General features: G+C 62.4%; 59 protein-coding genes, 1 tRNA gene and 1 pseudogene (2 of these 61 only partly in view). 43 read left to right on the top strand and 18 right to left on the bottom strand.

Translation table 11 applies throughout. The features are described 5' to 3' along the window. Positions 1-2,247, top strand: partial view of a response regulator gene (locus tag FJ953_RS22265; RefSeq protein WP_140515292.1) — the 3' portion only. It extends 330 nt beyond the left edge of the window; the window shows 2,247 of its 2,577 coding nt (coding positions 331-2,577); its start codon lies off the left edge, out of view; the stop codon is at positions 2,245-2,247. A 55-nt stretch (positions 2,248-2,302) separates the two neighbouring features. On the opposite strand, the gene FJ953_RS22270 is transcribed toward FJ953_RS22265, so the two are convergent. Continuing rightward, complete coding sequence (locus FJ953_RS22270) at positions 2,303-2,929, bottom strand: TetR/AcrR family transcriptional regulator (protein WP_140498884.1); 627 nt, start codon at positions 2,927-2,929, stop codon at positions 2,303-2,305. 49 nt (positions 2,930-2,978) lie between these two features. Here FJ953_RS22270 and FJ953_RS22275 point away from each other — a divergent pair, with 49 nt between their 5' ends. The 3 genes and pseudogenes from FJ953_RS22275 to FJ953_RS22285 all read left to right on the top strand — a co-directional run bounded on the left by FJ953_RS22275 (position 2,979) and on the right by FJ953_RS22285 (position 4,988). Further along, positions 2,979-3,821 (top strand): oxidoreductase, encoded by an 843-nt coding sequence (locus FJ953_RS22275; protein ID WP_140625078.1) that lies wholly within the window; start codon positions 2,979-2,981, stop codon positions 3,819-3,821. Between the two features lie 126 nt (positions 3,822-3,947). Further along, positions 3,948-4,106 (top strand): annotated as a pseudogene (locus tag FJ953_RS22280) (transposase); the annotation flags it as partial. Positions 4,107-4,265: 159 nt separating this feature from the next. Then, positions 4,266-4,988, top strand: coding sequence for a DeoD-type purine-nucleoside phosphorylase (locus tag FJ953_RS22285; RefSeq protein WP_140625079.1), 723 nt, complete (start codon positions 4,266-4,268; stop codon positions 4,986-4,988). Positions 4,989-5,058: 70 nt separating this feature from the next. Here FJ953_RS22285 and FJ953_RS22290 read toward each other — a convergent pair whose 3' ends face one another. Next, entirely contained in the window at positions 5,059-5,364 is a 306-nt protein-coding gene (locus FJ953_RS22290; RefSeq protein ID WP_140498878.1) for a ribbon-helix-helix domain-containing protein, read from the bottom strand. 246 nt (positions 5,365-5,610) lie between these two features. Here FJ953_RS22290 and FJ953_RS22295 point away from each other — a divergent pair, with 246 nt between their 5' ends. From FJ953_RS22295 to FJ953_RS22305, 3 genes are all read left to right on the top strand, one after another. Next, the gene (locus FJ953_RS22295; protein ID WP_140498876.1) at positions 5,611-6,006 is read left to right on the top strand and encodes a VOC family protein; all 396 of its coding nucleotides are present in this window, start codon (positions 5,611-5,613) and stop codon (positions 6,004-6,006) included. A gap of 72 nt (positions 6,007-6,078) precedes the next feature. Continuing rightward, positions 6,079-6,609, top strand: a complete 531-nt coding sequence (locus FJ953_RS22300; RefSeq protein ID WP_140515296.1) for a gluconate 2-dehydrogenase subunit 3 family protein — start codon at positions 6,079-6,081, stop codon at positions 6,607-6,609. Positions 6,610-6,656: 47 nt separating this feature from the next. After that, a complete protein-coding gene (locus FJ953_RS22305) occupies positions 6,657-8,228 on the top strand; it encodes a GMC family oxidoreductase (RefSeq protein ID WP_140625080.1) in 1,572 nt (523 codons plus the stop codon). Positions 8,229-8,294: 66 nt separating this feature from the next. Here the strand turns inward: FJ953_RS22305 and FJ953_RS22310 are convergent, their stop codons facing one another. Beyond that, positions 8,295-8,693: a hypothetical protein gene (locus FJ953_RS22310; protein ID WP_140498872.1), complete on the bottom strand. Its 399-nt coding sequence runs from the start codon at positions 8,691-8,693 to the stop codon at positions 8,295-8,297. Between the two features lie 313 nt (positions 8,694-9,006). On the opposite strand from FJ953_RS22310, the gene urtA reads away from it, so the two are divergent. The 6 genes from urtA (at position 9,007) to FJ953_RS22340 (ending at position 15,191) form a co-directional block, all read left to right on the top strand. Beyond that, a complete protein-coding gene (urtA, locus tag FJ953_RS22315; protein ID WP_140498870.1) occupies positions 9,007-10,317 on the top strand; it encodes an urea ABC transporter substrate-binding protein in 1,311 nt (436 codons plus the stop codon). Positions 10,318-10,423: 106 nt separating this feature from the next. Continuing rightward, positions 10,424-12,040 carry an urea ABC transporter permease subunit UrtB gene (gene urtB / locus FJ953_RS22320; RefSeq protein ID WP_140625081.1) on the top strand — a complete coding sequence of 539 codons (1,617 nt, stop codon included), beginning with the start codon at positions 10,424-10,426 and terminating at the stop codon, positions 12,038-12,040. Continuing rightward, positions 12,037-13,266: an urea ABC transporter permease subunit UrtC gene (urtC, locus tag FJ953_RS22325; protein WP_140625082.1), complete on the top strand. Its 1,230-nt coding sequence runs from the start codon at positions 12,037-12,039 to the stop codon at positions 13,264-13,266. Before urtB ends, urtC begins: the two co-directional genes overlap by 4 nt. Before the next feature lie 6 nt (positions 13,267-13,272). Continuing rightward, positions 13,273-14,019 (top strand): urea ABC transporter ATP-binding protein UrtD, encoded by a 747-nt coding sequence (gene urtD / locus FJ953_RS22330; protein WP_140625083.1) that lies wholly within the window; start codon positions 13,273-13,275, stop codon positions 14,017-14,019. A gap of 69 nt (positions 14,020-14,088) precedes the next feature. Further along, positions 14,089-14,784 (top strand): urea ABC transporter ATP-binding subunit UrtE, encoded by a 696-nt coding sequence (gene urtE, locus FJ953_RS22335; protein WP_140557767.1) that lies wholly within the window; start codon positions 14,089-14,091, stop codon positions 14,782-14,784. 230 nt (positions 14,785-15,014) lie between these two features. Beyond that, positions 15,015-15,191, top strand: a complete 177-nt coding sequence (locus FJ953_RS22340; protein WP_140498860.1) for a hypothetical protein — start codon at positions 15,015-15,017, stop codon at positions 15,189-15,191. A gap of 51 nt (positions 15,192-15,242) precedes the next feature. On the opposite strand, the gene FJ953_RS22345 is transcribed toward FJ953_RS22340, so the two are convergent. From FJ953_RS22345 to FJ953_RS22385, 9 genes are all read right to left on the bottom strand, one after another. Then, positions 15,243-16,394: a GGDEF domain-containing protein gene (locus FJ953_RS22345; protein ID WP_140498858.1), complete on the bottom strand. Its 1,152-nt coding sequence runs from the start codon at positions 16,392-16,394 to the stop codon at positions 15,243-15,245. A gap of 112 nt (positions 16,395-16,506) precedes the next feature. Then, positions 16,507-16,764 (bottom strand): hypothetical protein, encoded by a 258-nt coding sequence (locus FJ953_RS31010; protein WP_140498856.1) that lies wholly within the window; start codon positions 16,762-16,764, stop codon positions 16,507-16,509. 138 nt (positions 16,765-16,902) lie between these two features. Next, positions 16,903-17,715, bottom strand: coding sequence for a DUF72 domain-containing protein (locus FJ953_RS22355; protein ID WP_140525358.1), 813 nt, complete (start codon positions 17,713-17,715; stop codon positions 16,903-16,905). 33 nt (positions 17,716-17,748) lie between these two features. Beyond that, complete coding sequence (locus FJ953_RS22360; RefSeq protein ID WP_140625084.1) at positions 17,749-18,228, bottom strand: GNAT family N-acetyltransferase; 480 nt, start codon at positions 18,226-18,228, stop codon at positions 17,749-17,751. 28 nt (positions 18,229-18,256) lie between these two features. Beyond that, entirely contained in the window at positions 18,257-21,178 is a 2,922-nt protein-coding gene (gene uvrA, locus FJ953_RS22365; RefSeq protein ID WP_140515305.1) for an excinuclease ABC subunit UvrA, read from the bottom strand. Positions 21,179-21,886: 708 nt separating this feature from the next. After that, positions 21,887-22,168 (bottom strand): hypothetical protein, encoded by a 282-nt coding sequence (locus FJ953_RS22370; protein WP_140557825.1) that lies wholly within the window; start codon positions 22,166-22,168, stop codon positions 21,887-21,889. Between the two features lie 95 nt (positions 22,169-22,263). Next, positions 22,264-22,869, bottom strand: coding sequence for an ATP-dependent Clp protease proteolytic subunit (locus tag FJ953_RS22375; RefSeq protein WP_140498846.1), 606 nt, complete (start codon positions 22,867-22,869; stop codon positions 22,264-22,266). Between the two features lie 31 nt (positions 22,870-22,900). Continuing rightward, positions 22,901-23,404: an SRPBCC domain-containing protein gene (locus tag FJ953_RS22380; protein ID WP_140515306.1), complete on the bottom strand. Its 504-nt coding sequence runs from the start codon at positions 23,402-23,404 to the stop codon at positions 22,901-22,903. Continuing rightward, entirely contained in the window at positions 23,401-23,715 is a 315-nt protein-coding gene (locus tag FJ953_RS22385) for a metalloregulator ArsR/SmtB family transcription factor (protein ID WP_140515307.1), read from the bottom strand. The genes FJ953_RS22380 and FJ953_RS22385 overlap by 4 nt, the downstream gene beginning before the upstream one ends. 236 nt (positions 23,716-23,951) lie before the next feature. Between FJ953_RS22385 and FJ953_RS22390 the strand changes: the two genes are divergently transcribed. Genes FJ953_RS22390 through FJ953_RS22400 form a run of 3 tightly spaced genes read left to right on the top strand, consistent with a single transcriptional unit; the run spans position 23,952 to position 25,366 of the window. Then, the gene (locus tag FJ953_RS22390) at positions 23,952-24,464 is read left to right on the top strand and encodes a single-stranded DNA-binding protein (RefSeq protein ID WP_140498840.1); all 513 of its coding nucleotides are present in this window, start codon (positions 23,952-23,954) and stop codon (positions 24,462-24,464) included. 40 nt (positions 24,465-24,504) lie between these two features. Continuing rightward, positions 24,505-24,918, top strand: coding sequence for a DUF2306 domain-containing protein (locus FJ953_RS22395; RefSeq protein ID WP_140557759.1), 414 nt, complete (start codon positions 24,505-24,507; stop codon positions 24,916-24,918). A 22-nt stretch (positions 24,919-24,940) separates the two neighbouring features. After that, the gene (locus FJ953_RS22400) at positions 24,941-25,366 is read left to right on the top strand and encodes an OsmC family protein (RefSeq protein ID WP_140498836.1); all 426 of its coding nucleotides are present in this window, start codon (positions 24,941-24,943) and stop codon (positions 25,364-25,366) included. Between the two features lie 5 nt (positions 25,367-25,371). Here FJ953_RS22400 and FJ953_RS22405 read toward each other — a convergent pair whose 3' ends face one another. Beyond that, positions 25,372-26,001 carry a MarC family protein gene (locus FJ953_RS22405; RefSeq protein ID WP_140498833.1) on the bottom strand — a complete coding sequence of 210 codons (630 nt, stop codon included), beginning with the start codon at positions 25,999-26,001 and terminating at the stop codon, positions 25,372-25,374. A 173-nt stretch (positions 26,002-26,174) separates the two neighbouring features. Then, positions 26,175-26,711 (bottom strand): hypothetical protein, encoded by a 537-nt coding sequence (locus tag FJ953_RS22410; protein WP_140498831.1) that lies wholly within the window; start codon positions 26,709-26,711, stop codon positions 26,175-26,177. An 87-nt stretch (positions 26,712-26,798) separates the two neighbouring features. On the opposite strand from FJ953_RS22410, the gene FJ953_RS22415 reads away from it, so the two are divergent. After that, positions 26,799-27,629, top strand: a complete 831-nt coding sequence (locus FJ953_RS22415; protein WP_140625176.1) for an AraC family transcriptional regulator — start codon at positions 26,799-26,801, stop codon at positions 27,627-27,629. A gap of 183 nt (positions 27,630-27,812) precedes the next feature. Then, entirely contained in the window at positions 27,813-30,611 is a 2,799-nt protein-coding gene (gene gyrA / locus FJ953_RS22420) for a DNA gyrase subunit A (RefSeq protein ID WP_140557758.1), read from the top strand. A 67-nt stretch (positions 30,612-30,678) separates the two neighbouring features. On the opposite strand, the gene FJ953_RS22425 is transcribed toward gyrA, so the two are convergent. After that, a complete protein-coding gene (locus FJ953_RS22425) occupies positions 30,679-30,831 on the bottom strand; it encodes a hypothetical protein (protein ID WP_140498827.1) in 153 nt (50 codons plus the stop codon). Between the two features lie 194 nt (positions 30,832-31,025). On the opposite strand from FJ953_RS22425, the gene coaD reads away from it, so the two are divergent. The 7 genes from coaD to tgt all read left to right on the top strand — a co-directional run bounded on the left by coaD (position 31,026) and on the right by tgt (position 35,603). Beyond that, complete coding sequence (gene coaD / locus FJ953_RS22430) at positions 31,026-31,526, top strand: pantetheine-phosphate adenylyltransferase (RefSeq protein ID WP_140498825.1); 501 nt, start codon at positions 31,026-31,028, stop codon at positions 31,524-31,526. A gap of 110 nt (positions 31,527-31,636) precedes the next feature. Beyond that, a complete protein-coding gene (locus FJ953_RS22435) occupies positions 31,637-32,131 on the top strand; it encodes a peptidylprolyl isomerase (protein WP_224518951.1) in 495 nt (164 codons plus the stop codon). Between the two features lie 27 nt (positions 32,132-32,158). After that, positions 32,159-32,671: a peptidylprolyl isomerase gene (locus FJ953_RS22440; protein WP_140498821.1), complete on the top strand. Its 513-nt coding sequence runs from the start codon at positions 32,159-32,161 to the stop codon at positions 32,669-32,671. Positions 32,672-32,683: 12 nt separating this feature from the next. Next, positions 32,684-33,133, top strand: a complete 450-nt coding sequence (locus tag FJ953_RS22445; RefSeq protein ID WP_140515312.1) for a DMT family transporter — start codon at positions 32,684-32,686, stop codon at positions 33,131-33,133. After that, a complete protein-coding gene (queA, locus tag FJ953_RS22450; protein WP_140498817.1) occupies positions 33,133-34,221 on the top strand; it encodes a tRNA preQ1(34) S-adenosylmethionine ribosyltransferase-isomerase QueA in 1,089 nt (362 codons plus the stop codon). The genes FJ953_RS22445 and queA overlap by 1 nt, the downstream gene beginning before the upstream one ends. Continuing rightward, a complete protein-coding gene (locus tag FJ953_RS22455; RefSeq protein ID WP_140498815.1) occupies positions 34,211-34,480 on the top strand; it encodes a hypothetical protein in 270 nt (89 codons plus the stop codon). The genes queA and FJ953_RS22455 overlap by 11 nt, the downstream gene beginning before the upstream one ends. Continuing rightward, on the top strand, positions 34,473-35,603 hold the full coding sequence (gene tgt, locus FJ953_RS22460; RefSeq protein WP_140625085.1) for a tRNA guanosine(34) transglycosylase Tgt: 1,131 nt from the start codon (positions 34,473-34,475) through the stop codon (positions 35,601-35,603). Before FJ953_RS22455 ends, tgt begins: the two co-directional genes overlap by 8 nt. Positions 35,604-35,607: 4 nt before the next feature. On the opposite strand, the gene FJ953_RS22465 is transcribed toward tgt, so the two are convergent. Next, complete coding sequence (locus tag FJ953_RS22465; RefSeq protein WP_140625086.1) at positions 35,608-36,027, bottom strand: DUF4864 domain-containing protein; 420 nt, start codon at positions 36,025-36,027, stop codon at positions 35,608-35,610. Between the two features lie 264 nt (positions 36,028-36,291). On the opposite strand from FJ953_RS22465, the gene FJ953_RS22470 reads away from it, so the two are divergent. The 16 genes from FJ953_RS22470 (at position 36,292) to FJ953_RS22545 (ending at position 53,049) form a co-directional block, all read left to right on the top strand. Beyond that, a complete protein-coding gene (locus tag FJ953_RS22470; RefSeq protein WP_010909609.1) occupies positions 36,292-36,528 on the top strand; it encodes an Lrp/AsnC family transcriptional regulator in 237 nt (78 codons plus the stop codon). A 170-nt stretch (positions 36,529-36,698) separates the two neighbouring features. Further along, on the top strand, positions 36,699-38,111 hold the full coding sequence (locus tag FJ953_RS22475) for a circularly permuted type 2 ATP-grasp protein (RefSeq protein ID WP_181165357.1): 1,413 nt from the start codon (positions 36,699-36,701) through the stop codon (positions 38,109-38,111). A gap of 111 nt (positions 38,112-38,222) precedes the next feature. Further along, positions 38,223-39,164, top strand: coding sequence for an alpha-E domain-containing protein (locus FJ953_RS22480; protein WP_140525347.1), 942 nt, complete (start codon positions 38,223-38,225; stop codon positions 39,162-39,164). Between the two features lie 7 nt (positions 39,165-39,171). Further along, positions 39,172-39,966, top strand: coding sequence for a transglutaminase family protein (locus FJ953_RS22485; protein ID WP_140498806.1), 795 nt, complete (start codon positions 39,172-39,174; stop codon positions 39,964-39,966). 133 nt (positions 39,967-40,099) lie between these two features. Further along, positions 40,100-40,831, top strand: coding sequence for a peptidase (locus FJ953_RS22490; RefSeq protein WP_140498804.1), 732 nt, complete (start codon positions 40,100-40,102; stop codon positions 40,829-40,831). Between the two features lie 99 nt (positions 40,832-40,930). Beyond that, positions 40,931-42,340 (top strand): aspartate aminotransferase family protein, encoded by a 1,410-nt coding sequence (locus FJ953_RS22495; protein WP_140625087.1) that lies wholly within the window; start codon positions 40,931-40,933, stop codon positions 42,338-42,340. A gap of 128 nt (positions 42,341-42,468) precedes the next feature. Continuing rightward, positions 42,469-43,236, top strand: a complete 768-nt coding sequence (locus FJ953_RS22500) for a DeoR/GlpR family DNA-binding transcription regulator (RefSeq protein ID WP_140515319.1) — start codon at positions 42,469-42,471, stop codon at positions 43,234-43,236. Between the two features lie 124 nt (positions 43,237-43,360). Further along, complete coding sequence (gene glpD / locus FJ953_RS22505) at positions 43,361-44,887, top strand: glycerol-3-phosphate dehydrogenase (RefSeq protein WP_140498798.1); 1,527 nt, start codon at positions 43,361-43,363, stop codon at positions 44,885-44,887. A gap of 36 nt (positions 44,888-44,923) precedes the next feature. Then, the gene (locus FJ953_RS22510; protein ID WP_140625088.1) at positions 44,924-46,003 is read left to right on the top strand and encodes an ABC transporter ATP-binding protein; all 1,080 of its coding nucleotides are present in this window, start codon (positions 44,924-44,926) and stop codon (positions 46,001-46,003) included. A 10-nt stretch (positions 46,004-46,013) separates the two neighbouring features. Beyond that, positions 46,014-47,081, top strand: coding sequence for an ABC transporter ATP-binding protein (locus FJ953_RS22515; protein ID WP_140498794.1), 1,068 nt, complete (start codon positions 46,014-46,016; stop codon positions 47,079-47,081). Next, on the top strand, positions 47,082-47,948 hold the full coding sequence (locus tag FJ953_RS22520) for a sugar ABC transporter permease (protein ID WP_140498792.1): 867 nt from the start codon (positions 47,082-47,084) through the stop codon (positions 47,946-47,948). Between the two features lies 1 nt (position 47,949). Further along, positions 47,950-48,870 carry a carbohydrate ABC transporter permease gene (locus tag FJ953_RS22525; RefSeq protein ID WP_140498790.1) on the top strand — a complete coding sequence of 307 codons (921 nt, stop codon included), beginning with the start codon at positions 47,950-47,952 and terminating at the stop codon, positions 48,868-48,870. 2 nt (positions 48,871-48,872) lie between these two features. Further along, the gene (locus FJ953_RS22530; RefSeq protein WP_140625089.1) at positions 48,873-49,160 is read left to right on the top strand and encodes a DUF2160 domain-containing protein; all 288 of its coding nucleotides are present in this window, start codon (positions 48,873-48,875) and stop codon (positions 49,158-49,160) included. Positions 49,161-49,242: 82 nt separating this feature from the next. Beyond that, complete coding sequence (locus FJ953_RS22535; protein ID WP_140498786.1) at positions 49,243-50,967, top strand: ABC transporter substrate-binding protein; 1,725 nt, start codon at positions 49,243-49,245, stop codon at positions 50,965-50,967. 93 nt (positions 50,968-51,060) lie between these two features. Then, positions 51,061-52,554, top strand: coding sequence for a glycerol kinase GlpK (gene glpK, locus FJ953_RS22540; protein ID WP_140564497.1), 1,494 nt, complete (start codon positions 51,061-51,063; stop codon positions 52,552-52,554). A 27-nt stretch (positions 52,555-52,581) separates the two neighbouring features. After that, positions 52,582-53,049, top strand: coding sequence for a DUF6882 domain-containing protein (locus FJ953_RS22545; RefSeq protein WP_140498781.1), 468 nt, complete (start codon positions 52,582-52,584; stop codon positions 53,047-53,049). Between the two features lie 99 nt (positions 53,050-53,148). Here FJ953_RS22545 and FJ953_RS22550 read toward each other — a convergent pair whose 3' ends face one another. Then, positions 53,149-53,619: a BA14K family protein gene (locus FJ953_RS22550; protein ID WP_140669967.1), complete on the bottom strand. Its 471-nt coding sequence runs from the start codon at positions 53,617-53,619 to the stop codon at positions 53,149-53,151. Between the two features lie 300 nt (positions 53,620-53,919). Here FJ953_RS22550 and FJ953_RS22555 point away from each other — a divergent pair. Next, positions 53,920-53,995 (top strand) — tRNA-Lys (locus tag FJ953_RS22555). 1 nt (position 53,996) lies between these two features. Here FJ953_RS22555 and FJ953_RS22560 read toward each other — a convergent pair. After that, on the bottom strand, positions 53,997-54,482 hold the full coding sequence (locus tag FJ953_RS22560; protein ID WP_140625090.1) for a hypothetical protein: 486 nt from the start codon (positions 54,480-54,482) through the stop codon (positions 53,997-53,999). A gap of 167 nt (positions 54,483-54,649) precedes the next feature. On the opposite strand from FJ953_RS22560, the gene FJ953_RS22565 reads away from it, so the two are divergent. Further along, positions 54,650-55,002 carry the 5' end (the start) of a glycosyltransferase family 4 protein gene (locus FJ953_RS22565; RefSeq protein WP_140625091.1) on the top strand. It continues 706 nt past the right edge of the window, so 353 of the gene's 1,059 nt are visible here — the first part of the coding sequence; it begins with the start codon at positions 54,650-54,652; the stop codon falls past the right edge of the window.

Raw genomic sequence — 55,002 nt, forward strand, 5'->3', positions numbered from 1 at the left:
GCCAACCGCGCCTATGCCGACATGACCGGAGCCTCTTCCGCGGCCGACCTGAAGACGGTCGAAGGGCTGCTTTCGGATGTTCCGGAAGCTTCGGTCACTATCTACCGACTGGCCTCCGGCCTGCGTGACGGCCAGCCGGGCGACGGCGAGTTCCGGCTCGCGCAGTCGATCAAGCCTGGCGCTGAGCCAGGCGCGCGCTGGTATCGCGCCCGCGCCCGCGCTTTCAGCGTGCCGGGCCAGCGGCCGCCGATGCTCGCCTGGCAACTTGCCGACATTTCGCAGGAACGCGCCGAGCAGGAGCGTTTCTTCCTGGACCTGCAGAAGGCGATCGATCATCTCGACCACGCGCCCGCCGGCTTCTTTTCCGCCGACCAGGAAGGCCGCGTCACCTATATCAACGCCACGCTCGCCGAATGGCTGGGCATCGACCTTGCCAGCTTCACGCCCGGCGCCGTCTCCCTGCCGGAGATCGTCGCCGGCGACGGCATGGCGCTGGTGCGCTCGGTCAAGGCCGACCCCGGTACGACGCGCAACGCGGTCATCGATCTCGACCTCACGACAATGACGGGCGAGGCGCTGCCGGTGCGCTTCATGCATCGCGTTTCAGCCAGCCGCGAAGGCCTCAACGGTCCGACGCGCACGATCGTGCTCAACCGCACGCAAGGCGAGGACGCCTCGGCGGACCTGCGCGCTTCGGAAGTGCGGTTCACCCGCTTCTTCAACTCGACGCCGATGGCGATCGCCGGCGTCGACGCCAGCGGGCGCATCCTGCGCACCAATGCGCCGTTCCTTTCGCTGTTTTCGTCGGTCGTAGACCGGGACGCCGTCGACCGCCGCATGCGGCTCGACACGGTCATCCACGAACGTGACCGCCCGGCCTTTGCCGCGGCCTTCGAAAAGGCACGGCAGCGGCAGGCCGATATCGAGCCGATCGATACGCTCCTGCCCGGCAATGAGGAGCGCCACATCCGTTTTTACGTCAATGCGGTCGCCGACGGCACAGGCGGCGAGGGGGCCGAGGAGTCGGCCATCGTCTACGCCGTCGAGACGACGGAGCAGAAGGCACTCGAAGGGCAGATGGCGCAAAGCCAGAAGATGCAGGCCGTCGGCCAGCTTGCCGGCGGCATCGCACACGACTTCAACAATGTGCTGACCGCCATCATCATGGCGTCGGACCTGCTTCTGACCAATCATCGACCGTCGGACCCATCCTTCCCCGACATCATGAACATCAAGCAGAATGCCAACCGGGCAGCCTCGCTGGTGCGGCAGTTGCTGGCCTTTTCGCGCAAGCAGACGCTGCGGCCGGAAGTGCTGAACCTTACCGACGTGCTCGCCGATCTCAGGATGTTGCTCGCCCGTCTGGTCGGCAACGACATCAAGCTGAAGATCGACCACGGTCGCGATCTCTGGCCGGTCAAGGTCGATATCGGCCAGTTCGAGCAGGTGGTGGTCAACCTGGCGGTCAACGCGCGCGATGCAATGCCGGCGGGCGGCGACCTCACGGTGCGCACCCGCAATGTGACCGCCGAGGAGTGCAAGACCTTCCCCTATCGCGAACTCACCCCAGCGGACTATGTGGTGGCCGAGGTCGAGGACACCGGCAGCGGCATCGCGCCCGACGTGCTGAAGAAGATATTCGAACCGTTCTTCACCACCAAGGAGGTCGGCAAGGGCACCGGCCTTGGCCTGTCCATGGTCTACGGCATCATCAAGCAGACCGGCGGCTTTATCTTCTGCGATTCCGAGGTCGGCAAGGGTTCGGTCTTCCGCATCTTCCTGCCGCGCCACATCGCCGAGGCAAAGAAGGCAGGCGAACCCGGGGAAGCACCGGCAGCGGTGCCTGCCAAGTCGGCCGAGACAGGCAAGGATTTGTCCGGCTCGGCCACGGTGCTGTTGGTCGAGGACGAGGATGCGGTGCGCATGGGCGGCATGCGGGCACTGACCTCGCGCGGCTATACCGTGCACGAGGCGTCCTCCGGAGTCGAGGCGCTGGAAGTGTTCGAAGCGCTCGGCGGCAAGGTCGACATCGTGGTTTCGGATGTGGTGATGCCGGAGATGGACGGGCCGACGCTGCTCGGCGAACTGCGCAAGCGCCAGCCGGACATCAAGTTCGTCTTCGTGTCCGGCTATGCCGAGGATGCATTCGCCAGGAACCTGCCGGCGGACGCGCATTTCGGATTCCTGCCGAAACCGTTTTCGCTCAAGCAGTTGGCAACGATCGTCAAGGACATGCTGGAGTCTTAGGCCGTGAACCCATAAATCGGGAAATGGCCGAGATTGGTGGTTCCCGGAGGGCAGCTTAGGAGGCGGAATCGCCGAATAGCGGCCGTTCAGCAAATCCGAGCAGCAAGGTTTTTGCGATCTCTCGCGCCTTCGAGGCAAGCGCCTCATCCGGCAGTTCGCCGGCGGTCCAGAATGACAGGACCCCACGAAAGGCAAATGCGAGCTGCTCCGGCAAACTGCGCAGCGCCTCCTGCCTGCCGGCCGCGATCAAGCCTTCGCCCGCTCCAAGGGCCAGCGACCACAAGGTTGTGGAGTGCGCCAGGACCTTTCCGGGGGACGGGCCGGCCGTGCCGATCCATCCCATCACGGCCCGGTTTATCTCCGGCTCCTCCAACATCACCTCGACCGCGGTATCGATGGCCAACAGCACGCGGCCTGCGGCATCGGCAGGCGGTGACATCCCGGCAAAGCGCTGGGCCATCGTATCGATCCGCCGCCGCGAAAGGGCATGCATGATCGCGGCCTTGCTCCCGAACTGATTGAACGGCGTCGCGAAACTGACTCCGGCCTCGGTGGCGAGGTCGCGCATCGAGAAATCGGCCTTACCCTGTCGGAGCAGTCGCTCCGCCGCATCGATCACACGCCGGCGAAGCGGCTCACCCCGCGTGGCGGTCGGAGCAACCTTGGTCTTGTTTGGTGTCATGCTGTTATCTATATCATGATATAGTTTCAATCATAGCCCGGAGTGAACCATGACTTCCACCCCTAAGACATTCCTCATCACCGGTGTCAGCTCCGGGCTGGGGCGAGCATTTGCAAGAGGCGCGCTTGAAGCGGGCCATCGGGTGATCGGCACCGTGCGGCGGGAAGCCGACGCCGAGATCTTCGCCGCGCTCGCGCCCGATCGCGCCCACCCGCTCTTGCTGGACGTGACCGATTTCGAGACGGTCCCGGCGGCTGTCACCGCGGCGGAACGGCAGGCGGGTCTAATCGACGTGCTGGTGAACAACGCCGGTTACGGCCATGAGGGCGTGCTGGAGGAGTCCTCCCTGGACGATCTCCAGCGCCAGTTCGCCGCCAACGTCTTCGGGCCCGTCGCGATGATCAAGGCGGTGCTGCCGGGCATGCGCGAGCGGCGTCGCGGCCATATCATCAACGTCACGTCCATGGGCGGCTTCATCACCATGCCCGGGATCAGCTTCTATTGCGGAAGCAAATTCGCGCTCGAAGGCATTTCCGAAGCGCTCGGCAAGGAAGTAGCAGGCTTTGGAATTCGGGTGACGGCGCTCGCTCCCGGCCAATTCCGCACGGATTGGGCCGGACGCTCGATGGATCGCACGCCGCGCAGCATTGCCGACTATGACGCGGTCATGGACCCGATCCGCGCCGCGCGACAGGCCAAGAGCGGCAACCAACCGGGCGATCCGGCCAAGGCCGCGCAGGCGTTGCTCGTGCTGGTCGATGCCGCGAACCCGCCGGTACGGCTGTTCCTGGGCGACGACGCGCTGGGGCTGGTCGACCAGAAGCTCGACGCGATGCGGAGCGAAATCAGCGCGTGGGAGGAGCTTTCGCGATCAACCAGCTTCGCATCATGAGCGCTTGGAGTGCGTCGGCTGATGAAGACGCGCCGCGCGTCTTCATCAGCCTGCAATTGGGGCGGCCTGTGACCGCCGGCCGAACATCCCGCCGAAGAGCAACCAAGTGAAGCCTTGCTTCAGCGGCTCTATCGCGAGCGCAACCTGATCGAGCGGTTCTTCTCTGAGCTGAAGCACTTCTGGCGTGTCGCCACCCGCTACGACAAGCTCGCCGCCAACTTCCTCGCCATGGTCCAGCTCGCCTCAATGCGGCTGTGGCTCCGCGCTTGTGAGTCTACGTCCTAGAACAGTTCAGCTTTGATAGAGTCGCCGGCCGCTTTAACTCTTTGTTTTCGTGATATTGTCGTCCTGAAACGAAGTTTCCGTGTATTAGCGTTCCCGAATGCCTCTTGCGCAATACCGCGACAAGGCCATGATTGTGGATGAAACGGCAGGGACGAGCTGTTGACGCCACACATCGAAGCCAGCGAGGGTGACTACGCCGACATTGTGCTGTTGCCGGGCGACCCCCAGCGCGCCGAATGGATGGCCATGACATTCCTGGAGGCCCCACTCTGCATCAACCGCCGGCGCGGTGCCCTTGGCTTCACTGGCCTGTTTCGTGGTCAGCCGGTCAGCATCCAGGCGACCGGCATCGGCGTATCCTCCTTTCTGATCTATGCGCATGAGCTGCTGGACGGCTACGGTGTGCGGACTTTGATCCGTACCGGCACCTGCGGCGGGCTGACCGCTGAGGTAAAACTACGCAGCCTCGTCATCTCGCAATCGGTGCGGCCCGAAAGCGCCCGAAGCGGTCAGGTTTTCGGCCTCTATGACGCTGGAGCCGGGCCGGACCCGGCGCTGTTTGCTCGCGCATTGGCGAAGGCGGCCGAACTCGGCATCGACCATCGTGCCGGGCTGACGGCATGCAGCGACGTCTTCCACCATCCGCAGGGACGCGCCCGTTTTGCCGATGCGCAGGCAGCCGGCGCGCTGGCCGTGGACATGGAGACCAGTGCGCTCTATCGCATTTCCAGGCATTTCGGGGCCCGTGCGCTATCGATCTGCACGGTGGTCGACGATATCGACAGCGGCGAACAGACCCAATATGCGGAACGCCAGGATCTTTTTACCGACATGACGCGGCTGGCGCTGGAAATCGCCGCCGCCGATCGGCCCGGTGCGTGATAGGCCCGCCGAGCCGCCCCAGTTCCTGATGCATTCCGAACACAAAGCCGGGGGGCACTTTTCTGGATCTTCAGGCGGCTTCCCATTTCGGCGGCATCTGGTCTTCCATGCCCGGCCGGTGGCTGCGCAGATAGAGCGCGCAGGTGGTGCGCAGCATGGAGGCGAAGTTGGGAATCTCGCCATTGATCTCGATGGCCTCGTCATAGAGTTTCGAGATGAATTTCGGCGTCGTCAGGTCCTGGCTTTCGGCGATTTCGTCGAGCAGTGCCCAAAACGTCGCCTCAAGCTGGATGCTGGTCGAATATCCGTCGATGCGGATCGACCGGTTGATCTGACGATAACCTTCGGGGTCCTGGGCCGCAAATACCCTGCACATCCGACAACCTCCCACGTTCGTTGATTTTTGGCGTTGATTTTGGGTGGACAGATGCTTTTGCCGCCAGAGGCGACGCGGCCTTTGTCCCCGACAGCATTCTCCGGCAAAATCGGCTGAACAGCAATCGGACTTTCGTCCTTGCGATTGTCAGGCGAGTCGATCTTCGGAGCGTGGTAACCGGCTGCCACCATCTTTTGCCGTCGCCGCGCATAATCATCTTCGAAGCATCGAGTGGCGAGGACTGATTTGGCGAAGGCAATCCACACCATGATCCGGGTTCTCGACGAGACCCGCTCCGTCGATTTCTACAGAAATGCCTTCGGCCTCGATGTCGCCGAAAGGCTGGATTTCGACACGTTCACGCTCATCTACCTCAGCAATGCCGAGACGCAATTCGAAGTCGAACTGACCGTGAACAAGGGTCGGCAGGAGCCTTATGCGCTTGGCGATGGCTACGGCCATCTCGCGGTTTCGGTCGTCGATCTCGACGGCGAGCACGACCGGCTCGGCGCGCTCGGCCTCAACCCGAAGAAGATCGTCGAATTCAACCGTGACGGTTCGCTGATCGCACGCTTCTTCTTCATCGAGGATCCGGACGGCTACAGGATCGAGGTTCTGCAACGAGGAGGCAGGTTCCAGTAGAGATCGCGGCCGCGTGTGCGCGGCGCCAGCCAAGGCATCCCATGGATGCAACCAGCAAGCAGGGAGGAAAATATGGTCACGATCTATGAAAGCAGGCCCGGGCTTTCGCGGCGCGAGCTTCTGAAGCGCGGCGGCGTCGGAGCCTTGCTCGTCATTTCCGGCAGCGCGGTCATCAGCCCGGAACATGCCTGGGGCCTCGAAACGTCGGCGCTGAAGCCGGAGACGATGGCGACGCTGATCCAAATGGGGCGGGACGTCTACCCGCACGATCAGCTTCCCGACAAATATTACGCCATCGCGGTCAAGAGCCATGACGATCAGGCCGGCAAGGATGCCGCACATAGGGATCTCATCGAGAACGGCATCGCCGATCTCGACAAGAGGTCCGGCAAGGGCGGCTACCGGAACCTTGGTTGGGAGGATCAGCGTGTCGCAGTGCTGAAGCAGGTCGAAGCCACGCCTTTCTTCCAGGCGGTGCGCGGGGGCCTCGTCGTCAGCCTCTACAACCAGAAGGAGGTCTGGCCGGTCTTTGGCTATGAGGGCGAATCCTATTCCAAGGGCGGCTATATCGCGCGCGGCTTCGACGACATCGAGTGGCTCTGAGCCGCTCCTCTCGCCACCCAGCAAAATCGAAATCATGGGAGGAAACCATGGCAGCAGCATTTGATCTGAAAAACGACAATTTGGTCGTCATCATCGGCTCGGGAGCCGGCGGCGGCACACTTGGCAATGAACTCGCCCAGAAGGGCATCGACGTCGTGATCCTGGAGGCCGGCGCTCGCCACGAATTCGACGACTTCATCAATGACGAGTGGGACTCCTTTGCCCAACTCGCCTGGAAAGACAAGCGCACGACTTCGGGCGACTGGCGCGTAGCCAGGGATTTTCCGAACCTGCCGGCCTGGATCGTGAAATCGGTCGGCGGCTCGACCACGCACTGGGCCGGCGCTTCGCTGCGCTTCCAGGAGCATGAGTTCAAGACCGCCTCGACCTACGGCAAGGTGGAGGGCGCGAACCTGCTCGATTGGCCGGTGACACTGGCCGAGATGGAGCCCTATTACGCCAAGGCCGAAGCCAAGATGGGCGTCACCGGCACCAATGACTGGCCGAGGCTGCCGGGCAACAATAATTTCAAGCTGTTGAAGGCTGGCGCCGACAAGCTCGGCTACAAGGAATGCCACACCGGCAACATGGCGATCAATTCGGTCGAGCGTGACGACCGGATGTCCTGCCAGCAGACCGGCTTCTGCTTCCAGGGCTGCAAATGGGGCGCCAAATGGTCGACGCTCTACACCGAGATCCCGAAAGGCGAAGCGACAGGCCATCTCGAGGTGAGGCCGAACGCCATGGCCGTCAAGATCAACCATGACGCCTCGGGAAAGGTGACCGGCGTCGTCTATGCCGACAAGGACGGCAAGCTGCAGGAGCAGAAGGCCCGCATCGTCGCCGTCGCCGGCAATTCGATTGAAAGCCCGCGCCTGCTGCTCAATTCGGCTTCGAGCAAGTTCCCTGACGGCCTCGCCAATTCATCGGGGCAGGTGGGCAAGAACTACATGCGCCACACCACCGGCTCGGTCTATGCCATCTTCGACAAACCGGTGCACATGTATCGCGGCACCACGATGGCCGGCATCATCCGCGACGAGGCGCGGCATGATCCATCGCGCGGTTTCGTCGGCGGCTACGAATTCGAGACGCTTTCGCTCGGCCTGCCGTTTATGGCGGCCTTCCTCGATCCCGGCGCTTGGGGCCGCTCCTTCACCACCGCGCTCGACCACTACGACCACATGGCAGGGCTGTGGATCGTCGGCGAGGACATGCCGCGCGAAGAAAACCGCATCACGCTGCATGCCGACGAAAAGGACGAGCACGGCATGCCGATCGCCGATGTGCATTTCGACGATCATCCCAACGATACGGCGATGCGCGATCATGCCTACAAACAGGCCACGGCGCTCTACGATGCGGTTGGAGCGACGCGTACTTTCCCGACGCCGCCTTATCCTTCCACCCATAATCTCGGCACAAACCGGATGAGCGAGAAGGCGCCCGAAGGCGTCGTCAACAAGCACGGCCAGACGCACGACATCAATAACCTGTTCGTTTCCGACGGCAGCCAGTTCACGACAGGCGCGGCCGAGAACCCGACGCTGACGATCGTCTCGCTGGCGATCCGGCAGGCCGATTACATCGCCAGCCAAATGTCAGCGAGAAGCATCTAGTTCCACCTCCCGACTGCCTGCTGGCGCGGAGCCCCGACCGGGGTTCCGCGCCATTTTTCTCGACTTTCAGCCCTTGGTGCAGGTCGAGGCGGTGAAGGCGCCGTCGGGCTGTCTCATGATGATGTCGAACGAGGGCGGGCCCTGACCATCCAGAGTTGCCTGAGTGAGGGACAACGAGTTGCCGCCGGCGGTGTAGCCGCCGAGCGGTCCCAGCCAGGAGATCACCCCATTTGCGTCCATCTGGTAATTGTAGCCCTGCTGGGCGGTCCCGAAGGTGACTGGGCCGGTATAGACGTTTCCCTTGATGGTGATGTCGCCGAGGTTGAGGAACATGCCGAGCAGGTAGACCTCGCAATGATAAATGCCGTCGGGCATCTTGCCGTCGCTGAAGTCGGCTCGCGCCGCCCCGGTCGCCGCCGCCAGAAACAATAGGCCGGTAGAGATGCGTGAAATTCCGGATGCCATGACGTCGCTCGGTTGAGGGGCGAACTTGCCCCATTTGTGTGCCGTACCGCAATATTTGTCGCGTGCGGCCCGCGTCCGGAGATCAAAATCTAGGCATTTGGAGAAATTGGACGAAAATTAGGCAAAAACCGTGTGCGCTGCGCAAATTTCCCTCAACCAATTTTTAACCGGCCCTCACGCTTTCTCTAAGCACGATATGTCAATCCACTGATAATATTGAGCATTAACTCCTTCCACGAAACCCCCTCGGCGATTGGCATGGGGGTTGCTTCGTAGTGTTGCGTTGCAATCAATCAGCTTGGGAGTGTCAGGCATGAGGGGTAATTTCTCGACAATAACAAAAATGTTTTCGGCGGGCGTGGTCGCTGCCGGCCTGTCGATGTCGGCGCCCGCGAAGGCGGCCGACGACACGATCAAGGTCGGCATCCTCCATTCGCTGTCCGGCACGATGGCGATTTCGGAGACGACGCTGAAGGATGCCATGCTGATGCTCATCGACGAGCAGAATGCCAAGGGCGGCCTGCTCGGCAAGAAGCTCGAAGCGGTCGTCGTCGATCCGGCGTCCAACTGGCCGCTCTTCGCCGAGAAAGCGCGCGAGCTGATCTCCAAGGACAAGGTCGCGGCGGTGTTCGGCTGCTGGACCTCGGTGTCGCGCAAATCGGTGCTGCCGGTGTTCTCGGAACTCGACAACATCCTGTTCTATCCAGTCCAGTATGAGGGCGAGGAGAGCGAGCGCAACGTGTTCTATACGGGCGCGGCGCCGAACCAGCAGGCCATTCCGGCCGTCGACTATCTGATGAGCGAGGATGGCGGCTCGGTGAAGCGATGGGTGCTGGAAGGCACCGACTATGTCTATCCCCGCACCACCAACAAGATCCTCGAGGCCTATCTGAAGGCCAAGGGCGTCGCGGCGGAAGACATCATGGTCAACTACACGCCGTTCGGTTTCTCGGACTGGCAGACCGAAGTCTCGGCAATCAAGAAGTTCGGTTCGGCCGGCAAGAAGACCGCCGTCGTCTCCACCGTCAACGGCGACGCCAACGTGCCGTTCTACAAGGAACTGGGCAACCAGGGCATCAAGGCCGAGGACATCCCGGTCATGGCCTTCTCGGTCGGCGAGGAGGAGCTTGCCGGTCTCGACACGGCGCCGCTGGTCGGCCATCTCGCCGCCTGGAACTACTTCGAGAGCGTCGACACGCCCGAGAACAAGAAGTTCATCGCCGACTGGCACAAGTTCATCAAGAACGACAAGCGCACCACCAACGACCCGATGGAGGCCCACTATATCGGCTTCAACATGTGGGTGAAGGCGGTCGAGAAGGCCGGCACCACCGATCCGGACAAGGTGATTGACGCCATGGTCGGCGTCTCGGTGCCGAACCTGACCGGCGGCTATTCGACGATGATGCCGAACCATCACATCACCAAGCCGGTGCTGATCGGTGAAATCCAGGCCGACGGCCAGTTCGAGACGGTCTCGCGCACGCCGGGGCTGGTGATGGGCGACGAGTGGTCGGATTACCTGCCCGACTCCAAGGACTTGATCTCCGATTGGCGGGCGCCTCTGTCCTGCGGCAACTTCAATGTCGCCACCGGCAAATGCGGCGGCAAGGGCACAAACTGATTCTCCCGGGCTGGACCTTCAGGTCCATGCCCATGACCGCGAGCGTCCGGACGGTTCCTTCGCCGTCCGGACGTCCAACTCAACCCTGAAGAGTCGCCTGACGCCGATGAACCTTTTCCGCGCACTTGGCCTGACACTGCTGTTCTGGCTGGCGACGCTGTCGTCGTCGGGCGCCGGCGAAGCCGATCTGCGTGGCATCATCGCCAAGTTTGCCGCCGCCAAGGGTTTTTCGGAGACGGGAGCTGTCGTTCACGACCTGGCGGCGACCGGCGATCCGGCAGTGGAGCGGCCTCTTGCGGCACTCGCCGATGGCAATCTTTACATCCGCAAGATCGATTCCCTGGTCTTCGTCGGCAAGGAAGGCGGCGAACGGGTCCAGCTTTTCGACCCGCTGAGCGGTGAGCCATCCGGTGAAGCAGCCAAGGACGACATCACCAAGATCAAGGTCAACAACACGCTGCGCCGCACCATCCGCGATGCGCTGGGCACGCTGACGCTTGGCGCCAAGGATCCGGCCGTGCGGCTCGCCGCCGCCGACACCATGTTCAAGACGCCCGATGCCGCAAACATCGAGCCGCTCGACGCTGCGATCGCCAATGAGACGGTCGCCAGTGTCAAGACCTTGCTGCAACAGGCTCGTGCCGCGTCGATTCTGAGCTCGGATCGGCCTGATGCCGACAAGCTCGCGGCAATCGCCCTGATCGGCGCGCGCGGCGACCGCGATGCGGTATCGCTGCTCACCTCGGCAGGGGCCAATGCCTTGGGCGCAGTGAAGGAAGCGGCGACGGCGGCTATCGCCAACATCAATTCGACGCTGGCCCTGTGGGACGCCGGACAGAACATCTGGTACGGCATTTCGCTGGGCTCGGTGCTGCTGCTGGCAGCGATCGGGCTTGCCATCACCTTCGGCGTCATGGGCGTCATCAACATGGCGCATGGCGAGATGGTGATGCTCGGCGCCTACACGACCTTCGTCGTCCAGCAGGTGATCCGCACGTCGTTTCCCGGCCTGTTCGACTGGTCGCTGGTCATCGCGCTGCCACTTGCCTTCCTGGTCTCGGGGCTTGTCGGCCTCGCCATCGAGCGCGGCATTATCCGCTTCCTCTACGGCCGGCCGCTGGAGACGCTGCTGGCGACATGGGGCGTTTCGCTGATCCTGCAGCAGGCAGTGCGTTCGATCTTCGGGCCGACCAACCAGGAGGTCGGCAATCCCTCCTGGATGTCGGGTTCGTTCGATGTCGGCCAGCTTGCCATCACCTGGAACCGGCTCTGGATCCTGGTCTTCGCGCTTAGCGTCTTTGCCGTGCTGCTCTATGTGATGAAGCGCACCCCCTGGGGCCTACAGATGCGCGCCGTCACCGCCAACCGCCGCATGGCCGCCTCTATGGGCATCAGGACGCCATGGGTCGACGCGCTGACCTTCGCGCTCGGCTCCGGCATTGCCGGCATTGCCGGCGTGGCGCTCAGCCAGATCGACAATGTCTCGCCCAATCTCGGCCGCGGCTACATCATCGACAGTTTCATGGTCGTCGTCTTCGGCGGCGTCGGCAATCTGTGGGGCACGCTGGTCGGCGCCTTTTCGCTGGGCATCGTCAACAAGTTCCTCGAACCCTATGCCGGCGCCGTGCTCGGCAAGATCGTCGTGCTGGTGCTGATCATCCTGTTCATCCAGAAGCGCCCGCGCGGCCTGTTCGCGCTCAAGGGCAGGGCGGTGGAAGCATGATGTCGGGACGCTTCTTCGCCGCGGGCGCGGACCGCCGCATCGCCATCACCATCCTCATTCTGCTGGCGGCGGCCATCATCGTGCCGCTGCTCAACCTTGCGGTATTACCGACGAGCGCCTTCTACATTCCGCCCTATATCGTGGCGCTGACCGGCAAATATCTCTGCTACGCGCTGCTGGCACTCGCGCTTGATCTTGTCTGGGGCTATTGCGGCATCCTTTCGCTCGGCCACGGCGCCTTCTTCGCGCTCGGCGGCTACGCGATGGGCATGTATCTGATGCGCCAGATCGGCTCGCGCGGCGTCTATGGCAACCCGGTCCTGCCTGATTTCATGGTGTTCCTGAACTACAAGGAACTGCCCTGGTTCTGGACCGGCTTCGACCATTTCTGGTTCGCCGGCCTCATGGTGCTTGCGGTACCCGGCCTGCTTGCCTTCGTCTTCGGCTGGTTCGCCTTCCGCAGCCGCGTCACAGGCGTCTATCTCTCCATCATCACACAGGCGATGACCTATGCGCTGCTGCTCGCCTTCTTCCGCAACGACATGGGCTTCGGCGGCAACAACGGCTTGACCGATTTCAAGGACATTCTGGGCTTCAACGTCCAGGCCGACGTGACCCGCTCGGCGCTGTTCGCGGCCAGCGCGGTGATGCTTGCGCTCGGCGTCTTCGTCACCTGGGCGATCGTCGGCTCCAAATACGGCAAGCTGCTGATGGCGGTGCGCGATGCCGAAAGCCGCACCCGCTTCCTCGGCTGGCGGGCTGAGAATGTGAAGTTGTTCGCCTTCACGGTTTCAGCTGTCACGGCCGGCGTCGCGGGCGCGCTTTACGTGCCGCAGGTCGGCATCATCAATCCGGGCGAATTCGAACCCTCCAATTCGATCGAGGTGGTGATCTGGGCCGCGGTCGGCGGGCGCGGCACCATCATCGGGCCGATCATCGGTGCGCTGCTGGTCAACGCCGGAAAATCCTGGTTCACCGGCGTGCTGCCTGAACTGTGGCTGTTCGCACTCGGCGGCGTGTTCGTCGCCGTGACGCTGCTCTTGCCGAAAGGCATCATCGGCATGTGGGATAGCTGGCGCGGCAACGCCAAGGCGCTGCGCGCGGCATCGTTGGCCGAGGAGGCCGGCGCCGATGGTGAAATCGCGCCGTCCAAAGTCGTGCAGGCGGCGGCCAGAACACCCGGCGAATGGTCCTCGTCCAGCCTCGAACCACAGCCGGCGGAGTAACGAGCGATGTCGAAGTCGAACACCATTCTCTATCTCGACGGCGTCTCGGTTTCCTTCGACGGCTTTCGCGCCATCAACAATCTGTCGCTGGTGCTCGACAAGGGCGAGATGCGCGCCATCATCGGCCCCAACGGCGCCGGCAAGACCACGATGATGGACATCGTCACCGGCAAGACACGGCCCGACGAGGGCGAGGTGTTCTTCGACGGCCAGGTCGATCTCACCCGCCATGACGAGGCCGAGATCGCCATGATGGGCATTGGCCGCAAATTCCAGAAGCCGACGGTTTTCGAAAGCCACACCATCGAGGAAAATTTGATGCTGGCGCTGAAGGGGCCGCGCTCGATCTTCCCGGCGCTGTTCCATCGACGCTCGCCCGCCGAGACGCGGCGGATCGATGACATCCTCGGGACCATCCGGCTCGGCGACAAACGCGACGAGCTCGCCGCCTATCTCAGCCATGGGCAGAAGCAGTGGCTGGAGATCGGCATGCTCCTGGCGCAGGACCCGAAGCTGCTGCTGGTCGACGAGCCGGTCGCCGGCATGACCGACGCCGAAACCGAGGAAACCGCGCGCCTGCTCAAGGAGATCGCCCGCGACCATTCAGTGATCGTCGTCGAGCATGACATGCATTTCGTGCGCGAGCTCGGCGTCAAGGTCACCTGCCTGCATGAGGGCTCGGTGCTTTCAGAAGGCACGCTCGATTTCGTATCTGCCGATGAACGCATCGTCGAAGTCTATCTGGGGAGATGAGCATGGTTTGGCGGGTGCAATTCCATCGCTTCGATCTTGCCTTCCTTCGGTTCTGGAGAAGGCGCTGACATGCTCGAAGTTTCCGATGCCACGCTCCACTACGGCGCCGCCCAGGCGCTGCGCGGCGTGTCGCTCAAGGCGGGCGCCGGCAAGATCACTTGCGTGCTCGGCCGCAATGGCGTCGGCAAGACCAGTTTGATGAGATCGATCGTCGGCCACCACAGGCTGACGAGCGGAAGCGTTGCCTTCGAGGGGAAGGCGCTCGACCGGAGCGCGGCGTATGACCGCGCCCGGTCGGGCATCGCATTCGTGCCGCAGGGCAGGGAGATCTTTCCGCTGCTCAGCGTGCGGGAAAACCTCGAATCGGGATTCTCGCCCCTGAAACGGGCCGACCGCAACGTGCCGGCGCATGTCTTCGAATTGTTTCCGGTGCTCAAGCAGATGCTTGGCCGCCGCGGCGGCGATCTCTCCGGCGGCCAGCAGCAGCAGCTCGCCATCGGCAGGGCGCTGGTGATGCGGCCCAAGCTTCTGGTGCTCGATGAGCCGACGGAAGGTATCCAGCCGTCCGTTATCAAGGACATCGGCCGCGCCATCCGCTATTTGCGCGACCAGGCCGGCATTGCGGTTCTTCTCGTGGAGCAATATCTCGACTTCTGCCGCGAACTCGCCGACGAGGTCAACATCATGGACCGCGGCCAGATCGTCCATACTGGTCCTGCCGAAGATCTCGACCGGGCGGATGTCAGGAAGTTCCTGACGGTGTAAATCCATCTCCTGATGAAAGATTGCTCAATCTTTCTTCAACACCCGCTGGCACGCTCAATACTACATGCTAGTCTTCTGATGGCTTTGTGAGTCGGCCGCTTCCGTATCAGTCTGGTTTGTCGCAGATCGAGGTGGGCGACGGGCAAGTTCCGCGCAAGCATGCGTTCCTAGCATCCTCCCTGCGATCTCTGTCGTTCAACGCGTTTGGGCATACAGGCCAAGGGGCAGCCATGGAACGTTACGTCGAGGACTACCAGAAGCGGCGGCTCACAGAGCGCGTCGACATCATCACAGCCATCAACATTCTGAAGTCCCAGGGCTATGACCACGACGAGCTGATCGAGGAGATCACCAAGGTCTTCTATGTCGACCTCGATGCCTTCAATGAAATTGTCATGGCGGCGTAAAAGCCGCATTCGGCCATTCAACAATGATGGGCACGGCATTGATGCGCTTGGTCAGCTAGCGCGCCGGAATGGAGAGGCGGTGACGCGGTTGCGGCCGCCGCGCTTGGCGGCATAGAGCGCCTTGTCGGCGGCGCTGAGCACCTTGTCGAAGCTCAGGCCCTCTTTGGTGCCGAAAGCAAAGCCGGCGCTGACGGTGCACGTCAGGGGACCGTTCTCGGTGTCGATGCGGCGCGCGGCGAATGAGGTTCGTATCGCCTCGGCCGTGTTTTCCACTGTTTCGGGCAAAGTCCGCTTCAACACCACCGCGAACTCCTCGCCGCCCATGCGCGCGGCGACATCGGTGGGGCGAAGGTTGCCGGCAAGCTCCTTGGCGAACACTTTCAGCACCTCATCGCCCGTCGCGTGGCCGAACTGGTCGTTGATGGCCTTGAAGCTATCGAGGTCGAACACGACCACGGCGGTGAAGGCGCCGACGGGAGAATCGCCAAAGAGGTCGAACAGCGCGCGGCGGTTGAGCAGCCCGGTCAGCTGATCCGTCAGCGCGTTGCGGCGATGATGCCCCGCCAGACGCCCCTGGTTGAGGGCCAGCGACAAGGCGCCGATGCCGGTCATGCTGGCGATGACGACGATGAGGCTGAGATCCTCGGCCCAGTTCGTCGGCGCATGGCTCAGGATCAGCTTGCCGTCCCATGCCAAAACCGTCGCGCAGAGCAGGAAGGACATGGCGGTCGCTGAATAGAGTGCGGCGGCGCCGATGGTAAGCGCTGGGGCCTCGGCGCGGCCCTTCCAGTATTCGGCGGCGGTTGCGAACAGGAGCAGGGCCGCGAACAGATTCTCGAACATGAAGCCGAGCCCGTCATAGCCGAGAGCCATGGGCGGCAGCGCCACTGCCAGCGAAATGCCGCTGCCGATCAAAACCCTGGGGATCGGCGAGCCGCCGCTTCTGAATTGGTATGCGGCGCCCAGCATCATGGAGAAGCCGACCAGCAGCAAGGTGAAGGTGGCGATGCCGAGGCCGCGCCTGGGCGCGTCGATATAGGCGTCATAGGTGAAGACCTCGCCCACCACCAGCATGGCGCTGAGCGCCCAGGTGAGCAGGAACTTGTCGGTGCGGGCGGTGAGCCATGTGCCGAACAACGTCAGGCTCAGGCAGGCAGCGGAGAAACCGACCGCCAGCAGAAGTGAGTTGTAGTCGAGCGACATGCCCCTCGTTCCTTGCCCGCGACGACCCTGCAGCCTGACGTTGCTGGAGTCATGACGCAAGGAAGTGTCGATAAGGTTACGATCGCGGCGAAAAAGCCAAGCTTGCACGGCGTTAGAGGACTACCGCCGACAGGAGCAGAACGGCACCGACCGCCATCATCAGCAGACCCGGCCAATTCTGTGACACGCCTAGGAAACCGAGGCCGCGGCGGCGTGGCTCAAGCGTCGGGGCCTGCGTTGCGAGATTTGGCATCCGTCGATCCGAAGCTGCAGGTGCCGGATCGCTGAGCCGTCCACGCCTGAGAGCTGCGCCCGCCGTATACACAACGCCGGCGACGATGAGAAACGCACCGATAAGGATGACAGCCATCCTTCCTCGCTTTTCTGGCGGTTTTCCCGCGCGGGAACCCGCCACCAAGGCAAAACGATGATGACGCCTTGAGGTTCCGACAGAGGCTGTTGACGCCGGCAATTCATGCAAATGGAGATAGCCGCAGAGGCTTGCCGCTTAGCTGGTTTCTGTCACTCGCTTCATCAGCGCCATGGCGCCGAAGGGCGCGCGCACCTTGCCCTCGGTGATGAAGTAGACGAACACGTCGCGCGGTTGCACCGGCGCGTCGGTGGCAGGGTCGGCGCGCCGCAAATCGGCCGGCTGCTTGCCTTCCGCCCAGACCTTGGCCCGCGCCGCCCATTCATCGAGGCCTTTTGGCGTGTAGCAGTCGGGATTGTCATCCGAGCCGGTCTGCAGCCGCGCATAGATGAAATCGCCGGTGATATCGGCGATATCAGGATATTTTGCGTGATCGGCATAGACGATGGCCGCCTTGTATTTGCGCGCGAGCGCCGGGAATTCCGGCACGATGAAACTGTCGTTGCGAACTTCGAGCGCGTGGCGCAACGCGATACCGTCTTGGCTTTCCGGCAACAACTTCAGAAACGCCTCGAAATCGTCGGGATCGAATTTCTTGGTCGGCGCGAACTGCCAAAGGATCGGTCCAAGCTTGTCGCCCAGCGCGGCGACGCCGGAGCCAAGGAAACGCATCATCGATTCACCTGCTTCGCCCAGCACGCGGCGGTTGGTGACGAAGCGGTTGCCCTTCAGCGAATAGACGAAACCGTCGGGTGCCTCATTGGCCCATTTGACGAAGGTCGGTTCCTTGAAGCTGGAATAATAGGTGCCGTTGACCTCGATGCTCGGTACCTGCCGGCTGGCGTATTGCAACTGCTTGGCCTTGGGGAGTTTTTCCGGGTAGAAGGACGTGTCCCACGGCTCGAAGGTCCAGCCGCCCATGCCGGCGCGGATCGTTCCCGATTTGCTCATTGTCGTCCTCCCGTTTCAGAAATCTGGCCGCGTTCAGAAAAACCAGGCCGCCGTGACCTCGTCGACCGGCTTGGCCATGTCGACGAGCACCCATCCTGGCCGGTAGGGATTGGGCCGGCGACCCGTTTCGCGATAGCCGTAGGCCAAATAGAGCGCGATGTTGCGCTCCATTTTCGCATTGGTGTAGAGCCGCACCTCCGGCACGCCCCACAGGCGCGCCTGCTGATCCGCATGTTTCAACAATGCGATGCCGAAGCCCTTGCCCTGAAATCCTGGCGCCACCGCGACGGAGAAGATCATCGCGTGGTCTTCGTGCCGCTCCAGGACGATCAGCCCGGCCAGGTCGCCGCCGCTCTCCAGCAGCCAGGCCTCGCCGCGTTCGATGCGCGGCGCATAGTCTTCGGTGACCGGGATCGGCGGCGCGCCCAACAGCGCGGTGTAGGGCGCGTAGGCATCCGTGGTCAGAGTCATGACGGCGGTGACATCCGGGGCGAGGGCTTTCCTGATCTTCATTCCGGAGGTTCCCAATGCCAGCCCGCCATCACTCCGCTGCTTCGCGCTTGCCTCCGGGGCGTCGCTCCAGCAATTCCTTGAGGAATTGGCCGGTGTAGCTGCGTTTTTCGCGCACGATCGCTTCCGGCGTGCCGGAGGCGACCAGCTCGCCGCCGCCGTCGCCACCCTCGGGGCCGAGGTCGAGCACCCAGTCGGCGGTCTTGATCACTTCGAGATTGTGCTCGATCACCACCACCGTGTTGCCCTGGTCGACCAGTTCGTGCAGCACTTCCAGCAGCTTGGCGACATCGTGAAAGTGCAGGCCAGTGGTCGGCTCGTCCAGGATATAGAGCGTCTTGCCGGTCGCCTTGCGCGACAGCTCCTTGGCGAGTTTTATCCGCTGCGCCTCGCCGCCCGACAGCGTCGTCGCCTGCTGGCCGATATGGATGTAGCCGAGGCCGACCTGCTTCAGCGTGTCGAGCTTATCGCGCACGCCGGGCACGGCGGCGAAAAAATCGACGCCTTCCTCGACCGTCATGTCGAGCACGTCGGCGATCGACTTGCCCTTGAACAGCACGTCGAGCGTCTCTCTGTTATAGCGCTTGCCGTGGCAGACGTCGCAGGTGACGTAGACGTCGGGCAGGAAGTGCATCTCGATCTTGATGACGCCGTCGCCCTGGCAGGCCTCGCAGCGGCCGCCCTTGACGTTGAAGGAGAAGCGGCCCGGTTGGTAGCCGCGCGCCTTGGCTTCCGGCAGGCCCGCGAACCAGTCGCGGATCGGCGTGAAGGCGCCGGTATAGGTGGCGGGGTTGGAGCGCGGGGTCCGTCCGATCGGCGACTGGTCGATGTCGATGACCTTGTCGAGGAACTCCAAGCCCTCGATGCGGTCGTGCTCGGCCGGATGCTCGCGCGAGCCCATGATGCGGCGCGAGGCCGCCTTGAACAGCGTTTCGATCAGGAAGGTCGATTTGCCGCCGCCCGATACGCCTGTGACGGCGGTGAAGGTGCCGAGCGGAATTTCGGCGGTGACGTTCTTCAGATTGTTGCCGCGTGCGCCGACGACTTTCAGGCGGCGGTTCTTCTTCGCCTCGCGGCGAACCGCAGGTGTCGCCACTTCGAGCTCGCCCGAAAGGTATTTGCCGGTGATCGAATTCGGGTTGGCCATCACCTGCTGAGGCGTGCCCTGGGCAATGATTTCGCCGCCATGGATGCCGGCGGCCGGGCCGATGTCGACGACGTAGTCGGCATGCAGGATGGCATCCTCGTCATGCTCGACCACGATGACCGTGTTGCCGATGTCGCGCAGGTGCTTCAGCGTGTCAAGCAGGCGCGCATTGTCGCGCTGGTGCAGGCCGATCGACGGTTCGTCCAGCACGTAGAGCACGCCGGTGAGGCCGGAGCCGATCTGCGATGCCAGCCGGATGCGCTGGCTCTCGCCGCCCGACAGCGTGCCGGAATTGCGCGACAAAGTGAGATAGTCGAGGCCGACGTCGTTGAGGAAGCGCAGCCGCTCGCGGATTTCCTTGAGCACGCGCACGGCGATCTCGTTCTGCTTGTCGTTGAGCTGCGCCGGCAGGTCGGTGAACCACTGGTCGGCCTTGCGGATCGACTGTTCGGTCACTTCGCCGATGTGCTTGCCCGCGATCTTCACCGCCAGCGCTTCCGGCTTCAGCCTGTAGCCACGACAGGCCGGGCAGGGGGTGGCCGACATGAAGCGCTCGATTTCCTCGCGCATCCAGGCGGATTCGGTCTCTTTCCAGCGCCGCTCGAGGTTGGGGATGACGCCCTCGAAGGTCTTGGTCGTCTTGTAGGAGCGCAGGCCGTCATCATACTGGAAGGTGATCTCGCGCTCGCCTGTGCCGCGCAGGATGGCTTCCTGGGCTTCCCCGGTCAAATCCTTGAACTTGTCGCCGAGCTTGAAGCCGTAAGCCTTGCCGAGAGCCTCCAGCGTCTGCACGTAGTAGGGTGAAGTCGATTTCGCCCATGGGCTGACGGCGCCGTCGCGCAGCGAGACGTTCTCGTCGGGGACGACCAGATTGGGATCGATGGCGCGCTGGCTGCCCAGCCCGTCGCAGGTCGGGCAGGCGCCGAACGGGTTGTTGAACGAGAACAGCCTGGGCTCGATCTCGGGAATGGTGAAGCCGGAGACCGGACAGGCGAATTTTTCCGAGAACAGGATGCGCTCATGCGTCTCGTTCTTCGACTTGTTGACCGAATCCTCGCCCGTCTGACTGGCATCGAGCGGCTTATCGGCGAACTCCGCCACCGCCAGCCCCTCCGCGAGCTTCAGCGCGGTCTCCATGGAATCGGCAAGGCGCGTTGCGAGGTCGCCACGCACGACGATGCGATCCACGACCACGTCGATGTCGTGCTTGTATTTCTTGTCGAGTGGCGGCACATCAGCGATCTCATAGAAGACGCCGTCGACCTTGACGCGCTGAAATCCCTTTTTCTGCAGCTCGAGCAATTCCTTGCGGTACTCGCCTTTGCGGCCGCGCACGATCGGCGCCAGGATGAACAGGCGCGTGCCTTCCTCGACCGCCAGCACGCGATCGACCATCTGCGACACCGTCTGGCTCTCGATCGGCAGTCCGGTGGCGGGCGAATAGGGTACGCCGACACGCGCGAATAGAAGCCGCATGTAGTCGTATATCTCGGTGACGGTGCCGACCGTCGAGCGCGGGTTCTTCGAAGTGGTCTTCTGCTCGATGGAGATGGCCGGCGAAAGGCCGTCGATCTGGTCGACATCCGGCTTCTGCATCATTTCGAGGAATTGCCGCGCATAGGCCGACAGGCTCTCGACATAGCGGCGCTGGCCTTCGGCATAGATGGTGTCGAAGGCAAGCGACGATTTGCCGGAGCCCGACAGGCCCGTCATGACGATCAGGCTGTCACGCGGCAGGTCGAGATCGACATTCTTCAGATTGTGTTCGCGCGCCCCGCGAATGGAAAGATATTTATGGTCGGCCATTGCCGGTCGCCGCCTCAGATCTGGAATTTGTGGGATCGGCGGGTTTTCCCCGGCCGTCCCCTATGTAGGTATTTTTGCCGCCGCGTCGAGAGACGCCACAATTCTCGACCAAGTCGTTTAACCGTCTTTCGCACGAACGGGCAAGCGGAAAGAACAAAGACCGAACACGCTCCTGACAAAAGCGGTGGAGCAGGCGGCGTGGTTCCCATCAGGGGATATGTCGCTCGATCACAATTTTTCCGATCGGACATCGAGCGGTTGACGTCCCCGGCTGAGGGGAGCAGACTCCACACGTCAATGAAGCCGGCTGTCTTTCGATGGCCTCGCCGCCCAAAGGCGGCCTGCGAGACGCCGCGGGCTACTGCGATCAGTGCTTCTGACGACGATTGTCGCAACGGACACAGGAGTGGAGCATGACGCCACCGGACAGTCCCTTGAGGCTCCAGCAGTGACTGGAGCCGCGGCAGGCATGAATGCCAGGGAGACGCGAGCGCCTTCCGACGTGACCCTGCCGGATGCACCAAAATCAGAGACTACTGGTCGGATCGTCGGCTGAACGCCGCGAAGCATCCGAAATCGAAAGCCGGTAAAACATTCCCGGCGAAAGATTGGATTATAGATCCAGAAAAGCCCCGTCCGTTTGCTAAAAGCACGGCGGGGCTGCTCTTTTGGGGGAACGCGCAGGTACTGACGGCCCCGACATGTCAGCTACCGCGGCGGTTTGATCCCGCCAGCGCCGACATCGACCGTGATGCTGCCGGAAATACTGACATCGGTATCGCCGATCTTGAACCGGCCGTTACCGTTGGCGGGGGAGGCGTCATCGGGTTCGGGCTGCGGGGCCGGCTTGGCGATGCGATAATCGCCGGCCACACCGGGCAGGCTGCCTTTCTGGCTGTCGTTGGCAAAGGCGCCGCCGGCCAGCATGAGCGCACCGGCGAAAATAGTGACGGCAAGACGCCAAGGTCGGAATAAGCGGCTGTCGATCATCGGGCGGTTATAGCGCCGCCCCGCCGAGGTGGCCAGACCGGCGGTCATCAAATCGCCGGACGGCGGGGCGTCGCAATTCATCGTGCTTGTGCCGGTCACGCCGCCTTTTTGCGGGTATCGTAGACATGATCGACGAGACCCCATGCCTTCGCTTCCTCGGCGGTCATGAAATAGTCCCGGTCGAGCGTGCGCTCGACCTCTTCATAGGTGCGGCCGCAATGACGCGCATAGAGTTCGGTCATCTGCCGCTTGGTGCGCAGGATGCCTTCGGCGTGACGCTGGATGTCCGATGCCTGACCCTGGAAGCCGCCCAGCGGCTGGTGCAGGACGAGGCTGGCGTTGGGCAGCGCGATGCGCCGTCCCGGCGTGCCAGCCATCAGCAGGAACGAAGCCATCGAGGCGGCAAAGCCCATGCACACCGTCGACACCGGACAGCTGACATATTGCATCGTGTCGTAGATGGCGAAGCCGCTGGTCACCACGCCGCCAGGCGAGTTGATGTAAAGCGAGATCTCCTTGTCGGGATTATCCGATTCCAGCGACAGAAGCTGGGCGCAGACCAGCGCCGACATGCCGTCGTTGATCTCGCCGTTGATAAAGACGATGCGCTCGCGCAGCAGCCGCGAGAAAATGTCGAAGGCGCGCTCGCCGCGGCTCGACTGCTCGATCACCATCGGCACCAGATTGGCAAAACCGGTCATCGTCTCTCTCCGTTTTTCATGTGTCGGCCACTCAAGCGGCGCGCTGCAGAAGGCAAAATGAATTGGCTGCGGGGCGGCGGCCGGAGGCACGCGCAGCGAATGAAAGCCGGCAGCCGGCGCCTGCCATGGTCACCATGGGCCTGGCGGCGGATGTCGCCGCACGGGCGAAGCCTTCATGGATAATATGCAGATGCGTGCCGCCCGAAACGGTGCGGGCGAGCGTGAAGGTGACGATGCTGTCGAGCGGGTTCCGTTCCTCGTCGGGCCGCGGCTGTTCCCGCCAGGAATAGCGAAGCCTTTTTCCGGGCTCGGCATCGAGGATCTCGCATTCGATCGGCGCATCCGGCCCGGCAAAGGCGAAATTGCTGCCGATCTCAGGATTGATGTCGTTGGGCATCATCCAGGCCGCAAGCAATTCGGGCACGGTCAGCGCCCGCCATACCTTTTCCGGCGGCTCGGGGAGATCGCACTCGAACTCGATCGCGTCGGGGGCGGTCCGCGCAGGGCTTTCGTCGGTCACTGGTGCGTGCGTCATTGGTCCATGTCCTTGAGAACCGTCCTCAGTTTTTCGATGCGCTCGGGCCAGAACGTCCGGTAGCGTTCGATCCAGCCAAGCAGCGGGTCGAGCCCTTGCGGATCGGCGCGGTAATAGGCGTTGCGGCCCGCCCGCCGCTCGACCACCAGGCCTGCGCCGCGCAGCACCGCCAGGTGCTGCGACACAGCCGGCTGCGATACCGTCATGCCGGTGCGCAGCTGCGACACCGTCATCTCGCTGGTGGCGAGGCGTTCATAGACGGCGCGTCGGGTGGGGTCGGCCAGCGCCCGGAAAATTTCCGCTTCGATCATGGCGAAAGCATAAGTCGATACTTATCGATTTGGCAAGCGATGTTTTACGGCCCATATGAAGGGAAGCTGGCGGCTCCGGCATTGCTGCCATTCCTTGACAATGAGCGGCGATGCATATAGGAACGAAAAGAGAACAAAAACCTTGTGGGAAAAGGCAGCCACAGCAGGCAACGGGTGTGCGCAACCTGTAAGGTGCTGCGACAAAAATTTGTTTCGGACGAGCGCGGAGAAGTATCATGGCGGGTAGCGTCAACAAGGTCATTCTGGTCGGCAATCTCGGAGCGGACCCGGAGATCCGCCGCCTGAATTCTGGCGAGCCGGTCGTCAACATCCGCATCGCAACATCGGAAAGCTGGCGCGACAAGAATTCCGGCGAGCGCAAGGAAAAGACCGAGTGGCACAATGTCGTCATCTTCAATGAGGGCATCGCCAAGGTTGCCGAGCAGTATCTGAAGAAGGGCATGAAGGTTTATGTCGAGGGCCAGTTGCAGACACGCAAATGGCAAGACCAGACCGGTGCCGACAAATACACGACGGAAGTCGTGCTGCAGAGATTCCGCGGCGAGCTGCAGATGCTGGACGCGCGCGGCCAGGGTGAGGGCGGCCAGGTCGGGGGTTATTCCGGCGGCGGCAGCCGTGGTTCCGATTTCGGCCAGTCCGGCCCGAACGAAGGCTTCAATCGTGGCGGCGGCGCTCCCAAGGGCGGCGGGGGTTCGTCGCGCGAGCTGGACGACGAAATTCCGTTCTGAGCATCGACACGGCGTGACGGGCATTTGAGGAGAGGGCGCGATGTCGCTCGGACCGCTCCTATCGGCACGTCCTCCGATCCCATGGCATGCGCTCGCGGCCTTTGCCGCGCTGGCGATAGGCGGCGTGCAGCTGGCGCTGCCGAAAGGCACGCTGCGCCACCGCGCGATGGGCTATCTCTGGGCGGCGCTGATGCTGGCCGTCGCCATCTCGAGTTTCTGGATCCAGCAGATACAGCTCATTGGCCCTTTCAGCCCGATCCATCTCTTGTCGATCCTGGTGCTGGTCACGGTGCCGCTGGCGGTCTGGCATGCACGCAATCACCGCGTCGCCAAGCACCGCAAGGCGATGATTGCGTTGTATATCTTTGCACTGGTGGGTGCCGGTGTCTTTACGCTGGTGCCCGGCAGAATCTTGCACGACGTGGTCTTCGGCGTCGCGCAAGCCAGACCGTGATCCCGAGTGGAAGGAATATCAGTTGAAAGCACGCATCAAATGGGTCGAGGAACGCACCTTCGTCGGCGAGTCCGGCACAGGCCATAAGGTCGTACTGGGGACCGCGTTCGGCCCTGAAGGGAGAACGCCGGGGCCGAGCCCGATGGAACTGGTGCTGATCGGCACCGGCGGCTGCTCGGCCTATGATGTCGTCCATATCCTCGAAAAGGGGCGCGAGGCGATCGAGGACTGTGTGGTCGAGCTCGATTCCGACCGAGCCGAGACCGATCCCAAGGTGTTCACCCGCATTCATATGCATTTCATCGTCAAGGGCAGGGCGCTGTCGCCCGACAAGGTGAAGCGGGCGATCGATCTCTCGATCGAAAAATACTGTTCGGCTTCGGCCATGATGTCCAAGACCGCCGCCATTACCCACGATTTCGAAATTATCGACACGACGGCAAAATAAGCGGCCTATGAGGCCATCAGCGCCTTGATGCCGTCAGCCACGAACTGGACGGCAAGTGCCGCCAGGATAACGCCGAGCAGGCGGGTCAGGATCGAACGGCCGGTCTGGCCGAGGATGCGGTCTATGCGCTCCGACAGCACGAACACGAGATAGGTGATGGCGAGGCAGACGAAGATGATGCCGACCAGTGCCGCCTGGGCGCCAAAGCCCTGAAACGAGCCGGAGAGCAGCACAGTCGCCGAAATCGCGCCGGGGCCGGCGATCAGCGGGATCGCCAGCGGGAAAGCGGCGATGTTGTGGATCATGTCCTTGGTGATGGCCACGTCGCCGATCTTCTCCTTACGGTCCTGCCGGCGCTCGAACACCATTTCAAAAGCGATGAAGAAGAGCAAAAAGCCGCCGGCGACACGGAAGGCCGGCAGCGTGATGCCGAACACCGACAGGATCGAGGCGCCGGCAACCGCGAACAGCGCCATCACCAGGAAGCCGATGACCGAAGCGCGGACCGAGACCTGCTGGCGCTCCTCGCGGTTCATGCCGCGCGTTATCGCCAGAAACAGCGGCGCCAGCCCGGGCGGGTCGATGGTCACCAGAATGGTGACGAAGGCGTTGAACAGGCTGTCGAAACTCGGCATCTCTCACCCCTCCCGCCGGGCCGAGCCCGCATCCCGACATTGGTAGAGCAAAGCAGGGACGGATGAAACCGGCTGGGGAGAGGCGGCTCGCGAACTCTGCGAAAGCCGGCTGGGCCGAGGGAGACGCGAAAGAACGCAGGGAATGCCTGAGTTTGCGTCGCGGGCTTGCTTGATCAGGTACGGCCAGAGCGCCGCGCCAGGAACTCCACTTCGAGCCGCCATGTCGCGCCATTGTCGTGCGAGCGCTCGCCGAGCCAGCGGAAGGAATTTTCGGTTATTCGTGAAAAGCTCCAACGTACGGAGGAACCGGTGCCGTCGGCGCCCACTTGGACAATCGTGTCGCCTTCGGCGCGACCGAGTTGGCGGCTGTAATACTGGTTGCGCGGATCGCTCCAGAAAATATGCCAGGCATTTGCGCCGGGATCGTAGACGCGCAAGGTCGTGCCATAAAAGGTCCATTTGCCGAGAGAAGGCGAGGGGCCGGCATCGCGCGCGGGCAGGATCCAGACGTCCTGAATCGCGCGGCCTTCCAGCACCCAGCCGAAATGCACCTCGCCGCGTCCGGTCAGCACGGTGCCGTCCTCGAGATGACGGCTGGCATCGAAAGTCCAGGCGCCGACGAAGCGGCCGTAGAGATCCAAATTCTCGGCAAAGCCGGGGGCTGGCCCGTCGCTGTGCAGGGCTTCGGTAAAAGTGGGCTGGTTGGTCATGGCTGGTGCCTTCATGCTGTCAGGAGGCCGCAAGCGATAGGCCGGGGCAGGGTTCTGCGCTTGGGAAAAATTGCTATCTTTCAGGCTATGACGACGAGCCACAGGATCATTGCCTCGGGGCCAGGCTGGCAGGTGTCGGACGTGGTGTGCACGGCCGGCGCCGGCGACCGGCCGTTCGAGGAGGAGCACCGGACGTTCTGCGTCGCCGCGGTGACCAGCGGCACCTTCCGCTATCGCGCCAGCCAGGGCACCGCGATGCTCGCGCCAGGCGCGGTGCTGCTTGGCAATCCCGGCACATGCTACGAATGCGGCCACGAGCACGGCGCCGGCGACCGCTGCCTCTCCTTCCATTTTGCTCCGGCTTATATGGAACGGATCGTGGAGAACGTACCAGGCGCCAGAATGCTGGCCTTCGAGACGCCGCGCCTGCCGCCCCTGCCGGCGCTGATGCCGCTGCTGGCCGAAGCGGAGGCCGCGCGCGATGTGGCCGAAACCGCTGCTTTCGAGGAACTCGGCTTGCGCATTGCCGGCGCAGCAGTCGCCGCAAGCTCAGGGCGCACCAAGATGGCGCGGACACCCAGCGGCCGCGACCAAAAACGGGTCGCGGAGGCGGTTCGGCGTATCGAGATCGATGCCGATCAGCCGCTTTCGCTGGCCGTGCTGGCCCGGGAGACGGCGACCAGTCCGTATCATTTCCTGCGCACATTCCGGCAGATTGCCGGAATGACCCCCTACCGGTTTCTGCTGAGGACCAGGCTGCACCGGGCAGCAGTGCGGCTCCACGCTTCGGACAAGGCGATCTCGACGATCGCCTTCGAGGCGGGCTTCAACGACCTGTCAACTTTCAATCGCCGCTTCCGGCGCGAAATGGGCGAGACGCCCGGCAGCTATCGCGCCCGCCGCGCGGGCCGCCGCTAACACGAGATGGCGGGCCTTTGCGTCGACGGCTCCGAAAAGCACATCGGCCATATCGTCGCAATCACCGGTATCCTTTTGAAATCACCGCCAAAATCGACACTGGAAAAGTGCCGTCGACATTGGAGTTTCGGCCCGGCTTCCTATATATACGGCAAGTGATTCCTGTTTAGATTGTGATCCGATTTGACCGACCAAAAAACACCGCGCGGCGCCGACGGCGGCCCCACCGGCATCGAGCCGATTTCGATCATCGAGGAGATGCAGCGATCCTATCTCGATTACGCCATGAGCGTGATCGTCAGCCGCGCGCTGCCCGACGTGCGCGACGGCCTGAAGCCGGTGCATCGCCGCATTCTCTTCGCCGCGCATGAGAGCGGCTATCACTGGAACCGCAAATATGTGAAGTCGGCGCGCCCGGTCGCCGACGTGATGGGTAAATACCATCCGCATGGCGACGCCTCTATCTATGACGCCCTGGTGCGCATGGCGCAGGACTGGTCGCTGCGCGTGCCGCTCATCGACGGGCAAGGCAATTTCGGCTCGATCGACGGCGATCCGCCGGCGGCCATGCGCTACACCGAGTCGCGGCTGACCAAGGTCGCGCATGAACTGCTGGAGGATATCGACAAGGATACGGTCGATTTCCAGGACACTTACGATGCTTCCGGCAGCGAGCCGAAGGTCCTGCCGGCGCGCTTTCCCAATCTGCTGGTCAATGGCTCGGGCGGCATCGCCGTCGGCATGGCCACCAACATCCCGCCGCACAATCTGGGCGAAGTCTGCAACGCCGCGATCGCGATCATCGACAATCCGGCCATCGACCTGCCGGCGCTGATGGAAATCATTCCGGGGCCGGATTTCCCGACCGGCGGCATCGTGCTCGGCCGCTCCGGCATCTACAGCGCCTATTCGACCGGCCGCGGCTCCATCGTCATGCGCGGTAAGGTCAACATCGAGGCCCGCGGCAATGACCGCGAATCGATCATCATCACCGAAGTTCCCTACCAGGTGAACAAGTCGTCGATGATCGAGAAGATGGCCGAACTGGTGCGCGACAAGCGCATCGAGGGCATTTCCGACATTCGCGACGAGAGCGACCGCCAGGGCTATAGAGTCGTCGTCGAGCTGAAGCGCGACGCCGTGGCCGACGTCATCCTCAACCAGCTCTATCGCTTCACGCCGCTGCAAACCTCTTTCGGCGCCAACATGGTGGCGCTCAATGGCGGCAAGCCCGAACTGCTGACGCTGACCGACATGCTGAGAGCATTCGTGTCCTTCCGCGAGGAGGTGGTCACCCGACGCACGAAGTTCCTGCTGCGCAAGGCGCGCGACCGGGCCCACGTGCTGGTCGGCCTCGCAATCGCAGTCGCCAACATCGATGAAGTGATAAAACTGATCCGCACCGCGCCGGACCCGCAGACCGCGCGCGAGCAGTTGATGGAGCGGCGCTGGCCGTCCGGCGACGTCGAATCGCTGATCCTCCTGATCGACGACCCGCGCCACCGCATCAACGAGGACGGCACCTACAATCTGTCCGAGGAACAGGCGCGCGCGATCCTGGAGTTGCGCCTGCAGCGCCTGACGGCACTCGGCCGCGACGAAATCGCCGACGAGTTGAACACGATCGGCGCCGAGATCGTCGATTATCTCGATATCCTGTCGTCCCGCGCCCGCGTCCAGCAGATCGTCAAGGACGAGCTCGCGGCCGTGCGTGACGAATTCGGCACGCCGCGCCGCACCGAGCTGAGCGAAGGCGGCGCGGACATGGAAGACGAGGACCTGATCCAGCGCGAAGACATGGTCGTGACGGTGAGCCATTCCGGCTACATCAAGCGCGTGCCGTTGTCGCTCTACCGGGCGCAACGCCGCGGCGGCAAGGGTCGCTCGGGCATGTCGACCAAGGAAGAGGATTTCGTCACCCGCCTGTTCGTGGCCAATACGCACACGCCGGTGCTGTTCTTCTCCTCGCGCGGCATCGTCTACAAGGAGAAGGTCTGGCGCCTGCCGATCGGCAATCCGCAGTCACGCGGCAAGGCGCTGATCAACATGCTGCCGCTGGAGCAGGGCGAGCGCATCACCACAATCATGCCGTTGCCGGAAGATGAGACGAGCTGGGGCGAGCTCGACGTGATGTTCGCCACCACGCGCGGCACGGTGCGCCGCAACAAGCTCTCTGACTTCGTCCAAGTCAACCGTAATGGCAAGATCGCCATGAAGCTGGAGGAGGAGGGCGACGAGATCCTCGGCGTCGAGACCTGCACCGACAATGACGACGTGCTTCTGACCGCCAGCTCCGGCCAGTGCATCCGCTTTTCCGTCGGCGATGTGCGCGTCTTCCAGAGCCGCAACTCGGTCGGCGTGCGCGGCATCGCCATGGCCGAAACCGATCGCGTCATTTCGATGGCTGTCATCGAGCATGTCGATGCGCCGCCGGCCGAACGCGCCGCCTATCTGAAGCGCGTGGTGGCCGAACGGCGCCTGGCCGCCGGCATCCCGGCAGGTGAGGAGGAAGAGATCGCGTTGACCAACGAAGAGGTCGGCGAGGAGGCGGAGCTGTCGGACGAGCGCTATGAGTTCCTCAAGGCGCATGAGCAGTTCGTGCTGACGGTGACGGAATACGGCTACGGCAAGCGCTCATCGTCCTATGATTTCCGTCTGACCGGACGCGGCGGCAAGGGCATTCGGGCCACCGACGTGTCGAAGACGGCCGAGATCGGCAGGCTGGTGGCAACCTTCCCGGTCGGCAATGACGACCAGATCATGCTGGTGTCCGACGGCGGTACCGTTATCCGGGTGCCGGTCAATGGCATCCGCTTCGCCAGCCGCGCCACCAAGGGCGTGACCATTTTCAACACGGCGGAAGGCGAGAAGGTGGTTTCGGTCGAGCGGATTTCCGAGCCGCAATCGGACGAGGAAGAAATCGTCGAGGTTGGTGCCGAGATCGATCCGGCGGCCGATGCCGGCCTGGATGATGCGCAATAAGTCTGGCTTGGACAGACATGGCAACGCCGGCCAATCGGCCGGCGCGTCGCAACAAATTCAGGCTAACTCAATAGTGACGGTGAGGCTTGCGGGGCCCGAACCCTTCGAAGCGTTTGGCGTTGGTCTTGATGCGGACGCGCTGGGCCTCCTGATGCAGCCCGAATACAGTGGCGATCAGCATGGCGACGGTCATTGCAGTGGCGAGCATGTAGATCAGCATGTGCGTGTTCTCCTGCGCTCTACAACGCTTACATGGGACTTTGGTTTCATCTTCTTAAAGGGGCAAGGTAGTGAACGCTGCGTGAAGCGTTCGTGATCGGCGCATTCATCTGTCGTTCATCCCTGCAAAAAGGTTCAAGGGGATCGCATCAATGAGATTTGCCTTCCGTCCGCGCGCCCGTTAGAAGCACCGGCATGACCGAGCGCATCGCCCTTTATGCCGGCTCCTTCGACCCGTTGACCAACGGCCATCTCGACGTGCTGAAGGCGTCGCTGGCCGTGGCGGACATCGTCTATGCGGCGATCGGTATCCATCCCGGCAAGAAGCCGCTGTTTTCCTTCGAGGAGCGGGTCGAACTCATCGAGGCCGCGACCAAGGCCGAATTCGGCCGCGACGGCACACGCATCAAGGTGGTCGCCTTCGACGGGCTGGTCATCGATGCGGCCAGGAAACAGGGAGCCTCGATCATGATCCGCGGCCTGCGCGACGGCACCGATCTCGACTACGAGATGCAGATGGCCGGCATGAACGAAACGATGGCGCCTGAGCTGCAAACGGTTTTTCTGCCCGCCAGCCCCTCGGTTAGAACCATTACCGCCACACTTGTCCGCCAGATTGCCTCGATGGGCGGCGACATCCGCCCCTTCGTGCCGGCCGCGGTCGCCGGTGCGCTCACCGCTAAATTCGCAAAATAGGTTTCTCGGAGAAGACCATGCAGCTGAAAAAGCTCGCCTCGTTCCTCGTCGTGCTTGCCGGTCTCGTGACCGCATCGGTCTCAGCCTATGCCGCCGACCCGGAAAACACCATGATCATAACGTTGAAGGACGGCGACGTGACCATTGCACTGCGTCCCGATCTCGCGCCCAAGCATGTCGCGCAGATCAAGAAGCTGGTGCGCGAGCATGCCTATGACAACGTCGCCTTCCACCGCGTCATCGACGGCTTCATGGCGCAGACAGGCGACGTCAAATTCGGCAACATGAACAAGGGCTTCAACGCCCAGGCTGTCGGTACCGGCGGCTCCGACCTGCCGGACCTGCCGGCGGAATTCTCGCAGACCGAGCACTACAAGCGCGGCGTGGTCGGCATGGCACGCTCGCAGGATCCGAACTCGGCAAACTCGCAGTTCTTTATCATGTTCGCGCCGGCGCCGCCGCTCGACGGCCAGTACACCATCGTGGGCAATGTCGTCAGCGGCATGGAACTCGTGGACCATATCAAGAAGGGCGACGAGGCCGACAACGGCACGGTCACCGATCCCGACCGGATGATCAAGGTGCGCATCGCCGCCGACAAATAGTTCTGTTTTTTGAAAAGGATATCAGACATGGCCGACATCAAGGATCGCGAAAACGCGCTCATCATGGAAACGACCAAGGGCAAGGTCGTCATCGAAATGCTTCCCGACCTGGCGCCCGGCCATGTCGCCCGCATCAAGGAACTGGCCCGCGAAGGCGCCTATGACGGCGTGGTCTTCCACCGCGTCATCGAGGGCTTCATGGCGCAGACCGGCGACGTCAAGTTCGGCAATTCGAGCAAGCCCTCTTTCGCGCCTTCCCGCGCTGGCATGGGCGGTTCCGACAAGCCGGATCTCAAGGCCGAATTCTCCAATGCCAACCACAGCCGCGGCACCTGCTCGATGGCGCGCTCGCAGAATCCGAACTCGGCCAATTCGCAGTTCTTCATCTGCTTCGACGATGCAGCCTTCCTCAATCGCCAGTACACGGTCTGGGGCCAGGTCATCGAAGGCATGGACAATGTCGACAAGATCAAGCGCGGCGAGCCGGTGCAGGATCCCGACAAGATCGTGTCGCTGAAGGTCGCGGCCGACGTCAAGTAAGGCGGCAGGACAATGATGGGCGTCGTCTGGTCGCTTCTCGGCATCTTGTCCGGCGCCTTCATTGCCATTCAGGCGCCGATCAATTCGCAGTTGGCGCGCGGCCTGGGGCTCCCGGTCGCGGCTGCCGCGTTTTCGTTCCTGTCGGGCGCCATCGTGCTCGGCATCATTGCCGTCGCGGTGGTGAGGCTGCAAGGCATCTCGCTCGACTGGAAGGCGCCCGCGCCGTGGCTGTTCATCGCCGGCGGCATGCTGGGCGGCTTCTACGTCACACTGTCCACCATCCTGACGCCACGCATCGGCGCCGCCGCGCTGATGGCGTTCCTGGTGGCGGGCCAGTTGCTGGCGGGCATGCTGATCGACCGCGTCGGATTCCTCGGCGTCGCGGTTCGCGAAATCTCGCTCGGCCGCGTGGCCGGCGCGGTGCTGCTTCTGGCCGGGGCGCTGCTTATCAGGCTCTTCTGATGCGTGTCGATCTGTTCGATTTCGACCTGCCGGAAGAGCGTATCGCGCTTCGCCCGGCAGAGCCGCGCGACAGCGCAAAGATGCTGGTGGTCAGGCCCGGCGAGGGGGTTTCGAACCGGGCGGTCAGCGACCTGCCTTCCCTGCTCCAGGCCGGCGACGTGCTGGTCTTCAACGACACCAAGGTTATCCCGGCGCAACTCAAAGGTATCAGGCGGCGCGGCGAGGCGGCGGCGCAGGTCGAAGCCACATTGCACATGCGGATGGCGCCGGACCGTTGGCTGGCCTTCATGCGGCCGGGCAAGCGCGTTGCCGTCGGCGACCGCATCCATTTCGGCCATGACGGCAATTCCTGCTTCCTCGGCCAGCTTGACGCCACGGTGATCGAAAAGGGCGAGGCGGGCGAGGCGCTGCTCGGCTTCGACCTGTCGGGCCCTTTCCTCGATGAGGCGCTGCATGCGGTCGGCCACATCCCACTGCCGCCCTACATCGCCTCGAAGCGGGATGACGACGAGCGCGATCGGGCCGATTATCAGACCATCTATGCCCGGGAGGAAGGTGCCGTAGCGGCGCCGACGGCCGGTCTGCATTTCACGCCGGAGCTGTTTGCCGCACTCGACGCAAAGGGGATCGAACGCCGCTTCGTCACGCTCCATGTCGGCGCCGGCACGTTCCTGCCAGTGAAGGTGGACGACACCGCCGACCACAAGATGCATGCGGAGATCGGCTCAGTCAGCGAGGCAACAGCCGACGCGTTGAATGCGGCAAAGGCGAGGGGCGGGCGCGTCATTGCCGTCGGTACGACCTCGCTGCGCCTGCTGGAAAGCGCCGCGCGAGAGGATGGCGTGCTGGCTGCATGGTCCGGCCCGACCGACATCTTTATCACGCCCGGCTACCGTTTTCGCACCGCCGACATGCTGATGACCAATTTCCATCTGCCGCGTTCGACGCTGTTCATGCTGGTTTCGGCCTTCAGCGGCCTCGATACGATGCGCGCCGCCTATGCACACGCCATTGAGCACGATTACAGATTTTACTCCTACGGAGATGCAAGCCTGCTGTATCGAGCGGAGATGAGCGATGGACGATGACCTCGACAGGCTGGACCGGAGCAGTTTGATCGCCGAAGTCAAAAAATTGCGCGCCGGCATTCGCCAGCATCGCGATGCATCGGGGCACGATCTTTGCTGGCATCATCCCGATTTGTGGGACCTGCTGCCCGAGAAGATCGATCCGGCAATCGCCGTGCCGCCCTGGCCAAAATTCATGCGCGGCTGCATCCATTATCGCCAGTCGCTGGACGAACAGGCTCCGGGCGCACCGGCACACGACAAGGAATTCAATGGCTGAGACGTTCACCTTCAAGGTGCTGGCGACCGAAGGTAAGGCGCGGCGCGGTTTGATCAGCATGCCGCGCGGCGAAATCCGCACGCCCGCCTTCATGCCGGTCGGCACCGGCGGCACGGTCAAGACGATGTACATGGATCAGGTGCGCGGCGTCGGCGCCGATATCATCCTGGGCAATACCTACCATCTGATGCTGCGGCCCGGCGCCGAACGCGTGGCGAAGCTTGGCGGCCTGCACGAATTCGCCCGCTGGCCGCATCCGATCCTGACCGACAGCGGTGGCTTCCAGGTGATGTCGCTGTCGAAGCTTCGGAAATTGACCGAGAAGGGCGTCACCTTCCGCTCCCATATCGATGGCGCTGCATACGAAATGTCGCCGGAACGTTCGATCGAGATCCAGGGCCTGCTCGATTCAGACATCCAGATGCAGCTCGACGAATGCACGGCGCTGCCGGCCGCGCTCAAGGAGATCGAGCGCGCCATGGAATTGTCGCTGCGCTGGGCGGAGCGCTGCAAGACGGCGTTCGGCGACCAGCCCGGGAAGGCGATGTTCGGCATCGTGCAAGGCGGCGACAATGCGGATTTGCGCGTGCGTTCGGCGCAGGCGCTGAGCGCGATGGATCTGAAAGGCTATGCGGTTGGCGGCCTTGCCGTCGGTGAACCGCAGGCGGTCATGCTCGACATGCTCGACATCACCTGCCCGGAACTGCCTGACAACAAACCCCGCTATCTTATGGGGGTCGGCACGCCGGACGACATCTTGAAATCGGTGGCGCGCGGCGTCGACATGTTCGACTGCGTGATGCCGACGCGGGCCGGCCGGCATGGGCTTGCCTATACAAGGCGCGGCAAGGTCAATCTGCGCAACGCCCGCCATGCCGACGATCCGCGCCCCCTCGATGAGGAAAGCGACTGCCCGGCGGCACGCGATTATTCCCGCGCCTACCTGCACCATCTCGTGCGCTCGCAAGAGGCGCTCGGTGCGATGCTTCTGACCTGGAACAATCTGTCCTATTATCAAAAGCTGATGCAGGACATACGCGCGGCGATAGAGACCGGCACTTTCGAGGCACGCGCTGCCGAAATTACCGAGGGCTGGGCGAGGGGCGATATCCCGGCGCTGTGACGGTTCAGGTGCTCAGGGAATTCGACGCGCGCAGGCTGCAGCCGGTGATTTGGAACTTGCCGTCGGGCTGTCGCTCCGACGTGTAGACAGCTTCGTAGTCCTTGCCGTCAGGGCCGACGATCAGCACCTGCTGGATGATCGAGGTCGGACCCGTCTCCTCGACCTTGCCGAACGAGTAGCTCCGTGGGTTGCGCACCGGCGCGTAGCCGTTGGTCACCATGTTCATGAAGGTGTCGACGGTCGGGAAGATCCGCTTCACGTTCGGTGCGGCGAAGCTGTAGGCCGTGACGCCGTCATCGGCCAGGAACGCTCTCAGCTGGCCGTCAATGGCCGCTTGCGCCGCCTTGATCTCGGCCTCGCCGGCAAACGCCGACAAGGGCAGGAGGAGAGGAAGGAATGCGAATGCGAAAAGCGTGCGGCGCATAGCCTGTTTCCCTTGTCTTTCGAGAACTTGCCTTTCGAAAAATCCTGCCCGTGCAGGCATCCTAACATACGTTTGGTGGCGCTTCAGGGTTTCACCGGCGGCGATTATTCAGTGTTGTCGCGCGACGAAGTCCAGGCAGCCTTGGCGGAATTGCGGGAGGCGTGGCCAACGCCCGAACCGGCTAAGTACCGTTCCAGCGCTTGAAAGCCCGCCTCCAGTCTGCCAGAAGGGCCGCTTGGATTGGACGTTTAGCAGGGCGGAGCCATGAAGGCGTTTTTCGTGCAGATCAAATGCGAACTGGGCAAGTCGTATGAGGTTGCCAGCGCGCTCGCCGACGCCGAGATCGCCTCGGAAATCTACTCCACTGCCGGCAATTACGATCTGCTCGCCAAGTTCTATGTCGACGACGAGGAGGATGTCGGCCACTTCGTCAACGAGAAGGTGCAGATTCTCCCCGGCATCAAGGACACGTTCACCGTCGTCACTTTTCGCGCCTTCTAGCGTCGGAACCCATTGCCCGGGCATGAGGCAAAGCCTGACCAAGCTCATATTTCAGCTGCCTCAATTTTAGGCAGGGGCGACATACTGATCGTCCGCATCCCTCAAATCACCGATTACGCTTGATTTTCTCCAGCGGCGCCAGTGAAATGGCGTCACAGGGGAGTATGCGATTGGCAGCGTTCGATGAAATGCTTCCGGAGGTCTCCGGACTTAGAAGACCGTATTCGGCTTACGATCGCTGGCTGAAAGAGCAGGACCCGGCCAGGCTTACCGAGAAAATGCAGGACGCCGAACGCGTCTTCCGCAAAACCGGCATCACCTTCGCCGTCTATGGCGAGCAGGAAGCCTCCGAGCGGCTTATCCCCTTCGACATCGTTCCGCGCATCATTTCTGGCAATGAGTGGCGCCGCCTCACGCAAGGCATCGAGCAGCGCGTGCAGGCACTGAACGCCTTTCTCGACGACATCTATCACCGCCAGGAAATCCTGCGGGCCGGACGCGTTCCCCGCGACCTGATCGCCAGGAACGAAGCCTTCCTGCCCGAGATGATCGGGGTCAGGCCACCAGCCGGCGTCTACACCCACATCATCGGCGTCGACATCGTGCGCATCAGCGAAAACGAGTTCTACGTGCTGGAGGACAATGCGCGCACCCCATCGGGCGTTTCCTACATGCTGGAAAACCGCGAGACGATGATGCAGCTCTTCCCCGAGTTGTTCCAACAAATCAAGGTGCGGCCGGTGGAGAACTATCCGCAGCTTTTGCGCCAGTCGCTGGCGGCGGTGCGGCCGCAGAACGCCAAGGGCACGCCGACCATCGCCGTGCTGACGCCCGGCAGCTACAACTCCGCCTATTTCGAACATGCCTTCCTGGCCGATCAGATGGGGGTGCAACTGGTCGAGGGGCAGGATTTGCGCGTGGTGGACGGTCATGTCGCGATGCGCACGACCGAAGGCTACAAGCAGATCGACGTGCTCTATCGCCGGGTGGACGATGCCTTCCTCGATCCGCTGACTTTCCGGCCGGACTCCGCGCTCGGCGTGCCTGGCATCATGGATGTCTACCGGGCCGGCAACATTACGATCGCCAATGCGCCGGGAACCGGTATCGCCGACGACAAGGCGATCTATTCCTACATGCCCGAGATCGTCGAATTCTACACCGGCCGCAAGGCGATCCTCGGCAATATTCCGACCTGGCGCTGTTCGGAGCCGGACAGCCTGAAATATGTACTCGAACACATCGATGAGCTGGTGATCAAGGAAGTGCACGGTTCAGGCGGCTATGGCATGCTGGTCGGACCGGCGGCGACCAAGAACGAATGCCAGGATTTCGCCAAGAAGCTGCAGGCCAAGCCGTCCAATTACATCGCCCAGCCGACGTTGGCGCTCTCGACCTGTCCGATCCTGACCGAAAAGGGCCTGTCGCCGCGCCATGTCGATCTGAGACCCTATGTGCTGGTCTCCGACCGCATCCAGATCGTGCCGGGCGGGCTCACGCGCGTCGCGCTCAAGGAGGGCTCTCTGGTGGTCAATTCCTCGCAAGGCGGCGGCACGAAGGATACCTGGGTGCTGGATGATTGAGATGAGTAGTCAGTAGGCAGTAGGCAGTAGTTGGTATCAGAGGGGACAGAACAATGCCGTATCCAATCGAAACTCGAACATTCCCTACTCGCTAGCCCGAAGGGCCACTCCATGCTTCTCGGCCGTACCGCCAACGGGCTCTACTGGATGAACCGCTATATCGAGCGTGCGGAAAACATGGCGCGCCTGGTCGATGCGGGCCTGCGCATGGCGCTGACGCGCACGCAGAGCGCGTCGGAAGAGTGGAATTCGGTGCTGCTCAGCGCCGGCTCCGACGTCGCCTACACGCAGAAGTATCAGGACTATACGGCGGCCGATGTAGCCGACTTCCTGTTGCGCGACACGTCGAACCCGTCGAGCACGATGTCGTCGATCGAGACGGCACGCCACAATGCCCGCATGGTGCGCACCGCGCTGACGCGGGAGACCTGGGAAAGCATTAACGAGGCCTGGATGGCGCTGAAGCGCATGCTGGCAAGGCCGATCGACGAGCGTGACCTGCCAAACGTGCTCGATGCGATTAAGCGCGAAACGGCGCTGATCCGCGGCTCGTTCTACGGCACCATGCTGCGCAATGAGATCTTCGATTTCTCGCAGCTCGGCACCTATGTCGAGCGCGCCGACAATACGGCGCGCATCCTCGACGTGAAGTACTACGTGCTCTTGCCGTCGATCTCCTGGGTCGGCTCGACGCTCGACAATTACCAGTGGGAATCGATCCTGCGCTCGGTATCGGCGCACCGCTCCTACCGCTGGGTCTACGACGCCGACTACAAGCCGACCAACATCGCCGACTATCTGATCCTCAATGTGCGCATGCCGCGATCGCTGACCTTCTGCTATCGCTTCCTGGCCGAGCACCTGAAGTTCCTCGGCGACGACTATGGCGGGCGCCATCCCTGCCATGCGACGGCGGAAAAGACCCAGGCCATGCTGCAGGCAGGCTCGATCAAGGATATTTTCGACGCCGGCCTGCATGAATTCCTTGCCGGCTTCATTCGCGACAACACCAGGCTCGGCGACGAGATCGCGCAGGATTACAGGTTCTATTGAGGAGGCCATGCGGCTCAAGATCACCCATCGGACCGAATACCGTTACGACGCACCGGTGCAGTACCTGCTGCAGCGGCTGCGGCTGCTTCCGGTGAGCGGGCGCACGCAGACCGTGCTGTCCTGGGCCCTGAAGGTAGAAGGCGCGCGCGAGGAAGTGCGATTTGCCGACCACTACGGCAATGACACCCGATTGTTGAGCGTCGAGGGTGACCATGATTTCATTACGGTCGAGGCGTCAGGCGAGGTGGTGACGCGCGATACATCGGGGGTTTGTGGGCCGCATCAGGGATTCGCGCCGCTCTGGCTGTTCGCACAGGAGACGCCTTTGACCATGATCGGCGATGGCATTCGCGCACTCGCCGAGGCAGCCGGCAAGGGCACCGATATCGAAAGACTGCACCGTCTGATGGCTATCATCTCCGAGCGGGTCGCCTATGCGCCGGGCACCACCAATGCGACGACCCCGGCTGAAGAGGCTCTCGCGCTGAAAACCGGGGTCTGCCAGGATCATAGCCATATCTTTGCCGCCACCGCCCGCGCCATGGGTTTCCCGGCACGCTATGTCAGCGGCTATCTGATGATGGACGCGGCCATCGAGCAGGCGGCAAGCCATGCCTGGGCCGAAGCGCATGTTCAGGGCCTCGGCTGGGTTGCCTTCGACCCCTCCAACGGTATCTCTCCTGATGAGCGCTATGTGAGAGTGGCGACGGGGCGCGACTATCGCGATGCGTCGCCGGTTTCGGGGATTCTGCTGGGAGAGGCGCAAGAGCGGCTTGCCGTCACCGTCACGGTGGAGCAGTAGTCACCCGATGCAGGTCGTCCAACGCCACCTTGGTTTGGGTGACGACATGCATGAAAACAAGGACCTGAGCGCGCCGCATGGATCCGTTCCGACGCGACGCGGTTTTTACGGTTCGCTGCCGGAAGAGTAAACCATGACCTATTGCGTCGGCCTCAAGATCGATCGCGGGCTCGTGTTCATGTCGGACACGCGCACCAATGCCGGCATGGACTCGATCTCCACCTTCAAGAAGATGCATGTCTGGGAAGATCCCGGTGAGCGCGTCATCGTGCTGATGTCGGCCGGCAATCTGGCGACGACGCAAGCCGTGATCAGCGTGCTCGACGAGCGCACCAAGGCGGTTGGCGACCGGCACGCGGCAGTGCTCGAAACGCCGTCCATGTACCAGACGGTGCGGCTGGTCGGCGAAACCGTCAAGGACGTCATCGCCCATTCCTCGCCCGCCGGCGACAAGGCCGATTCCTACTTCAACGCCTCCTTCATCCTGGGCGGCCAGATAAAGGGCAGCGCACCGCGCCTGTTCATGATCTATCCCGAGGGCAATTTCATCGAATCGACCGATGACACGCCCTTTTTCCAGATCGGCGAGACCAAATACGGCAAGCCGATCATCATTCGCGCTTATGACCGGTCGATGAGTCTCGCGGAGACCGTGAAGCTGCTTCTGGTATCGTTCGATTCCACGCTGAAGTCGAACCTGTCGGTCGGGCTGCCGCTGGATCTGCTTTTCCTGGAAAAGGATGCCTTCCAGGTCGGGTTGAAGAAACGGATCGGTCATGACGACCCGTACTACCGCACGATCTCCGAGGGATGGTCGAGCGCCTTGAAGACGGCGTTTGCCAGTCTGCCGGATTTTCCGGGATAAGGACGCGCCGGATTTCTCCGGTGGTTGCAAATGTTTAACAGTGGTTTTTGACAACCGGGGCGAAGGGCGCCGGTGAAGCGATCATGTCGGGAGGACAGGATGAACAGTGACGATTTCCGGCAATGGTCGCGGCGGGCCGCCGACTGGGGCGCCGACTACCGTGAAACGCTGCGCCAGCGCCCGGTGCGGCCGCGGATCGAGTCCGGCGACATATTCAGGAGCATAGAAGCCTCGCCGCCCGAAGACGCGGAGCCGATGGACAGGATCTTCGCCGACTTCGAGGAGAAGATCGTGCCGGGCATGACGCATTGGCAGCATCCTCGCTTCTTCGCCTATTTTCCGGCCAACGCGGCACCAGTTTCTGTGGTGGCTGAGTATCTGGTCTCGGCAATGGCCGCGCAGTGCATGCTGTGGCAGACCTCGCCGGCGGCGACAGAACTCGAAACTCGGACTGTCGATTGGATGCGCCAGGCGCTCGGCCTGCCGGAAGGTTTTTCCGGCGTCATCCAGGATTCTGCCTCCTCGGCGACGCTGGCGGCGGTGCTGACGATGCGCGAACGCGCGCTCGACTGGCAAGGCAACAAAAAGGGCCTGGCGGGGCAGGCGCGGTTGCGCATCTATTCGTCGGATCAGGTGCATACCTCGATCGACCGGGCGATCTGGGTGGCCGGCATCGGCGAGGACAATCTCGTGCGCATTCCAGTCGCCGGTCGCTTTCGCGCCATGGACATAGCGGCCCTCGAGGCGGCGATCGTCGCCGACAAGAAGGCAGGCCTGCTGCCCGCGGGTATCATCGCCTGCGTCGGCGGCACCAGCACCGGTGGCACTGACGATATCGCCGGCGTCGCCGCGATCGCCAAACGCCACGGGGTCTATCTTCACGTGGATGCCGCCTGGGCGGGATCGGCGATGATCTGCCCGGAATACCGGCATTTCTGGGCCGGTGTGGAGCAGGCGGATTCTATCGTCTTCAACCCGCACAAATGGCTGGGCGCGCAGTTCGACTGCTCGATCCAGTTCCTGCGCGACCCCGAAAGCCATGTCAGAACGCTCGCCATCAAGCCGGATTATCTGAAGACGCACGGTCATGACGGCATCGTCAACTATTCCGAATGGTCGGTGCCGCTCGGCCGCCGCTTCCGCGCGCTGAAACTGTGGTTCCTGCTGCGTGCCTATGGACTGGAAGGCCTGCGCACGATGATCCGCAACCACGTCGCCTGGAGCGAAGGCCTGGCAGCGCGCCTGGCCGACGAGCCGGACTTCGAGATCGTCACCGAGCCGATGCTGTCGCTGTTTTCGTTCCGGCACAAGGCGGAGGGAGCCGATGCCGACGAGCACAATCTCCGGCTGGTCAATGCGATCAATGATGACGGACGCATCTACCTGACACAGACCAGGGTGAACGGGCGCGTCGCCATCCGCTTCCAGGTCGGCCAGTTCGAGGCGACCGCGGCGGATGTCGATTCGGCTTTTGCCGCCATCACCGAAATCGCGCGCGGATTAACCTGAGGCTGCTGAGTCGGAACTGCGTCCAAGTTTGCCTTTGCTATCATGCGGTTTCCATTAGCCGGCTTACGCCTTTTCATTGCTTTCGTTTTCGTCTATGATCAAGAAAAACGAAAGCAAAAGGTCTTCAGATGTATCTGTCGCCGCGCCATGCCGAAATCGTCCAAATGGCCAAGGATCACGGCCGCGTTCTGGTCGACGATCTGGCCACCCACTTCAACGTCACGCCGCAGACCATCCGCAAGGACCTCAACGATCTTTGCGACCAGCGGTTGCTGTCGCGCATCCATGGCGGCGCCTTGTTTCCTTCCGGCATCGAGAACATGGAATACGAAGCCAGGCGCAAGATCGCCGCCGAGGAGAAGGAGGCGATCGGCAGCGCGGCCGCCAGGCTGATCCCGGACAATGCCTCGTTGTTCATCAATATCGGCACCACGACGGAGTCGGTCAGCAAGGCGCTGCTGGATCACAGCGGCCTCATGGTCATCACCAATAACATCAATGTTGCCAACAGGATGCGCATCTATCCTTCGATCGAGGTGGTGATCGCGGGCGGGGTGGTTCGCGGCTCGGATGGCGGCGTCGTCGGCGAGGCGGCGGTGGATTTCATCAGGCAGTTCAAAGTCGACTACGCCGTCATCGGCGCCTCGGCGATCGACCATGACGGCGCCTTGCTCGATTTCGATTTCCGCGAGGTCAAGGTCGCGCAAGCCATTATCGCCAATGCCAGGCACGTCATCCTGGTCTCCGACCGGACCAAATTCGAGCGCACGGCACCGGTTCGCATCGGCCATCTGTCGCAGGTCAACACCTTCATCACCGACCGCTGCGATATCCCCTCGGTGCGCAAGATCTGCCAGGAGGCCGAGGTTCAACTGATCGAAACCTCGCTCGATTGAGGACGTTGCAGCGCTTTCACGAGCTTGTGATATTTCGTTTGACATTCGTTATGAGTTCGAAATAATTCCGCCACGGTTTCGCAAAAGAGCCAAATGGTGCAATGCGAAATCGCTGGAGGAATTGGTGGACGCATCTTCGATCCGTGACATTTTCGTCATAGGCGGTGGCATCAATGGCTGCGGCATTGCCCGTGATGCCGCCGGCCGCGGGTTTTCGGTATTTCTGGCCGAGATGGACGATCTCGCCAGCGGAACCTCCTCAGGCTCGACCAAGCTGATCCATGGTGGCCTGCGTTATCTCGAATTCTACGAATTCCGCCTGGTGCGCGAAGCGCTGATGGAACGGGAGGTACTGTGGAAGAACGCGCCGCACATCATCTGGCCGATGCGCTTCGTGCTGCCCTATGCCAAGGGCCTGCGTCCGGCCTGGCTGATCAGGCTCGGCCTTTTCCTTTACGATCATATTGGCGGGCGCAAATTGCTGCCGGCGACCAGGACCCTGGACATGGCCACCGACCCTGCCGGCAAGCCATTGAAACCATTGTTCAAGAAGGCCTTCGAATATTCCGACGGCTGGGTCAACGATGCGCGGCTGGTGACGCTGAACGCGCGTGACGCCGCCGACCGGGGCGCGACCATCCGCACCCGCACCAAGGTGGTCGGGGCGCGCCGCGAAGGCGGGCTGTGGACGATCAGGATCGAAAATCTGCGGACCGGCGAGACCGAAGAGGTCAAGGCGCGGCTGCTGGTCAATGCCGCCGGCCCCTGGGTCGATCATGTGCTTTCCGGCGTCGTCGGCCTCAACGATGTGCACAATGTCCGTCTCGTGCAGGGCAGTCACATCGTCATCGCGAAGAAATTCGACGATCCACGCGCCTATTTCTTCCAGAACAAGGATGGCCGCATCATCTTCGCCATTCCTTACGAGGACGAGTTCACGCTGATCGGCACCACCGACCAGGACTACCCCGGCGATCCGCACGACGTGAAGATCAGCGACACCGAGATCGACTATCTCTGCGCGGCGGCAAGCGAGTATTTCGCCCAACCCGTCAAGCGGTCGGATATCGTCTGGACCTATTCGGCCGTGCGTCCGCTCTATGACGATGGCGCTTCCAAGGCGCAGGAGGCGACACGCGACTATGTGCTGAAGGCCGATGGCGGCGAGGGCACAGCCCCGATCGTCAACACGTTCGGCGGCAAGATCACCACTTATCGCCGGCTGTCGGAATCTATGCTGGAGAAGATCGAAGGCTTTCTCGGCAGGCGCGGCAAGCCGTGGACGGCAAATGCGCCGCTGCCGGGCGGCGATTTCGCGGCGACCGGTTTTGATGCGCAAGTGGCGAGGCTGAAGAGCGCCTATCCCTTTCTCGACCAGCGTTTGGCACGTCGGCTCACGCGGCTCTACGGCACGCGCGCGCAGATGTTGCTTGGCCTTGCCAAATCGAATGCCGATCTCGGCCGCAATTTCGGCGCCGACCTTTACGAGGCCGAGGTGCGCTACCTCGTCGAGAACGAATGGGCCGTCACATCGCAAGATGTGCTGTGGCGCCGGACCAAGCGCGGCCTGCATTTCAGCCGCGAGCAGACGGCGGCGTTGGATGAATTCATGCGCGGCATAAGCCGCCGCCACGTCGCGGCCGCGGAATGAAGGGCTGCTGATGCACACGGCCTGGGAGGAGGCATCATGCTGGAACTGAGGAACGTCACCAAGACGGTCGGCGCGGTGGAGCATATCCGCGACGTGTCGCTGACGCTCCAGCATGGCTCGCTGAACGTGCTGCTCGGGCCGACGCTGTCCGGCAAGACCAGCCTGATGCGGCTGATGGCCGGCCTCGACGCGCCGACTTCCGGCTCGGTCTGGTTCGACGGCAAGGACGTCACCGGACAGCCTGTTCAAAAGCGCAAGATCGCCATGGTCTACCAGCAGTTCATCAACTACCCCGCGATGAGCGTCTACGAAAACATCGCTTCGCCATTGCGGGTAGCGGGCGTCGAGAAGGCCAGGATCGACAGTCAGGTGCGGGAAGCCGCTGCCCTGCTCAAGCTGACGCCCTATTTGGACCGCACGCCGCTCAGCCTGTCCGGTGGCCAGCAACAGCGCACCGCACTGGCGCGCGCCATCGTCAAGAATGCAAGCCTGGTGCTGCTCGATGAGCCGCTCGCCAATCTCGACTACAAGCTGCGCGAGGAATTGCGCGCAGAACTGCCGAGGATCTTCGCCGCCGCCGGTACCATCTTCGTCTATGCCACGACCGAACCGCACGAGGCGCTGCTGCTCGGCGGCAATACGGCGACGCTGTCGCAAGGCCGCATCACCCAGTTCGGCCCGACCATCGAGGTGTTCCGCAAACCGGTCGACCTGGTGACGGCCAGGACCTTCGCCGATCCGCCGCTCAACACGATCGTGCTGGCCAAGAACGGACCCGATTTCCTGCTGGAGGGCGGCGTCAAGCTGCCGGTGCCGCCGGAACTTGTCGGCATTGCCGACGGCAATTACACGATCGGCTTCCAGCCGCACCATCTGTCGCTCGAGCGGCCGGATGCGAGTGCCGTGCCGGTGCGGGCAAAGGTCACCATCACCGAGATCACCGGCTCGGAAAGCTTCATCCATCTTGATTTCGCCGACGCGCGCTGGGTGATGCTGACCCATGGCATCCGCGATTTCGAGACCGACGAAGTGGTCGAAGTGTTCATCGACCCGCGTCACATCATGGTTTTCGACCAACACGGCGTCGCCGTGGCCGCGGCAAAGCTGGCGGCCTGAGGAGAAAACGATGGCGCGCATCGACGTCAACCATGTCAGGCACTCATATCTGCCGAACCCGCGTACCGATGCGGATTTCGCACTGCGGGAGGTGCACCACACTTTCGAGGACGGTGGCGCCTATGCGCTGCTAGGCCCATCCGGCTGCGGCAAGACCACGCTGCTGAACATCATTTCCGGCCTGCTCCACCCCTCGCACGGCCAATTGCTGTTCAACGGCAGGGATGTCACGAGACTGTCGACGCAGGAGCGCAACATCGCGCAGGTGTTCCAGTTCCCGGTCATCTACGACACGATGACCGTCTACGACAACCTGGCTTTCCCGCTGCGCAACCGCGGCGTTCCGGAGGCCGACGTCGACCGCAAGGTGCGCGAGACGCTCGACATGATCGATCTGGCAGACTGGGCCAGGAAGAAGGCGAGGGGCCTGACCGCCGACCAGAAGCAGAAGATCTCGCTCGGCCGCGGACTGGTGCGCTCGGATGTCAATGCGATCCTGTTCGACGAGCCGCTGACCGTCATCGACCCGCACATGAAGTGGGTGCTGCGCTCGCAGTTGAAGCAGCTTCACCGCCGCTTCGGCTACACCATGGTCTATGTTACGCATGACCAGACAGAGGCGCTGACCTTCGCCGACCAGGTGGTGGTCATGTATGATGGCGGCATCGTGCAGATCGGCACGCCGGCCGAGCTGTTCGAGCGGCCGCGCCACACCTTCGTCGGCTACTTCATCGGCTCGCCCGGCATGAACGTCATGCCGGTAGCGATCGATGGCAAGACAGCGACGCTTGGTTCCCAGCGCATCCAATTGCCAGGCGCGCCGAAGGCCGGAAGCGGCGTCGTCGAACTCGGCATCCGTCCTGAATATGTCAGGCTCGGCCGCGATGGCATGGCCGTCCACGTCAGCAAGGTCGAGGATGTGGGCCGCCACAAGGTCGTGCGCGCCAGTCTGGAAGGCCGCGAGATCGCGGCCGTCATCGGCGAGGACGAAACCGTTCCCGCCGATCCAAAAGTGCGGTTCGACCCAGCCGGCATCAACATCTATGCCGATTCCTGGCGTGTCGAGATGGGGGCGTAAATGGAAAAGCCCTGGAACAACAAGGCCTGGTTCCTCGTGCTGCCGATGCTCGTGCTGGTGGCGTTCTCGGCCGTTATCCCGCTGATGACCGTCGTCAACTACTCGGTACAGGACACGTTCGGCAATAACGTCTTCTTCTGGGCGGGGACCGAATGGTTCGAAGAGTTGCTGCATTCCGATCGCTTCTGGGAAGCCATGGTGCGCAACCTGATCTTCTCCTTCATCATCCTGGCGATCGAAGTGCCGCTCGGCATCTTCATTGCCCTCAACATGCCCAAAAAGGGCTGGGGCGTGCCGGTCTGCCTGGTGCTGATGGCGCTGCCGCTCTTGATCCCGTGGAATGTCGTCGGCACGATCTGGCAGGTGTTCGGCCGCAACGATATCGGCCTGCTCGGCTACTACGTCAACGCGCTCGGCATCGACTACAATTACGTGCAGGATCCGTTCGACGCCTGGGTCACCGTCATCATCATGGACGTCTGGCACTGGACCAGCCTCGTCGTGCTGCTCTGCTATGCCGGCCTGGTCTCGATCCCCGACGCCTTCTACCAGGCGGCCAAGATCGATGGCGCCTCGCGCTGGGCGGTGTTCCGCTACATCCAGTTGCCGAAGATGAAGCGCGTGCTTCTGATCGCGGTGCTGCTGCGTTTCATGGACAGTTTCATGATCTACACCGAGCCCTTCGTCGTCACCGGCGGCGGTCCGGGCAATTCGACGACCTTCCTGTCGATCGACCTCGTCAAGACCGCGCTCGGACAGTTCGACCTCGGTCCGGCGGCGGCGATGTCGCTGGTCTACTTCCTGATCATCCTGTTGTTGTCGTGGGTGTTCTACACCGTGATGACCAACTACGACGCGGAACGCTGATATGGCCGGCGCCAACGAACGTACCGAGCGCAACCTGGTGAACGGGACCGCCGCTTCGGAAAGACTCGCCAGTTCGCTGTCGCAGAGCGAGCTGGACAGGCGCATGCGCCGCCGTGGCGAGGAATCGCGCTGGTGGTGGATCGTGCCGACGCTCTACATCATCGTCCTGCTGCTGCCGATCTACTGGCTCATCAATATGAGCTTCAAGACCAATGCGGAGATCGTCAATTCGCTGACGCTCTATCCGCATGCGCCGACGCTGCGCAACTACACCATCATCTTCACCGATGCGTCGTGGTATTCGGGCTACATCAATTCGATCACATATGTGGTGATGAACATGGTGATCTCGGTCGCCGTGGCGCTGCCGGCGGCTTACGCCTTCTCACGCTACCGCTTCCTCGGCGACAAGCATCTGTTCTTCTGGTTGTTGACCAACCGCATGGCACCGCCGGCGGTGTTCGCGCTGCCGTTCTTCCAGCTTTATTCGGCATTCGGCCTCATCGATACGCATATCGCGGTGGCGCTGGCGCACTGCCTGTTCAACGTGCCGCTGGCGGTGTGGATCCTTGAGGGCTTCATGTCCGGAGTGCCGAAGGAGATCGACGAAACGGCCTACATAGACGGCTATTCGTTTCCGCGTTTCTTCGTGAAGATATTCATGCCGCTGATCGCCAGCGGCATCGGCGTCGCCTGCTTCTTCTGCTTCATGTTCTCATGGGTGGAACTGCTCATCGCCCGCACGCTGACCACCACCGATGCCAAGCCGATCGCCGCTACCATGACCCGCACCGTGTCGGCGTCGGGAATGGACTGGGGGCTGCTGGCAGCCGCCGGGGTGCTGACGCTGATCCCCGGGGCGCTCGTCATCTGGTTCGTTCGCAACTACATCGCCAAGGGCTTCGCCCTGGGGAGGGTGTGACCATGAACCTCGACTTCTCCTGGATGGCGTGGACCTGGCCGACGGCCGCCTTCTTCGCCGTCATAGCGCTGCTGCTGGTCGGCATGAGTGTCTGGGAATATGCCTCGCCCGGCGGCGATCCGCGCATCGGCGTGCTGCGTTTCAAGACGACGCGCGGCGATCGTCTCTTCGTTTCGCTGCTTGGCAGCGCCTTCATCCATCTCGCTTGGCTGGGTCTTGTCGGACCCAGCCTGTGGTGGGCTCTCGCTCTCTCCGTGGTCTACGCCATCGGCGTCTTCCGCTACGTATAGAGGGGGAAACTGTTGGAGCGGCCGCTTGTTGGCGGCCTCTCCAGATCGCACTTGAAGTCTTTTCAAACGTGGAGGAAACACAATGCGACGGCAATTATTGACATCTACGACCGCCCTTGTCCTCTTGCTCGGCGTGGGCAACGCCTATGCCGGCATGGACGAGGCAAAAGCCTTTCTTGACAAGGAGATAGGCGATCTGTCGACGCTTTCGCGCGCCGATCAGGAAAAGGAAATGCAGTGGTTCGTCGACGCCGCCAAGCCGTTCGCCGGCATGGATATCAAGGTCGTGTCGGAAACGCTGACGACGCATCAATACGAGTCGCAGGTTCTGGCTCCGGCCTTCACCGCCATCACCGGCATCAAGGTCACGCACGACGTCATCCAGGAAGGCGACGTCGTTGAAAAGATCCAGACCCAGATGCAGACTGGCCAGAACCTCTATGACGGCTGGGTCAACGATTCCGACCTGATCGGCACCCACTGGCGTTACCAGCAGGTGCGCAACCTGACCGACTGGATGGCGGGCGAAGGCAAGGATGTCACCAATCCGAACCTCGATGTGAAGGATTTCATCGGCACCTCCTTCACCACCGCTCCGGACAAGAAGCTCTATCAGCTTCCCGACCAGCAGTTCGCCAACCTCTACTGGTTCCGCTACGACTGGTTCAACGACGAGAAGAACAAAGCCGACTTCAAGGCCAAGTACGGCTACGATCTCGGCGTTCCCGTCAACTGGTCGGCCTATGAGGACATTGCCGAGTTCTTCACCGGCCGCGACGTCGATGGCAAGAAGGTCTACGGCCATATGGACTATGGCAAGAAGGACCCGTCGCTCGGCTGGCGCTTCACCGATGCCTGGCTGTCGATGGCCGGCAATGGCGACAAGGGTATCCCGAACGGCCTGCCGGTCGACGAATGGGGCATCAAGGTCAACGAGAAATCGCAGCCGGTCGGCTCCTGCACGGCCCGGGGCGGCGACACCAACGGCCCGGCCGCCGTCTACTCGATCCAGAAATATCTCGATTGGCTGAAGGCCTACGCACCGCAGGAAGCGCAGGGCATGACCTTCTCGGAATCCGGTCCGGTTCCCGCGCAGGGCAATGTCGCCCAGCAGATCTTCTGGTACACGGCGTTCACCGCCGACATGGTCAAGCCCGGCCTGCCCGTCATGAACGACGACGGCACGCCGAAATGGCGCATGGCTCCGTCGCCGCACGGTGTCTACTGGAAGGACGGCATGAAGCTCGGCTACCAGGATGTCGGTTCGTGGACGCTGATGAAGTCGACCCCGACCGACCGTGCCAAGGCCGCCTGGCTCTACGCCCAGTTCGTCACCTCGAAGACGGTGGACGTGAAGAAGAGCCATGTCGGCCTCACCTTCATCCGCGACTCCACCATTCACGACAAGAGCTTCACGGAGCGCGCGCCGAAGCTCGGCGGCCTGATCGAGTTCTATCGCTCGCCGGCCCGCGTGCAATGGTCGCCGACCGGCACCAACGTGCCGGACTATCCGAAGCTGGCACAGCTGTGGTGGCAGGCGATCGGCGATGCCTCGTCGGGCGCAAAGAGTGCGCAGGAAGCGATGGATTCGCTTTGCGCCGAGCAGGAGAAGGTCATGGGCCGCATCGAGAGGTCCGGCGTCCAGGGCGATATCGGGCCGAAGCTCGCCGAGGAACATGATCTCGCCTACTGGAATGCCGACGCGGTCAAGGCCGGCAATCTCGCTCCCCAGCTCAAGATCGAGAACGAGAAGGAGAAGCCCCAGACCATCAACTATGACGAGCTGGTCAAGAGCTGGCAGAAGTAGGACTGACCTATGCGGGCGTTCGCGCCCGTGTAAAATTCAGGGAGGCGGCACGTTGCCGTCTCCCTTCTTTGTGTCGTGACGGAGGAAGTGCGAATGAATGGCTTTGTCCTGGCAATCGACCAAGGCACCACGTCGAGCCGGTCGATTCTGTTCGACGGCGACATGAAAGTCGTCGGCAGCAGCCAGCAAGAATTCACCCAGCACTATCCTGCTTCCGGCTGGGTCGAGCATGACCCGGAAGATATCTGGGCCAGCGTCGTGGCGACCGTGAAGGGCGCATTGAAGAATGCCGGGCGGGAGGCATCGGACGTCGCCGCGGTCGGCATCACCAACCAGCGCGAGACCGTCGTCATTTGGGACAGGGCGACCGGCAAGCCGATCCACAACGCCATCGTCTGGCAGGACCGGCGCACCGCGCCGCTATGCCGGAAGCTGAAGAAGCAGGGATTGGAAAAGACCTTCACCAGGAAGACCGGCCTGCTGCTCGATCCGTATTTCTCCGGCACCAAGATCGCCTGGATCCTGGACAAGGTGAAAGGCGCCAGGAAACGCGCCGAGAAAGGTGAATTGCTGGCCGGCACCATCGACAGTTTCCTGATCTGGCGCCTGACCAGCGGCAAGGTGCATGCCACCGACGCCACAAACGCCTCCCGCACGCTGGTCTACAACATCGAGAAGAATGCGTGGGACGACGAGCTGCTGGCCATCCTGAACATCCCGGCAAGGATGCTCCCCGAGGTGAAGGACTGCGCCGATGATTTTGGAATCACGGAGAAAAATCTCTTTGGCGCCGAGATAAGGATCCTCGGCGTTGCCGGCGACCAGCATGCCGCGACCATCGGCCAGGCCTGTTTCGAGCCCGGCATGATGAAATCGACCTACGGCACCGGCTGTTTCGCGCTGCTCAACACCGGTGCCGATCTGGTGCGCTCGAAGAACCGGCTGTTGACCACGATTGCCTATCGGCTGAACGGCAAGACCACCTATGCGCTGGAAGGATCGATCTTCATCGCCGGCGCCGCCGTGCAGTGGTTGCGCGACGGCATCAAGGTGATCGGCAAGGCCGAACAGAGCGGCAAGCTGGCGGCCGAGGCCGATCCGACCCAGGACGTGTATCTGGTGCCGGCCTTTGTCGGGCTCGGCGCGCCCCACTGGGATGCCGAGGCGCGGGGCGCGATCTTTGGCCTGACCCGCAATTCGGGGCCGGCGGAGTTTGCCCGCGCCGCGCTCGAATCCGTGGCCTACCAGACCCGCGACCTGCTCGATGCCATGCGCAAGGATTGGAAAGGTACGGCGGCCAAGACGGTGCTTCGGGTCGACGGCGGCATGGTGGCATCCGACTGGACCATGCAACGGCTGGCCGACATTCTTGACGCGCCGGTCGACCGTCCGACCATTCTGGAGACGACCGCGCTCGGTGCCGCCTGGCTCGCCGGCTCGAAGGCGGGCGTGTGGCCTAAGGCGCGGGAGTTCGCCAAGACATGGGCGCTCGACCGCCGCTTCAGACCAGACATGGAGCCTGCGGCGCGCTCGGCCAAGCTGGCGGGGTGGCGCGATGCTGTTCGCAGGACGCTGAGCGTGTCATAATCAACAGTCAGATTGGGCGAGGGGGAAATGAAGCCAAACTGGTACTCTGCTTGGCGCGCCGAGGCTATCAAACAACTGAAGGCCAAGAATAAGCGCTTGGAGGAAGAATTCCGCATCGGCCACTGGTCGCGCTATGACTTGAGCAACGGAAAGCTCTTGTTTTCCAAGGACGGGGCGATCGAGGTGATCACCGAAATCCAGATCGCCGGTTCCACGAATGCCAAGGCACAGAACTGGCTCTGGGCGTGGGCAAATTCAAATTTGCCCGATAGTCTTCTCAGAGACGCAAAGCTGGTTCGGTCCTTCGGCGAGAAGAACGGCATTGACGAACTGGCTCAGGCTTACGTGATAGATGGGGATCAGCTGGAAGTGCTGGGTTGGGAATTGGCGGCCGTCACGGTTCGAATTTGCGATGCCGTCGGAGCGTACCGATCGCCCCGTGGTGAAGGTGGCGCGCTTTATTATATCTTCAAGACCATTAATTGGGCCAGCTGATCACAGCCTGCCCGGGGACCGTCCTCGCACGACAGAAAGCCCGCGCCATTTCCGGCACGGGCTTTGACTTTCTATCCCTCTGACGAACACTGTCGCCCATCAGTAGGGTGAAATGCACTGCTGCCGCGGGCCGTTATACGGCTGGAACGTGTTGTCGGATGCGCGGTAGGAACGGTAACGGTCATAGCACCACTGCACATGCGAATTGCCTTCATAGACGCGGTTCCGGTTGTTGGCGATCGCGCCGGTTATCAGCGCGCCAGTGGCGAAAGCAGCAAGCGGGAACCAGAAATCGCCGTGACGGCGATAGCCCGGGCGATATTCACGGTAGCCGCGATGGCCGTTCCAGTAGGCTCCGCGGTTGTCGCGGTAGAAGTTGCGGTTGCCGCGAAACTCGCCGCGGAAGTTACGGCGCCGCTCCCAGGGCCTGTACTGCACGGTCTGGACATCGGACGAGACCGATGCAGGCTGCGGTACATAGGCCGGTGCGGCTTCGACCGGCATGGCAGCCGCCACTGCGAAGGAAGCTGACAGTGTGGTCGCCAGCAAACCCGACAGGACTTTGTTCATGATCTTCTCCTTGAGAGGTTGACGTCCCTTGTGGCGGAGGAAACGGACACGCTCGCGAATTGTTCCTGGAAAAAAAGGCAAGTTGCTGATTTGTAATGTTTCTCCGGTTTGGGATCGATGGAGGCCACAGGGTCTTCGCCTGGCTGGCAAAGGTTCGGCATGTCCTTGCCGAAACGGCCGGCCGGGAGAGCCGGCACGGCGGGAACGCATGGCTTGGTGGCCCCGTTTTTTCCGGTTGACCGGTCGAGGCACTCTCCCTATGTTCCGCGCAATTTCGAGGGCGCCGTTTCCAGCCCACGGGAGCGCGTAGCTCAGCCGGTAGAGCAACTGACTTTTAATCAGTAGGTCTCGGGTTCGAACCCCGACGCGCTCACCACTCAGTCCCGTGACAAATGCACGTTCAGGACAGCGGCTTTTTTGGCGATCAGTCCTTCCAGATCCGCGTCCGATCGGGTGGTGCCGGTGCGTTGGCGCAGCAGGGAGATCATCGCGCTCATCGAAAGCGGGGCGGTTTTTTGCTGAACCAGGATCGCGTCCACCGCGCCGGCAACGTCGGGGCCTTCCGCTGGTGCTCTCATGGTCGGATCCTTTCTGTCCAGCTCCGCCTCGGTGCCGCCGACCGATCCTCTGATGCCGCGGTCAAAGACGACGGCCAACCCGTTCTTGACGGCGAGGGCCGCGACCATGTCGTCGAGTTCGTGGTCCGAAAAGCTGGGGTCGGAAGGCGTGGGTTTCAGGATTCTGTGAATCACCCTGGCGGCCTGGTCCGTCGAAACATAGCCGAAGCGCTGTTTTCTAGCTTCGACATATTGTTCGATGATCATGTCAAGCCGGCGGGCTGCAATGTCCTTTGATTGCTGCATCGGAACCTCCTCGGGTCGTCATGGCGCGCAGGAGCAGCACCTAAAGAGATAGGGCCGCCCGGAAGAACATCAAACATGAGAAATGACGCATCTGCCGATAGCGGAGGAACGATCGCGCCGCTGATGCATTTTTGCCTTTGACCAGCCTATTGAGGGAACGCAGGCCAATGAAGATCGCCCATATCGCGCCGCTGTATGAATCCGTGCCGCCAAGGCTCTATGGAGGCACCGAACGCATCATCTCCTATCTCACCGAAGCTCTGGTCGGGCTCGGCCACGATGTAACGTTGTTTGCCAGCGGCGATACCAGGACCTCCGCCCGGCTGGTCGCGTGCCGGGAACGGGCGCTGCGCCTCGATCCCCGGCCGTTGAAGTCGGAGATCGCGGCGCATCTGTCGATGCTCGAGGAAGTCAGGAGACAGGCCGACGATTTCGACATTCTTCACTTCCATCTCAGCCACTTCCTGCATTTCCCGTTTTTCCGCCATATGCCGGAGCGCACGGTGACGACGCCGCATGG

It is taken from the genome of Mesorhizobium sp. B2-3-6 (assembly GCF_006442305.1).
Lineage (GTDB): Bacteria > Pseudomonadota > Alphaproteobacteria > Rhizobiales > Rhizobiaceae > Mesorhizobium.

Bases quoted from the DNA above. Each gene is read 5' to 3' on its own strand.
- FJ953_RS22270 (WP_140498884.1), bottom strand. From the start codon at position 2,929: ATGACACCAAACAAGACCAAGGTTGCTCCGACCGCCACGCGGGGTGAG.
- FJ953_RS22275 (WP_140625078.1), top strand. From the start codon at position 2,979: ATGACTTCCACCCCTAAGACATTCCTCATCACCGGTGTCAGCTCCGGG.
- FJ953_RS22290 (WP_140498878.1), bottom strand. From the start codon at position 5,364: ATGTGCAGGGTATTTGCGGCCCAGGACCCCGAAGGTTATCGTCAGATC.
- FJ953_RS22300 (WP_140515296.1), top strand. From the start codon at position 6,079: ATGGTCACGATCTATGAAAGCAGGCCCGGGCTTTCGCGGCGCGAGCTT.
- FJ953_RS22305 (WP_140625080.1), top strand. From the start codon at position 6,657: ATGGCAGCAGCATTTGATCTGAAAAACGACAATTTGGTCGTCATCATC.
- FJ953_RS22310 (WP_140498872.1), bottom strand. From the start codon at position 8,693: ATGGCATCCGGAATTTCACGCATCTCTACCGGCCTATTGTTTCTGGCG.
- urtA (WP_140498870.1), top strand. From the start codon at position 9,007: ATGAGGGGTAATTTCTCGACAATAACAAAAATGTTTTCGGCGGGCGTG.
- urtB (WP_140625081.1), top strand. From the start codon at position 10,424: ATGAACCTTTTCCGCGCACTTGGCCTGACACTGCTGTTCTGGCTGGCG.
- urtC (WP_140625082.1), top strand. From the start codon at position 12,037: ATGATGTCGGGACGCTTCTTCGCCGCGGGCGCGGACCGCCGCATCGCC.
- urtD (WP_140625083.1), top strand. From the start codon at position 13,273: ATGTCGAAGTCGAACACCATTCTCTATCTCGACGGCGTCTCGGTTTCC.
- urtE (WP_140557767.1), top strand. From the start codon at position 14,089: ATGCTCGAAGTTTCCGATGCCACGCTCCACTACGGCGCCGCCCAGGCG.
- FJ953_RS22340 (WP_140498860.1), top strand. From the start codon at position 15,015: ATGGAACGTTACGTCGAGGACTACCAGAAGCGGCGGCTCACAGAGCGC.
- FJ953_RS22345 (WP_140498858.1), bottom strand. From the start codon at position 16,394: ATGTCGCTCGACTACAACTCACTTCTGCTGGCGGTCGGTTTCTCCGCT.
- FJ953_RS31010 (WP_140498856.1), bottom strand. From the start codon at position 16,764: ATGGCTGTCATCCTTATCGGTGCGTTTCTCATCGTCGCCGGCGTTGTG.
- FJ953_RS22355 (WP_140525358.1), bottom strand. From the start codon at position 17,715: ATGAGCAAATCGGGAACGATCCGCGCCGGCATGGGCGGCTGGACCTTC.
- FJ953_RS22360 (WP_140625084.1), bottom strand. From the start codon at position 18,228: ATGAAGATCAGGAAAGCCCTCGCCCCGGATGTCACCGCCGTCATGACT.
- uvrA (WP_140515305.1), bottom strand. From the start codon at position 21,178: ATGGCCGACCATAAATATCTTTCCATTCGCGGGGCGCGCGAACACAAT.
- FJ953_RS22370 (WP_140557825.1), bottom strand. From the start codon at position 22,168: ATGATCGACAGCCGCTTATTCCGACCTTGGCGTCTTGCCGTCACTATT.
- FJ953_RS22375 (WP_140498846.1), bottom strand. From the start codon at position 22,869: ATGACCGGTTTTGCCAATCTGGTGCCGATGGTGATCGAGCAGTCGAGC.
- FJ953_RS22380 (WP_140515306.1), bottom strand. From the start codon at position 23,404: ATGACGCACGCACCAGTGACCGACGAAAGCCCTGCGCGGACCGCCCCC.
- FJ953_RS22385 (WP_140515307.1), bottom strand. From the start codon at position 23,715: ATGATCGAAGCGGAAATTTTCCGGGCGCTGGCCGACCCCACCCGACGC.
- FJ953_RS22390 (WP_140498840.1), top strand. From the start codon at position 23,952: ATGGCGGGTAGCGTCAACAAGGTCATTCTGGTCGGCAATCTCGGAGCG.
- FJ953_RS22395 (WP_140557759.1), top strand. From the start codon at position 24,505: ATGTCGCTCGGACCGCTCCTATCGGCACGTCCTCCGATCCCATGGCAT.
- FJ953_RS22405 (WP_140498833.1), bottom strand. From the start codon at position 26,001: ATGCCGAGTTTCGACAGCCTGTTCAACGCCTTCGTCACCATTCTGGTG.
- FJ953_RS22410 (WP_140498831.1), bottom strand. From the start codon at position 26,711: ATGACCAACCAGCCCACTTTTACCGAAGCCCTGCACAGCGACGGGCCA.
- FJ953_RS22415 (WP_140625176.1), top strand. From the start codon at position 26,799: ATGACGACGAGCCACAGGATCATTGCCTCGGGGCCAGGCTGGCAGGTG.
- FJ953_RS22425 (WP_140498827.1), bottom strand. From the start codon at position 30,831: ATGCTGATCTACATGCTCGCCACTGCAATGACCGTCGCCATGCTGATC.
- coaD (WP_140498825.1), top strand. From the start codon at position 31,026: ATGACCGAGCGCATCGCCCTTTATGCCGGCTCCTTCGACCCGTTGACC.
- FJ953_RS22435 (WP_224518951.1), top strand. From the start codon at position 31,637: ATGATCATAACGTTGAAGGACGGCGACGTGACCATTGCACTGCGTCCC.
- FJ953_RS22440 (WP_140498821.1), top strand. From the start codon at position 32,159: ATGGCCGACATCAAGGATCGCGAAAACGCGCTCATCATGGAAACGACC.
- FJ953_RS22445 (WP_140515312.1), top strand. From the start codon at position 32,684: ATGATGGGCGTCGTCTGGTCGCTTCTCGGCATCTTGTCCGGCGCCTTC.
- queA (WP_140498817.1), top strand. From the start codon at position 33,133: ATGCGTGTCGATCTGTTCGATTTCGACCTGCCGGAAGAGCGTATCGCG.
- FJ953_RS22455 (WP_140498815.1), top strand. From the start codon at position 34,211: ATGGACGATGACCTCGACAGGCTGGACCGGAGCAGTTTGATCGCCGAA.
- tgt (WP_140625085.1), top strand. From the start codon at position 34,473: ATGGCTGAGACGTTCACCTTCAAGGTGCTGGCGACCGAAGGTAAGGCG.
- FJ953_RS22465 (WP_140625086.1), bottom strand. From the start codon at position 36,027: ATGCGCCGCACGCTTTTCGCATTCGCATTCCTTCCTCTCCTCCTGCCC.
- FJ953_RS22470 (WP_010909609.1), top strand. From the start codon at position 36,292: ATGAAGGCGTTTTTCGTGCAGATCAAATGCGAACTGGGCAAGTCGTAT.
- FJ953_RS22480 (WP_140525347.1), top strand. From the start codon at position 38,223: ATGCTTCTCGGCCGTACCGCCAACGGGCTCTACTGGATGAACCGCTAT.
- FJ953_RS22485 (WP_140498806.1), top strand. From the start codon at position 39,172: ATGCGGCTCAAGATCACCCATCGGACCGAATACCGTTACGACGCACCG.
- FJ953_RS22490 (WP_140498804.1), top strand. From the start codon at position 40,100: ATGACCTATTGCGTCGGCCTCAAGATCGATCGCGGGCTCGTGTTCATG.
- FJ953_RS22495 (WP_140625087.1), top strand. From the start codon at position 40,931: ATGAACAGTGACGATTTCCGGCAATGGTCGCGGCGGGCCGCCGACTGG.
- FJ953_RS22500 (WP_140515319.1), top strand. From the start codon at position 42,469: ATGTATCTGTCGCCGCGCCATGCCGAAATCGTCCAAATGGCCAAGGAT.
- FJ953_RS22510 (WP_140625088.1), top strand. From the start codon at position 44,924: ATGCTGGAACTGAGGAACGTCACCAAGACGGTCGGCGCGGTGGAGCAT.
- FJ953_RS22515 (WP_140498794.1), top strand. From the start codon at position 46,014: ATGGCGCGCATCGACGTCAACCATGTCAGGCACTCATATCTGCCGAAC.
- FJ953_RS22520 (WP_140498792.1), top strand. From the start codon at position 47,082: ATGGAAAAGCCCTGGAACAACAAGGCCTGGTTCCTCGTGCTGCCGATG.
- FJ953_RS22525 (WP_140498790.1), top strand. From the start codon at position 47,950: ATGGCCGGCGCCAACGAACGTACCGAGCGCAACCTGGTGAACGGGACC.
- FJ953_RS22530 (WP_140625089.1), top strand. From the start codon at position 48,873: ATGAACCTCGACTTCTCCTGGATGGCGTGGACCTGGCCGACGGCCGCC.
- FJ953_RS22535 (WP_140498786.1), top strand. From the start codon at position 49,243: ATGCGACGGCAATTATTGACATCTACGACCGCCCTTGTCCTCTTGCTC.
- glpK (WP_140564497.1), top strand. From the start codon at position 51,061: ATGAATGGCTTTGTCCTGGCAATCGACCAAGGCACCACGTCGAGCCGG.
- FJ953_RS22545 (WP_140498781.1), top strand. From the start codon at position 52,582: ATGAAGCCAAACTGGTACTCTGCTTGGCGCGCCGAGGCTATCAAACAA.
- FJ953_RS22550 (WP_140669967.1), bottom strand. From the start codon at position 53,619: ATGAACAAAGTCCTGTCGGGTTTGCTGGCGACCACACTGTCAGCTTCC.
- FJ953_RS22560 (WP_140625090.1), bottom strand. From the start codon at position 54,482: ATGCAGCAATCAAAGGACATTGCAGCCCGCCGGCTTGACATGATCATC.